The 57,671-nt window shown below is 64.4% G+C and carries 45 protein-coding genes and 1 tRNA gene (2 of these 46 cut by a window edge); 28 read left to right on the top strand and 18 right to left on the bottom strand.

Annotation, left to right across the window (positions count from 1 at the left end; translation table 11 throughout):
- The 4 genes from P0D89_RS01240 to P0D89_RS01225 form a co-directional block, all read left to right on the top strand.
- On the top strand, positions 1–222 hold the final stretch of the coding sequence (locus tag P0D89_RS01240) for a glycosyltransferase family 2 protein (RefSeq protein WP_408357897.1). It extends 627 nt beyond the left edge of the window; the window shows 222 of its 849 coding nt (coding positions 628–849); its start codon lies off the left edge, out of view; its stop codon occupies positions 220–222.
- 125 nt (positions 223–347) lie between these two features.
- Positions 348–1,247: a class I SAM-dependent methyltransferase gene (locus P0D89_RS01235; RefSeq protein WP_408376037.1), complete on the top strand. Its 900-nt coding sequence runs from the start codon at positions 348–350 to the stop codon at positions 1,245–1,247.
- 73 nt (positions 1,248–1,320) lie between these two features.
- Positions 1,321–2,520 (top strand): phytanoyl-CoA dioxygenase family protein, encoded by a 1,200-nt coding sequence (locus P0D89_RS01230; protein ID WP_408376036.1) that lies wholly within the window; start codon positions 1,321–1,323, stop codon positions 2,518–2,520.
- 120 nt (positions 2,521–2,640) lie between these two features.
- Complete coding sequence (locus tag P0D89_RS01225; protein WP_408357894.1) at positions 2,641–3,144, top strand: M48 metallopeptidase family protein; 504 nt, start codon at positions 2,641–2,643, stop codon at positions 3,142–3,144.
- A gap of 19 nt (positions 3,145–3,163) precedes the next feature.
- Here P0D89_RS01225 and P0D89_RS01220 read toward each other — a convergent pair whose 3' ends face one another.
- A complete protein-coding gene (locus tag P0D89_RS01220) occupies positions 3,164–5,485 on the bottom strand; it encodes an FdhF/YdeP family oxidoreductase (protein ID WP_408376035.1) in 2,322 nt (773 codons plus the stop codon).
- A 180-nt stretch (positions 5,486–5,665) separates the two neighbouring features.
- Here P0D89_RS01220 and P0D89_RS01215 point away from each other — a divergent pair, with 180 nt between their 5' ends.
- Both P0D89_RS01215 and P0D89_RS01210 read left to right on the top strand, forming a co-directional pair.
- Positions 5,666–7,105 carry an aminotransferase-like domain-containing protein gene (locus tag P0D89_RS01215; RefSeq protein ID WP_408357892.1) on the top strand — a complete coding sequence of 480 codons (1,440 nt, stop codon included), beginning with the start codon at positions 5,666–5,668 and terminating at the stop codon, positions 7,103–7,105.
- 18 nt (positions 7,106–7,123) lie between these two features.
- Entirely contained in the window at positions 7,124–7,438 is a 315-nt protein-coding gene (locus tag P0D89_RS01210; protein ID WP_408357891.1) for a helix-turn-helix domain-containing protein, read from the top strand.
- A gap of 117 nt (positions 7,439–7,555) precedes the next feature.
- Here the strand turns inward: P0D89_RS01210 and P0D89_RS01205 are convergent, their stop codons facing one another.
- Positions 7,556–8,563 (bottom strand): alpha/beta fold hydrolase, encoded by a 1,008-nt coding sequence (locus tag P0D89_RS01205; RefSeq protein WP_408357890.1) that lies wholly within the window; start codon positions 8,561–8,563, stop codon positions 7,556–7,558.
- 178 nt (positions 8,564–8,741) lie between these two features.
- Positions 8,742–9,491: an SDR family oxidoreductase gene (locus tag P0D89_RS01200; RefSeq protein WP_408357889.1), complete on the bottom strand. Its 750-nt coding sequence runs from the start codon at positions 9,489–9,491 to the stop codon at positions 8,742–8,744.
- Between the two features lie 266 nt (positions 9,492–9,757).
- On the opposite strand from P0D89_RS01200, the gene P0D89_RS01195 reads away from it, so the two are divergent.
- Positions 9,758–10,915, top strand: a complete 1,158-nt coding sequence (locus P0D89_RS01195) for a BMP family ABC transporter substrate-binding protein (protein WP_408357888.1) — start codon at positions 9,758–9,760, stop codon at positions 10,913–10,915.
- 43 nt (positions 10,916–10,958) lie between these two features.
- On the top strand, positions 10,959–11,501 hold the full coding sequence (locus tag P0D89_RS01190; protein ID WP_408357887.1) for a nucleoside deaminase: 543 nt from the start codon (positions 10,959–10,961) through the stop codon (positions 11,499–11,501).
- A gap of 152 nt (positions 11,502–11,653) precedes the next feature.
- On the opposite strand, the gene P0D89_RS01185 is transcribed toward P0D89_RS01190, so the two are convergent.
- A complete protein-coding gene (locus P0D89_RS01185) occupies positions 11,654–12,280 on the bottom strand; it encodes a lysozyme inhibitor LprI family protein (RefSeq protein WP_408357886.1) in 627 nt (208 codons plus the stop codon).
- Positions 12,281–12,614: 334 nt separating this feature from the next.
- Here P0D89_RS01185 and P0D89_RS01180 point away from each other — a divergent pair, with 334 nt between their 5' ends.
- From P0D89_RS01180 to P0D89_RS01145, 8 genes are all read left to right on the top strand, one after another.
- Positions 12,615–12,959 carry an SH3 domain-containing protein gene (locus P0D89_RS01180; protein WP_408357885.1) on the top strand — a complete coding sequence of 115 codons (345 nt, stop codon included), beginning with the start codon at positions 12,615–12,617 and terminating at the stop codon, positions 12,957–12,959.
- A 671-nt stretch (positions 12,960–13,630) separates the two neighbouring features.
- Positions 13,631–15,943, top strand: coding sequence for a putative bifunctional diguanylate cyclase/phosphodiesterase (locus P0D89_RS01175; protein ID WP_408357884.1), 2,313 nt, complete (start codon positions 13,631–13,633; stop codon positions 15,941–15,943).
- 296 nt (positions 15,944–16,239) lie between these two features.
- Positions 16,240–16,428: a hypothetical protein gene (locus P0D89_RS01170; protein ID WP_115105230.1), complete on the top strand. Its 189-nt coding sequence runs from the start codon at positions 16,240–16,242 to the stop codon at positions 16,426–16,428.
- A gap of 141 nt (positions 16,429–16,569) precedes the next feature.
- The gene (locus P0D89_RS01165) at positions 16,570–17,982 is read left to right on the top strand and encodes an FAD-containing oxidoreductase (RefSeq protein ID WP_408357883.1); all 1,413 of its coding nucleotides are present in this window, start codon (positions 16,570–16,572) and stop codon (positions 17,980–17,982) included.
- Between the two features lie 47 nt (positions 17,983–18,029).
- Positions 18,030–18,398 (top strand): cupin domain-containing protein, encoded by a 369-nt coding sequence (locus P0D89_RS01160; protein ID WP_408357882.1) that lies wholly within the window; start codon positions 18,030–18,032, stop codon positions 18,396–18,398.
- A 114-nt stretch (positions 18,399–18,512) separates the two neighbouring features.
- A complete protein-coding gene (locus P0D89_RS01155) occupies positions 18,513–19,088 on the top strand; it encodes a TMEM175 family protein (RefSeq protein ID WP_408357881.1) in 576 nt (191 codons plus the stop codon).
- A 3-nt stretch (positions 19,089–19,091) separates the two neighbouring features.
- Positions 19,092–19,898: a hypothetical protein gene (locus tag P0D89_RS01150; protein ID WP_408357880.1), complete on the top strand. Its 807-nt coding sequence runs from the start codon at positions 19,092–19,094 to the stop codon at positions 19,896–19,898.
- 25 nt (positions 19,899–19,923) lie between these two features.
- On the top strand, positions 19,924–20,412 hold the full coding sequence (locus P0D89_RS01145; protein ID WP_408357879.1) for a metallophosphoesterase family protein: 489 nt from the start codon (positions 19,924–19,926) through the stop codon (positions 20,410–20,412).
- Between the two features lie 129 nt (positions 20,413–20,541).
- Here the strand turns inward: P0D89_RS01145 and proP are convergent, their stop codons facing one another.
- The 3 genes from proP to argA form a co-directional block, all read right to left on the bottom strand.
- Positions 20,542–22,044: a glycine betaine/L-proline transporter ProP gene (gene proP / locus P0D89_RS01140; RefSeq protein WP_408357972.1), complete on the bottom strand. Its 1,503-nt coding sequence runs from the start codon at positions 22,042–22,044 to the stop codon at positions 20,542–20,544.
- A gap of 690 nt (positions 22,045–22,734) precedes the next feature.
- Positions 22,735–23,007, bottom strand: coding sequence for an oxidative damage protection protein (locus tag P0D89_RS01135; protein ID WP_007181244.1), 273 nt, complete (start codon positions 23,005–23,007; stop codon positions 22,735–22,737).
- Positions 23,008–23,212: 205 nt separating this feature from the next.
- Positions 23,213–24,601 (bottom strand): amino-acid N-acetyltransferase, encoded by a 1,389-nt coding sequence (gene argA / locus P0D89_RS01130; RefSeq protein ID WP_408357878.1) that lies wholly within the window; start codon positions 24,599–24,601, stop codon positions 23,213–23,215.
- Between the two features lie 22 nt (positions 24,602–24,623).
- On the opposite strand from argA, the gene hrpA reads away from it, so the two are divergent.
- On the top strand, positions 24,624–29,024 hold the full coding sequence (hrpA, locus tag P0D89_RS01125; RefSeq protein ID WP_408357877.1) for an ATP-dependent RNA helicase HrpA: 4,401 nt from the start codon (positions 24,624–24,626) through the stop codon (positions 29,022–29,024).
- A gap of 230 nt (positions 29,025–29,254) precedes the next feature.
- On the opposite strand, the gene P0D89_RS01120 is transcribed toward hrpA, so the two are convergent.
- Positions 29,255–32,227, bottom strand: coding sequence for a YadA-like family protein (locus P0D89_RS01120; RefSeq protein WP_408357876.1), 2,973 nt, complete (start codon positions 32,225–32,227; stop codon positions 29,255–29,257).
- Positions 32,228–32,833: 606 nt separating this feature from the next.
- Here P0D89_RS01120 and P0D89_RS01115 point away from each other — a divergent pair.
- The 4 genes from P0D89_RS01115 (at position 32,834) to P0D89_RS01100 (ending at position 36,758) form a co-directional block, all read left to right on the top strand.
- Positions 32,834–33,850, top strand: coding sequence for a YVTN family beta-propeller repeat protein (locus P0D89_RS01115; RefSeq protein WP_408357875.1), 1,017 nt, complete (start codon positions 32,834–32,836; stop codon positions 33,848–33,850).
- A gap of 69 nt (positions 33,851–33,919) precedes the next feature.
- Positions 33,920–34,927 carry a sterol desaturase family protein gene (locus P0D89_RS01110; protein ID WP_408357874.1) on the top strand — a complete coding sequence of 336 codons (1,008 nt, stop codon included), beginning with the start codon at positions 33,920–33,922 and terminating at the stop codon, positions 34,925–34,927.
- 147 nt (positions 34,928–35,074) lie between these two features.
- Entirely contained in the window at positions 35,075–35,908 is an 834-nt protein-coding gene (locus P0D89_RS01105) for an EI24 domain-containing protein (RefSeq protein ID WP_408357873.1), read from the top strand.
- Positions 35,909–35,927: 19 nt separating this feature from the next.
- The gene (locus P0D89_RS01100) at positions 35,928–36,758 is read left to right on the top strand and encodes a competence/damage-inducible protein A (protein WP_408357872.1); all 831 of its coding nucleotides are present in this window, start codon (positions 35,928–35,930) and stop codon (positions 36,756–36,758) included.
- A 254-nt stretch (positions 36,759–37,012) separates the two neighbouring features.
- On the opposite strand, the gene P0D89_RS01095 is transcribed toward P0D89_RS01100, so the two are convergent.
- Positions 37,013–37,477 carry a rhodanese-like domain-containing protein gene (locus P0D89_RS01095; RefSeq protein ID WP_408357871.1) on the bottom strand — a complete coding sequence of 155 codons (465 nt, stop codon included), beginning with the start codon at positions 37,475–37,477 and terminating at the stop codon, positions 37,013–37,015.
- A 436-nt stretch (positions 37,478–37,913) separates the two neighbouring features.
- On the opposite strand from P0D89_RS01095, the gene glnA reads away from it, so the two are divergent.
- The 4 genes from glnA (at position 37,914) to P0D89_RS01075 (ending at position 44,461) form a co-directional block, all read left to right on the top strand.
- On the top strand, positions 37,914–39,329 hold the full coding sequence (gene glnA / locus P0D89_RS01090; RefSeq protein WP_408357870.1) for a type I glutamate--ammonia ligase: 1,416 nt from the start codon (positions 37,914–37,916) through the stop codon (positions 39,327–39,329).
- A 188-nt stretch (positions 39,330–39,517) separates the two neighbouring features.
- Entirely contained in the window at positions 39,518–40,660 is a 1,143-nt protein-coding gene (gene glnL / locus P0D89_RS01085) for a nitrogen regulation protein NR(II) (RefSeq protein WP_408357869.1), read from the top strand.
- Positions 40,661–40,695: 35 nt separating this feature from the next.
- Positions 40,696–42,210: a nitrogen regulation protein NR(I) gene (gene ntrC, locus P0D89_RS01080; protein WP_408357868.1), complete on the top strand. Its 1,515-nt coding sequence runs from the start codon at positions 40,696–40,698 to the stop codon at positions 42,208–42,210.
- A gap of 127 nt (positions 42,211–42,337) precedes the next feature.
- The gene (locus P0D89_RS01075; RefSeq protein ID WP_408357867.1) at positions 42,338–44,461 is read left to right on the top strand and encodes a prolyl oligopeptidase family serine peptidase; all 2,124 of its coding nucleotides are present in this window, start codon (positions 42,338–42,340) and stop codon (positions 44,459–44,461) included.
- 55 nt (positions 44,462–44,516) lie between these two features.
- On the opposite strand, the gene xth is transcribed toward P0D89_RS01075, so the two are convergent.
- Positions 44,517–45,293, bottom strand: coding sequence for an exodeoxyribonuclease III (gene xth, locus P0D89_RS01070; protein ID WP_408357866.1), 777 nt, complete (start codon positions 45,291–45,293; stop codon positions 44,517–44,519).
- A 293-nt stretch (positions 45,294–45,586) separates the two neighbouring features.
- On the opposite strand from xth, the gene P0D89_RS01065 reads away from it, so the two are divergent.
- Positions 45,587–45,874, top strand: coding sequence for a hypothetical protein (locus P0D89_RS01065; protein WP_408376034.1), 288 nt, complete (start codon positions 45,587–45,589; stop codon positions 45,872–45,874).
- A 121-nt stretch (positions 45,875–45,995) separates the two neighbouring features.
- Positions 45,996–46,072 (top strand) — tRNA-Met (locus P0D89_RS01060).
- Between the two features lie 258 nt (positions 46,073–46,330).
- On the opposite strand, the gene P0D89_RS01055 is transcribed toward P0D89_RS01060, so the two are convergent.
- Complete coding sequence (locus P0D89_RS01055; protein WP_408357864.1) at positions 46,331–47,029, bottom strand: aspartate/glutamate racemase family protein; 699 nt, start codon at positions 47,027–47,029, stop codon at positions 46,331–46,333.
- A gap of 181 nt (positions 47,030–47,210) precedes the next feature.
- Between P0D89_RS01055 and P0D89_RS01050 the strand changes: the two genes are divergently transcribed.
- Positions 47,211–48,503, top strand: coding sequence for an amidohydrolase family protein (locus P0D89_RS01050; RefSeq protein ID WP_408357863.1), 1,293 nt, complete (start codon positions 47,211–47,213; stop codon positions 48,501–48,503).
- Between the two features lie 134 nt (positions 48,504–48,637).
- Here P0D89_RS01050 and P0D89_RS01045 read toward each other — a convergent pair whose 3' ends face one another.
- The 7 genes from P0D89_RS01045 to fixL all read right to left on the bottom strand — a co-directional run.
- The gene (locus P0D89_RS01045; RefSeq protein WP_408357862.1) at positions 48,638–50,746 is read right to left on the bottom strand and encodes a M3 family metallopeptidase; all 2,109 of its coding nucleotides are present in this window, start codon (positions 50,744–50,746) and stop codon (positions 48,638–48,640) included.
- A 140-nt stretch (positions 50,747–50,886) separates the two neighbouring features.
- Positions 50,887–51,171, bottom strand: coding sequence for a hypothetical protein (locus P0D89_RS01040; protein WP_408357861.1), 285 nt, complete (start codon positions 51,169–51,171; stop codon positions 50,887–50,889).
- Between the two features lie 31 nt (positions 51,172–51,202).
- Complete coding sequence (folD, locus tag P0D89_RS01035) at positions 51,203–52,066, bottom strand: bifunctional methylenetetrahydrofolate dehydrogenase/methenyltetrahydrofolate cyclohydrolase FolD (protein ID WP_408357860.1); 864 nt, start codon at positions 52,064–52,066, stop codon at positions 51,203–51,205.
- A gap of 526 nt (positions 52,067–52,592) precedes the next feature.
- The gene (locus P0D89_RS01030) at positions 52,593–53,534 is read right to left on the bottom strand and encodes a DUF2950 domain-containing protein (RefSeq protein WP_408357859.1); all 942 of its coding nucleotides are present in this window, start codon (positions 53,532–53,534) and stop codon (positions 52,593–52,595) included.
- A 20-nt stretch (positions 53,535–53,554) separates the two neighbouring features.
- The gene (locus P0D89_RS01025) at positions 53,555–54,874 is read right to left on the bottom strand and encodes a DUF3300 domain-containing protein (protein WP_408357858.1); all 1,320 of its coding nucleotides are present in this window, start codon (positions 54,872–54,874) and stop codon (positions 53,555–53,557) included.
- A 617-nt stretch (positions 54,875–55,491) separates the two neighbouring features.
- A complete protein-coding gene (fixJ, locus tag P0D89_RS01020; RefSeq protein WP_408357857.1) occupies positions 55,492–56,136 on the bottom strand; it encodes an oxygen response regulator transcription factor FixJ in 645 nt (214 codons plus the stop codon).
- Positions 56,133–57,671: the 3' portion of an oxygen sensor histidine kinase FixL gene (gene fixL, locus P0D89_RS01015; RefSeq protein ID WP_408357856.1), read on the bottom strand. Its footprint extends 978 nt past the window's final position; the window shows 1,539 of its 2,517 coding nt (coding positions 979–2,517); its start codon lies off the right edge, out of view — the gene reads right to left on this strand; it ends in the stop codon at positions 56,133–56,135. Before fixL ends, fixJ begins: the two co-directional genes overlap by 4 nt.

The raw sequence follows: 57,671 nt of genomic DNA, 5'->3' as shown, positions 1-57,671 counted from the left end.
TTGGGGAAGGTCGAGGAATCGCAGCGCCTCATCTATACACGCAACCGCGCGAAATATGACGGGTTCATGAAGAACCCGATCAGTGTTTTCGGCAGGCGTATAAAGGAGTTTGCGCCGTTCTATTCGTCGCGCTACAGGCGAACGCTTCGTTACGTGCATATCACCTATGGTGTCGTGGTCGCGGCGCTACTGGTCATCATCGCGGCACTGTTGGTGCGCTGAGACTGCAATCGCCTTGAGCCGTCATTCATATCGGCGGCGGTCTGCCGAGCGTCGAACTTTTTGAAATAGGCCGTCCCCCTTTGCATGCCATAATCACTGCATTCGCAATTTGGAGGGATACCAAATTGAAAGGAACCGAGCTCGATCTGTACACAACCGAGGAGCCTGGCCATTCCCTCGCGTTCAATCTGTTCAGTGACACGTGGTTTTCGAACGTACCTGGTTACGGCCTGGGTGCGGCTCCACATTTTGCGGACGGACGTATTCAGTGGCTCGAACAGGCGTGCGGCGGATTTGCCGGAAAGAGCGTCCTCGAGCTCGGCCCCATGGAAGGTGGCCACACCTACATGCTGGTGCAAGGCGGCGCGTCCCGGGTTCTCGCGGTCGAGGCGAACTCGAAGGCTTTCCTGAAGTGTCTGCTGGTTCAGAACGCATTGAAGTTCAACGCCGAATTCATGTATGGCGATTTCCGCAAACTCCTCGGCAAACGGGATCAACGGTTCGATCTCATTCTTGCGAGCGGCGTGCTGTATCACATGACGGACCCCGTGTCGCTGCTTGACGATATGGCGCACGCGTCTGATTCGATCTGCATCTGGACTCACTACTACGACGCCGACGTTGCGCGAACGAATCCAAACATGCGGACGCACGTGGACGTCGAGCCGAGGATTTCAGAATTCCGCGGCCGGCCGGTCAGCACGCATCGGATGAACTATCTCGAGGCGATTGAAAGCAAGAAGTTTATTGGCGGCACGGCGCGGCATGCCTGCTGGATGACCAGAGAAAGCCTGTTGACCGTTCACGACGCGCTTGGCATGACGGTGATCGTCGGATTGGACGATCGGGATCACCCGGCTGGACCGTCGATCCTACTCTATGCCACGCGTATTCCGAACTTCGACGAGGCAGGTTATCTCGAGCACAATCCGGACGTCGCACAGGCGGTGGCGAACAGGCATTTCACGTCCGGAGCCGACCACTATATTCGTTTCGGGCGCGCAGAGGGCCGCGCGCCCAAGTAATCGACGCAGGGTAGACCGCATTGGACACGCGTCGAATTGCCTGATAGACCAAACGTTCCCCAGAGCTACTCAAATGAATAATCGAGCCACACACCAAGAACGTTTTTTCGACCATCCGGTGGTCGCGCAGACGCCGATCGACCCTCGGACGCAAGTGTTCAAGTACGAAGCCTTTCCGGCCAATGGTCCCTTTCCGTGGCTTGATCTTCCGGATGCGAAGCAGAAGATCGAGTCGCGTTTGCGCGACGGCGAGATCACCGCGCAGCAGGCCGAATGGTGTCGAAAGTGGGTTGACGACGGTTACCTGATCCTCGAAGGGTTTTTCAACGAGAAGCAGCTCGATGAAATGTGGAGCGCCTACGAAAAAGCGATCGCGACGGGTGTATTGAAGCCGCCAGTCGAGCCGCTGTTCGCTGGCGATACGCTGCCTGGCCGCACGCTCAATCCGCACTTCTCGGTCAACGAAGTGCGGGTCATGCTGTTCGATCAGGGAATGGGCGAAATCGTCAGTCTGCTGCTGGGCGCGAAGGCCGCTCCGTTTCAGACGATCGGCGGTCATAAAAGTAGCGAGCAATTGCAGCACTCCGACTCGATCCACATGTCCACGTATCCCAACGGGTATCTGGTCGCCAACTGGATCGCATTCGAAGACATTCATCCGGACTCCGGGCCGCTGGTCTATCACCCCGGCAGCCATAAACTGCCTTACGTGATGTCCGATGCGCTGGGGATGCCGTTCGGTTGCGGCTACTCGGCGTATCACGACATTTACGAGCCGGCGATCCAGAAGATCATCGCGGACAATGGACTGGAAGCGCACTATTTCCTGCCGAAGAAGGGCGACGTGCTGCTCTGGCATGCGAACCTCCTGCATGGCGGCAGCAAGATGAAAGATCCCGCGCATGTCAGCCGCAAGGCGCTGGTCTGTCATTTCTTCTCCGAGGGATGCCTGTGCTATCACGACCTGACCGGGATGCCGTCGTCACTGACGCCGCTGGATTTTGACGCAGAGGCCTATCTGGACGCGAACCCGGATGTTGCGGCCTCAGGCGGTGATGCGTTGCAGCACTATGTCTACTATGGCCGCTTCGAAGGACGTCCGATGAAACCTGGGCAGCCTCGACCGGCCGTGATTCCGCCGGAACTGGTTGCTCTGGGTTTCGATCCCGCGCTGTATCTCGAGGCCAACCCCGATGTCGCGATGGCGGGCGTCGATCCCGTGCTTCACTATGTCGAGTTTGGAAAAGCCGAAAACCGGCGCATCAGGCCTTGAGCGCTTCGGTCAGGTGATCCCGATAGCCTGCGTCCCGGCGCGCAGGCCATCGTCGTCAGTCGTGCGGCCGCTGTCCGATTCGCTTAAGCTGTCGTGTACGAATCATTGCAAAGCACCATCATGTCTCACCTGAAGTACCTGACCGGCTATCCACCGGCATTGCAGGAGAAGGTCAAGAAACTGATCGCCGGCGAGCAGCTAGGCGATTATCTCGCCGAGCGTTATCCCAACACGCATGACGTGCAGACAGACCGCGCGCTCTACGCGTACTGCGCCGAGCTGAAACGCGAACACCTGCGCAGCGCGGAGCAGATCGATAAAGTGACCTACGACAGCAAGCTCGACGTGGTGCGCCACGCGTTGGGCCTGCACACGAGCATCTCGCGCGTGCAGGGCGGCAAGCTGAAGGCGAAGAAGGAAATCCGGATTGCGTCGCTATTCAAATCGGCGGCGCCGGAGTTTCTGAAGATGATCGTGGTGCACGAACTCGCGCATCTGAAAGAGAGCGATCACAACAAGGCGTTCTATCGTCTCTGCGAGTTCATGCAACCGGGCTACCACCAGATCGAATTCGATCTGCGTCTTTATCTGACGCATCGCGATCTGACGAAGAAACACGCGTAACGGGCGTTCGCGACGCCACTCACGCCGCCATCGCGCCGGCTTCCACCGCCGACGCTTTCAACAGCACCGGAATCGACTTCGACGTCGGCGTGCCCGCGCCATCGGCTACCGAAGACAGCGGCACCAGCGGATTCGTCTCAGGATAATAAGCACCGAGACAGCCGCGCGGAATGTCGTACTCCACCAGCAGAAACCCGTCGGCGTGACGCTCGATTCCGTCGGCCCACACGCTCGTGATATCCACCCGCTGTCCCGCGGCGAAACCCAGCATCGCCAGATCGTCCTTGTTGGCGAACAGCACGCGGCGCTGTCCGTACACGCCGCGATAACGATCGTCGAGGCCGTAGATCGTAGTGTTGTACTGATCGTGCGAGCGCGTCGTCATCAGCGTCATCAGACGCTCGCCGTGCTGCTTGCGCGCCTCGTGAATCGGCGTGGCCACGTCGATGGCGTGCACGAGAAACTGCGCCTTGCCGCTCGGCGTTTTCCAGATGCGCTCGCGCGACGCCACGCCCAGGTGAAAACCGCCGGGGTTCTTCAAGCGCTCGTTGTAGTCGTGAAAGCCGTCGATCACCTGCGCGATGCCGTCGCGAATCAGCGAGTAATCCGCCGCTTGCGCGAGCCAGTCCACCTTGCCGCTGCCGAGCGTCGCATGCGCCATCCGCGCGACGATCGCAATCTCCGACAGCAGATTTTCGGACGCCGGTTTGTTCATCCCATACGAGATGTGCACCATGCTCATCGAATCCTCGACGCTCACGCCTTGCGCGACGCCGTTCTGCAAATCGATCTCAGTGCGCCCGAGGGTCGGCAGGATCAGCGCGTCGCGTCCGTGCACGAGGTGGCTGCGGTTCAGCTTGGTCGTGATGTGCACGGTCAGCGCACACGAGCGCATCGCTTCCCACGTGCGCGGCGTGTCCGGCGTCGCGATCGAAAAGTTGCCGCCGAGGCCGATGAACACCTTTACCTTGCCGTCGAGCATCGCCTGAATCGTGTTGACCACGTCGAGCCCGTGTTCACGCGGCGGCTCGAAATCGTAGACCGCGCCGAGCCGGTCGAGAAACGCCTGTGTCGGCTGCTCTTCGATGCCGACCGTGCGGTCGCCCTGCACGTTCGAGTGTCCGCGCACCGGGCACAGCCCCGCGCCGCGCCGGCCGATGTTGCCGCGCATCATCATCAGGTTCGACAGCAGTTGCACGGTCGGCACCGAGTTCTTGTGCTGCGTGAGGCCCATGCCCCACGTCGAGATCACCGCGCGCCCCTTCACGTAGATGTCGGCGAGCTTCAGTACGTCTTCGAACGGCACGCCCGCTTCGGCGACGATGGTGTCCCAGTTCTCGGCGCGCAGATCGGCGGCGAACTCTTCGAAGCCCACTGTGTGTTCGGCGATGAAGCCGACGTCCAGCACGCGTTCGAGACCGGAGGCGAGGGCTTCGTCGTCGAGTTCGACCACGCGCTTGGCGACGCCCTTGATCAGCGCGAAGTCGCCGCCGACCTTCGGCCGGATGAACACGGAACTGATCTTCGTGCTGCCCATCGTCAGCATCTCCACCGGATGCTGCGGGCTCGCGAAGCGTTCCAGCCCGCGCTCCTTCAGCGGATTGATCGACACGATGGTCGCGCCGCGCTTCGCGCACTCGCGCAGTTCGCCGAGCATGCGCGGATGGTTGGTGGCCGGATTCTGGCCGAAGATCAGCAGCGTGTCGGCGTGTTCGAAGTCGTCGAGCGTCACCGTGCCCTTGCCGATGCCGACCGTATGCGGCAAGCCGCGGCTGGTCGCTTCGTGGCACATGTTCGAGCAGTCGGGGAAGTTGTTGGTGCCGTACATGCGCACGAACAACTGGTACAGGAACGCGGCTTCGTTGCTGGCGCGGCCCGACGTGTAGAACGCTGCGCGGTCCGGATCGTCGAGGCGTTTCAGGTGATTCGCGATCAGATCGAACGCTTCGTCCCAGCCGATCGGCACGTAGCGGTCGCGCTGCGCGTCGTAGACTAGCGGGTCGGTCAGGCGGCCGTGCTGTTCGAGTTCGAAATCCGACTGCGACATCAGCTCCTCGACCGTGTGCTGTTCGAAGAATGCGGGCGTCACGCGCTTGCTGGTCGCCTCGGCGGCCACCGCCTTGACGCCGTTTTCGCAGAACTCGAAGGTCGACGCGTGCTCGCGATCCGGCCACGCGCAGCCGGGGCAGTCGAACCCGGCGGGCTGGTTCTGCTTGAGCAGCGTGCGGTAATTCCCGCCCGTGACCTTTTCCTTGATCAGGTTGATGGCAACATACTTCAACGCGCCCCAGCCGGCGGCCGGGTGCGTGTAGGGTTCGATGCGTGCTTCCGATTTCTTCATGATCTTGCCGCTGGAGATGGCCTGGAGCGCGTGGACGGGGCTCGTTAAGCCGATGCCTGCAAGGCTACTGTGTTCCGAAAAGTGCGCTGCATACAGAAAATCGGAAAGGGAAGGGATACAGATTGTTGATTTTTGTCATAGACTGGCGCTCCGAATCCAGCTTTTGTTTGACCCACGTCCTTGAAACTCTACGAAAAGCTCGCCGATGACATGACCGAAGCCGTACGCCGTGGCGTGTTCGCGGCCGGCGAGCGGATTCCGTCGGTGCGCCAGGCGAGCCAGCAGCACGGCGTGAGCATCAAGACGGTGCTGCACGCGTATGCGCTGCTGGAAAGCCGGGGGATCGTCGAAACGCGGCCGCAGTCCGGCTATTTCGTGCGCGACGCCGCCGCGCGGGCGCTTGCGCCCGACGCGGCGCGCTCGGGTCCGGGGCGGCAAGCCGGGAGCGAGACGCCGCCGGTGGCCGCGGAAGTGGACGTGAGCCGGCTGGTGCTGTCGACGCTGCGCAGCATCCGCGCGCACGACGCGGTGCCGTTCGGCTCGCCGTATCCCGACCCGTCGTTGTTCCCGTGGCGGCGCATCAACCAGTACGCGAACGCGATCGCGCGCCGTCAGGCAAGCTGGAATCTGATCGACGACCTGCCGCCGGGCAACCCCGAGCTGATCCGCCAGATCGCGCGGCGCTACGCGGAAAACGGCATGCCGGTCGATCCCGACGAGATCGTCATTACGCTCGGCGCGACCGAGGCGATCAACCTGAGCTTGCAGGCGGTCGCCAAGCCCGGCGACACAGTGGCGGTCGAATCGCCGACCTACTATGCGATGCTGCACGCGATCGAGCGGCTCGGCATGCGCGCGATCGAAGTGGCGACGCATCCGGTGCACGGCATCGACATCGATGCGCTCGCGCGGGTGATCGCCACGCAAAAGATCGCTGCCTGCATGGTGATGCCGAACTTCCAGAACCCACTCGGCTTCCAGATGCCGGACGCGCGCAAGCGGCAACTGGTCGAGCTGCTCGCCGCGCACGAGATTCCCGCGATCGAAAACGACGTATACCAGGAGCTGTATTTCGGCGACGCGCGGCCCTCGACGCTGAAGACTTTCGACAGCAAGGGACTGGTGCTGCACTGCGCGTCGTTTTCGAAGAGCCTGACGGCGTCGTACCGGATCGGCTGGGCGCTGCCGGGGCGCTATCGCGCGCAGGTCGAGAAGCTGAAGTTTCTGAACACGCTGACCACGCCGTCGGTGCCGCAGGTCGCCGTCGCCGACTACTTGCGGCAGGACGGCTACGATCGTCATCTGCGGCACGTGCGCAAGGTGTACCGGCAGCAGGCGAGCATCATGACGGCGCTGGTGCAGCGGTTCTTTCCGGTCGGCACGCGCGTGTCGGCGCCGCAAGGCGGTTATGTGCTGTGGGTGGAGTTGCCCGCCCGCGTCGATTCGATGCGGCTCTATCGGGCGGCCCTCGCGCGCAGCATCACGGTCGGGCCCGGCATGATGTTTTCGACACGCAACGCTTTTCGCCACTTCATCCGGCTCAACTACAGCTATCCGTGGACGGCGCAGACCGAAGCGGCGCTGAAGACGCTGGGCGAACTGGTCACGCAGATGGCGTGACCACACGAGGAGACACGAATGGATGACGATGATATCGATCCGGTGCTGGTCGCGGTGCTCGCGCAACTGTGGCGCGCCCATCGGCAAACGCCGGGCGGCGCGTGGTCGCTCGCCAAACTGTCGAAGCAGGCCGACGTGCCGATGAGCGGCTTGCGGCGCCAGCTGACGGCGCTGGTCGACGGCGGCCTGGTGGATACCACCTTCACGGAGGAGGGTACCGGGACCGCGCGGCTGAGTGAGCTTGGCGAAGGGCTATGCGCGGAGTTGTTCGGGGATGGTGAGGGCGATGAGCGGGATATTGCGGACCCGGAGCCGCCGCCGAAGCTTCACTGACGAGTCCGGCGCGTTAGCACGCTGACGAACCGCGTCGCGCGGCATGCGCGGGACGGCGACGCACGCGCGCACGCAGAGGGATGCGCGCACAGCGACGCACGCACACCACGATGCCCTCTACCGCGCTGGCGGCAAAAATCTCAGCAATGCATCGGTGACGGCATCCGGCTGCTCTTCGGCGACCCAATGCCCCGCGCCATCGATCTGCACTGCCTGCACATCCAGCGCGACATGGCGCAGTTCCTCGCCGACGATCGGCCCCAGGCTGCCCGCTCCGCCGATCCCCAGCACCGGCATGGTCAGCTTGTGCTGCGCGAAGGCCTGGTTCTGCCGCGCATCCGCAGGGAACGCGCGGTAGTACTCGAAGCCCGCGCGCAACGCACCAGGCATCGCATATTCGCGCGCATAGGTCTCTTCGACTTCATTCGTGAAGGCCCGCGAGTTGACCGCTTCGGAATTGTGGAACCACTTCAGGTACGCCAGTTCGCGGCCTGCGATCAGCATTTCCGGCAAGTCCTGCACCGCGTAAAAGCGGAAATGCCAGGTGCGCGGCATCTGCACGATCTGATCCCATGGCTCGATGCCGGGCAACGGCACGTCGAGAATCGCGACCGAGCGCACTTCGTCCGGATGCTGCGCGGCATACGCGTAAGCGACCATGCCGCCCATGTCGTGACCGACCACGTTGACCTCGGGGCCGAGATTCAATTGCGCGACCAGCGCGTGAATGTCTTCGGCGATGTTGGCCTTCTCGTAGCCCGTAGCGGGTTTCGCAGTGTCGCCGAGGCCGCGCAGGTCCGGCGCGAGCACGGTGTAGCCGCGCGCGATCAGTTGCGGCATCACGAAGCGCCACATGAACGAAGTGGATGCCCAGCCATGCAGCAGTACGACCGGCGTGCCGTGTCCCATCGCCAGCAGATAGTGGTAGCGCACGCCGTTGACGTCGATCTTGCCGCCGCGGATTTGCGCGGACGCCGAGGCGAGCGCTGGCGCATTCGACGCGAGCGCGGTGCGCGCACCGTTCGCGCGCGTCGTTTCGCCGGCGCTGTGCGCGGCCGGCGCGATGGCCGCGAGCGACATCGACAATGCGGCGGCCAGCAGAACGGAAGACAGTTTCAGACGCATGATCGTCTCGTCGTTGGAAAAAGGGCTCCCGCCGGGGCGCCTTTCAGGCGACCCGGTGTATCAGGAGTGGGGTGACGGGGTGGGGGCGTGTCGGCTGACGAACCGGGCCGCTGCTTGTCACGCGGCCGGTCGTCGTGACCGGACAAGAGCCGTTGAAGCGGCTCGCCGGCGCTCGGCTTTAAAGCTGGCTCATCCCGCCATCCGCGATGATTTCCGTGCCGACGATGAACGCCGACTCAGGCGCGGCGAGATGCAGCACAGTCGACGCGATCTCTTCCGGCTTGCCGAAGCGGCCGACCGGCACCTGGCCGAGAATCTGCGCGGCGGTGGCTTCGAGCGTGGCGGCGTCGAGGCCGAGCTTGCCGTACAACGGCGTTTGCACCGGACCGGGGCTCACCACATTGACGCGCACGCCCTGCGGCAGCAATTCCGCCGACAGCGTCTTCGCCAGCGAAATCAGCGCCGCCTTGCTCGCCGCGTACACCGACGACGCCGGCATGCCGATATGCGCATTGATCGAACCGTTGAGGACGATCGACGCGCCCTTGTTCAAGAGCGGCAGCAGCACCTGGATCTGGAAGTACGCGCCCTTGACGTTGGTGTTGAAGCTCGCGTCCCAGAGGGTTTCGTCGACTTCGGGGAAGGGCGCGAATTTCGCGGCGCCCGCGTTGACGAACACGGCGTCGAGTCGGATGCCCGCTGCGTCGATCGCGGCGGCCAGTTCGCGAGCCGCCGCGATCGAGCCTGCATCGTTGCGCACCGCGACGGCATTTGCGCCGAGCGCGACGCGTGCGGTTTCGAGGGCGTCGGCATCGCGCCCGGTGATGACGACGCGGGCACCTTCGTCCGCGAATGCCTTGGCGGCCGCGAAGCCGATGCCGCTGCTGCCGCCGGTGACGAGAACGGCTTTGTTCTGGAAGCGAGTCATTTTGTTTCTCCGAAAAAGTGTGACGGGTTGGTGAGTAGGATAGTGCGCCTGACCGACACGCTTGCCATACCACTTTCCCGATGCACTCGTTCGAAGTTATCGAACATGTCTGTCGACCAGGAAAATACGCATTCTGTTATGCGCGGGAGAACGAAAAATAATTTTTCCGCTGAAATTGGCCTTCGAATATGGCCCCGTATGCTGAAGCCTTGTCCGGGAATTCCCGGGCGCTGCGGCAGGCACGCTCAACCACGTATGGAGAACCCATGAAAACAAAGCTGGCGCGAAGGCTGAACCCAACGCTGAATCCCTCATTGCGCGGCAAGGCCGTGCGCACCGTGCTGGCCGCCGCTGCGTTTGCCACAGGCGTCGCCGCGACGCTTGCGTTCTGCGCCGGGACGGCGGCGGCGGCCAGCACGCAGCCGGTCGGCATCGCGTTCGTCTACCTCGGCAATCCGGGCGACGCCGGCTGGACCTATGCGCACGAGCAGGGCGTAAAAGAGGTCGAGGCGAAGTTCGGCGACAAGATCAAGGTGACGCGGGTCGAGAACGTGCCGGAGTCGGCGGACTCGGAGCGCGTGTTTCGCGACCTCGCGGCCAAGGGCAACAAGATCGTGGTGGGATCGAGCTTCGGCTTCCAGGATTTCGAACTGAAGGTCGCGAAGGACTTTCCGGACACCGTGTTCGAACATGCGACCGGCTACAAGAAAGCGGGCAACTTCGCGACCTACGACGTGCGCACCTATCAGAGCGCCTACCTCGCGGGTCTGGTCGCGGGCTATACGACGAGGTCAAACACGCTGGGCTTCGTCGGCTCCGTGCCGGTGCCCGAGGTGGTGCGTAACATCAATGCGTTCACGATGGGCGCGCGCTCGGTCAACCCGAACGCGCGCGTCAAGGTGGTGTGGATCAACAGCTGGTTCGATCCGGGCCGCGAAAAGCAGGCTGCGGAGACGCTGATCGGCCAGGGCGCCGACGTGCTGATCCAGAACACCGATTCGACCGCGACGATGCAGACCGCCGAGCAGAAGAAGGTGCATGCGTTCGGTTGGGACTCCGACATGAAGAAGTTCGGGCCGAACGCGCAACTCGGCGCATGCGTGAGCAACTGGGGCGTGTATTACACGCATCTGGTCGAGCAGGTAATGTCGAACACATGGAATAACACGCCGGTATGGTGGGGGCTGAAGGAAAACGCGATCGACCTCGCCGACATCAACACCAGCGCGGTGTCGCCGGTCGCGCAAAAGGCGCTGAGCCAGAAGCGCGACGACATCATTTCCGGCAAACTCAATCCGTTTGCCGGTCCGATCGCGGATCAGTCGGGCGCGCTGAAGGTTGCCGCCGGCAAGTCGCTGAGCGACGCGGAACTGTTGCGTTTGAACTGGTTCGTGCAGGGGGTCGACGGTTCGCTGCCGAAGTAATCAATTGATTGGTTTGCCTAACTATTATCGAAGGAGATCACCCGTGAGTCTGACCGTCTCGAACCAGGCCGCCGCGCAGGCGGCGAACTATCCGCCGCAGGGATTGACGCCCACGCCCGAGCAGATCGTGCGGCATCTGCGGCATTCGAGCCGGGTCGCCGAGCGGGCGACGCTGCTGGGACATCATCCATTCGGCGCGGTGCTGGTCGGACCGGACCAGGAAACCGTGCTGATGGAGCAGGGCAACGTCGATACGGTGAATCACGCGGAGTCGGTGCTGGCACGCGTGGCGGCATTGAACTTCACGCCGGAGTACCTGTGGAGCTGCACCTTGTACACGTCGGTGGAGCCTTGCTGCATGTGCGCCGGCACGATGTATTGGGCCAACATCGGCCGGGTGGTGTTCGGGATGACCGAGAAGCGTCTGCTTGAGGCGACCGGAGACCATGCGGAAAATCCGACCATGAGCGTGGATTGCCGTTATGTGTTCGATCACTGTCAGAAGGCGGTCGAGGTGATCGGGCCGGTCGCCGAGGTGGAAGCCGAGGTGATGGAGGTTCAGCGGCGGTTCTGGAGCGGTCGGTAGTGGTCGCTAGCGGCCGATAGTGGCAACCCTCGGCATTCGCGGTTGCCGTTGCCTGGACGGCAGTCGGTTAGGGCTTTACGCAGCGCCACAAACAAGCAGGCACGCATGCATGCTTGTTTGTTTATTTATGTAGCATCCCACCTCACGCTCTCTCACTGCGCAGCGTTCGCCTGCATTTGCGATGGCTCCAACATCGCGACGCCGCAAAACCATTCGCTGCCACGCGGCTTGTATTTCCACGACTTGCCGTTCTGCCCGAGCACCGTCGAACACTGTTCGTTCACCACCGGCCCCGGATTCGCGGACGTGCATTCGAGTAGCGCTGTGGTGGCCGCAGGCGCCAACGTCCGCTGTGGTTTGCGCCGACCGTCCCGCTCGGCAGCAACAAGCGGCTCGGGCGAAGGTGCGGGCGAAGGTGCAAGCGAAGGCACATCCGAAGGTGCAGGCGGCGTCCTCGTTTGCATGCTTTCGATCAACCGCTGCAATTCCTCGATACGCGTCTCGTACCAGGTCGTGAGACACGCCGCATCGCGGCAATTCGTTTCCCGCCACGCCCACTTGCTGTCGCTGTCGTCGAGAAACGCACGACGGTTGGCGACTCGCCGCCGCGCCTTCCAGTACAGTTGCCCGAGCGTGTCGTCGAGCTTCGACAGCGGGGGATCGTTGCAGATCATTTTCTCGGTCAGCGAGCGGCCCTTGTGACAGTCGAAGCTGGTGGCGTAGGCGGCTTGATGCGCGAGAATCAGGCAGGCGGTCAGAAGCGGGCGGATGACTTTCATGGCGGTCCCGGCAGGGCATGGGTTTTTCATGCAGGGATGATCGGCTGAGTGGCGGGAAGACAGACGCCCGAAAAACGCGTGACTTCGCCCGGGTCGTTACCAAATCTTGCTTCGCGCGCCCGGGGTAAGCGGAGTGAACGGCGTAGACAGCGTAGCGGTAGTAAGCGGCGCGGACGCCGCGCGCGACGTTGACGCAGCGTTTTCAGGCACGCGCGGTGCGAAGGCGCCATGAGCGGGCGCGTGACGCGGCGTCATCGCCTGCGCTTGCAGAACCGGAGGCATTCAAACGGACACGAGCCGGCAAGTGGGCGCGGCCCTTGAAACGGGAGAAAGAATGAAACAACGCGTCGGCCGATGTCTTTGCGTGGCGGCCGGCTTGCTGGCGTTGCCCGTCGCGGCCAGCGCGCAGTCGCACGCTTACACGACCAGCTGGGTCAACGTGCGGGCGGGTCCCGCGTCGGACTACCCAATCGTGACGCAGTTGCCGGGCGGCGTCCCGGTGACGGTGATGGGGTGTATCGGCAATTTCCAGTGGTGCGATATCGCGGGACCGAATCTGCGCGGCTGGGTGTATGCGTCACTGCTCAGTTCGCCTTATCAGGGCCGCAATGTGCCGCTGATGAACTACGGCACGTTGATCGGCCTGCCGATCGTAGGATTTTCGATGGCCGATTACTAGGGCGACTATTATCGCGGCCGGCCCTGGTACAGCCAGCAATCGCGCTGGGCGCATCGTGCGCCGCCGCCCCCGCCGCGCCCCGGAGCGGGACGGCCGCCGGAGCATCCGGGTGCGCGGCCGGGTGGCCACAGCCGCCGGGGAATGCGGGAGGACGACCGCCGGGTGGTCAGCAGTACGGCGGCGGAAGTCGACCGACAGACGGCGGTTCCCAGAGCGTGGGTGGTGTCCGTCCGCCGGGTGGTCCATCACAAAGTGGTCGCGGAGGCCGTCCACCTGGCGGTGGAGGCGGCGGAGACTGAACCGCCTGAACCTGCCGAGGCCGCCACTGTGGCCCGTCCTCGGTGGAGGCCAGATCCGAACCGAAGCGAACCGCAGCGAACGTTCGACCGCAGGCTCGCTGGTGGCAACGAATTAGCAGCTTACCCAATCCGATCAGCACGTCGCGAGCCACCACTTCAGCGTGCGTACCGTGCCTGCCGTCACCTTCCATCAACTGCTATCGCCGCACCGCACTGCACCGCAACCTGCCCCAGTCCGCAGCCAGATCCGCACCTCAGCCCACACGCCACACACCTCAAAGCCACACATCTCAAAAATTCCGCGCAAGGTTCGCGTAAACCCCTGTGCGCCGCGTACACTAACTTGCCGATGTTGGGTTGGGGGGCGCATATATGACTTGCGAAGCGACATCAGATGGCACGATCGGAGCCTCGCCCGAGGGCACCCGCTACCGGCCGGATCTGGCCGAGGAGGTGCTGGCCTCGGAGCGTAGCGTGCTGCGGCTGATCACCCGCAACACGCCGCTGCCCGAATTGCTCGACGAGGTATGCCGCCGCGCGGAAGCGCTACTCGGCGAGGGCGCGTCCTGTTCCATCCTGCTGCTCGACCCCGACGGCGTGCACGCCAGGATCGGCGGCGCGCCGACGCTGCCGCCGCATTTCAGCGCGGCGATCGACGGCGCCGCAATCGGTCCGCAAGCGGGCTCGTGCGGCACCGCGATGTACGAGCGGCGCCTCGTCATCGTTGAAGACATCGAAACCGATCCGCTGTGGGCGGATTACCGGCATCTCGCGTTGCCGCTCGGCTTGCGCGCGTGCTGGTCCGTGCCGTTCGAAAACGACGCCGGCGTGGTGCTCGGCGCGTTCGCGGTGTATTACCGCACGCGCCGCCGTCCGAGCGCCGAGGAAGAAGCGATCCTGCTCGACATCGGCAGCAGCGTCGGCCTCGCGGTCCATCAGGACGTGATGGCGCAGCGGCTGGCGCACAGCGAGGAGCATCACCGGCTGGTGGTCGATCACCTGAGCGAGGGCATCGTCGTGCAGTCGCGCGCGGGCATTGTGCTGGCCTGCAACCCGAGCGCGCAACGCATGCTGCGCGTGGGGCCGCGAATCGTCGGCCAGAGTATTCGCACGGTGATGGTGCGCGCGTATCACGAGGATGGCTCGCTCGTGACCGAGGCCGAGCGCCCGACCACGCAGGTGCTGGCAACCGGCAAACCGCTGCTCGGCATCACGATCGGCGTGGAACTGAGCGACGGCGGCGTCGTGTGGATCACGGAGAACGTGGTGCCGATCATGCGGCCCGGCGAAACCGAGCCGGACTCGGTGCTGGTCTCGTTCACGGATATCGGCCCGGTGCGCGAGGCGCAGCGGCAGCTCAAGTTCCTCGCCACCCGCGACTCGCTCACCGGCCTGTACAACCGCGCCTACGTCACCCAGCGGATGCGCGATCTGTTCGAACCGGCCGCGCCGGACGGCTCGGGCGAGCTCGCGAGCGTCGCCGTGCTGTTCGTCGATCTGGACGGCTTCAAGAAGGTCAACGACACCGCCGGTCACGAGGCCGGCGACACGCTGCTGTGCAGCGTGGCCGATCGGCTGTCGGCCTGCGTCGGGCGCAACGACACGCTCGCGCGCGTGGGCGGCGACGAATTCGTGATCGTGGTCAGCGCCTACGAGGACACCGGGCAGCTGATCGACATCGCGCACCGCATCCTCGACATGATCGCGGTGCCGTTCGCCGTGGCGGGCAACGAGTACTACCTGGGCGCGTCGATCGGCATCAGCCTCTTTCCCGAGGACGGCCAGGACGTCGCCACGCTGATGCGCAACGCCGACTCGGCGATGTATCACGCAAAGCAGCGCGGCCGCAACAACTTCCAGTTCTTCACCGCCGAGCTGAATCAGCATCTGCAGCGGCGTTTCACGATCGAGCAGTCGTTGCGGCGCGCGCTCGCGGCCGACGAACTCAGTCTCGTGTACCAGCCGATCGTCGACAGCCACGATGGCCGCACGATCGGCGCGGAGGCGCTGCTGCGCTGGTACAACACCGAGCTGGGCAACGTGTCGCCGGGCGAGTTCATTCCGGTGGCCGAGGACGCCGGGCTGATCGTCGAGATCGGCGAGTGGGTGCTGGCGCGGGCTTGCGCCCAGGTCGCGCAATGGCGGCGCACGCTGGCGCCGCAACTCATCGTCGCGGTGAATCTGTCGCCGCGTCAATTCAACGACGGGCTGCTGGAGCGCGTCGAGCGCTGTCTGTCGGAGTCCGGGCTCGAGCCCGCGGCGCTCGAGCTGGAGATCACCGAACGGCTGCTGATGCTCGACAGCGACACCGTGCTGCCGATGCTGAACGCGCTCAATGAAATGGGCGTGCGCATTTCCGTCGACGACTTCGGCACCGGCTATTCGTCGCTGTCGTATCTGAAGCGCTTCCCGCTGCACAACCTGAAGATCGACCGTTCGTTCGTCGCGGGCTTGCCGGATCATCGCGATTCGATTGCGATCACGCAGGCGGTGGTGGCGATGGCGCATTCGCTCGGGATGAACGTCACCGCGGAAGGGGTGGAGACCGCCGAACAGGCGGCCTTTTTACGGGCGATCGACTGCGACAAGCAGCAGGGGTATCTGTACAGCCGGCCGGTCGGCGCGAGCGCGTATGCGCGCAGTTTGTGCGATGCGCAGTTGAGCGTGGCCGGCGCCGCGCCTTGAGCGCGGTGAATGCCATGAGCGCCGTGAACGTGTGAAACGCGGCGAATGCGCAGGCGGCCGCGGCCGCCTGCGCCCAGATCCTGTCAATCGTCTGACCGCGCGAGCCCTTGCGTGACGGGGCCGAACGCGGCAAACCACCCCCGACTGGGACAGGTTCCGAATTCGATTGTTCAGATTGCCAAACAAGTGCCTTCGCGTTTCCGGTATTTATCCGCGACGTCGCACTCCCTAAAATTCACCCATCGAAATGGATATTGAGCGCGAGACCGCAACGGTGGCGCGCGATGGGAACCGTCATGCCAGCCTTGATCAGAAACCAGCTTTACCGGCCGTCGGTGGTGTTGCCGATGGTCGCCCTCATGCAGGTGATGGTGTCGCAAGACTTCAACCTCGGCCAGGTCGGCTGGGTTGTCGCGGCGCGCGGCGCGCAGGCCGCGCTGCAGCGTTCGCGCGAACTGATCTGCGCCGTCCACTGCCACGCCTGAGCGCAGTCGGAGGAAATTCGCGGCGAGCAGCATCGAGCCGCTACAAAACAGCAACAAGCCACAATCCGCAACCCGGCATGGCGACTTGAGGCACTGAGGGTAAGATGCTACGACCTGCACCCCAGCCTCGGGAGAATTGCCATGCCACAGCACTTCGACGCAGTCGTGATCGGTACCGGACAAGGCGGCTCGCCGCTCGCCGTGCGTCTCGGTGAAAGCGGCCGTAAGACCGCGGTGATCGAACGCGGGGCTTTTGGCGGAACCTGCGTGAACGTCGGCTGCACGCCGACCAAGTCGTATGTGGCGAGTGCCCGCGCGGCGCACGTCGCGCGCCATGCCGCGCAACTGGGCGTGCACGTGAGCGGCCCGGTCAGCGTCGATCTCGCGGCGGTCAAGGCGCGTAAGGACAAGATCATCGGCCAGTCGCGCGACGGCGTCGAGAAATGGCTGCATGGCACCGATAACGTCACCGTGTTCAACGGCCATGCGCGCTTCACCGGGGCGCATACACTCGCGCTCAGCGGCCCGGACGGCCATCCCCTCGGCGAACTCAGCGCCGACGAAATTTTCATCAACACCGGCACGCGCGCCATCGTGCCGCCGCTCGAAGGCCTGGAGCGGATTCGCTACTACACCAACTCCAATCTGCTCGAGCTGACGGAACTGCCGAGCCATCTGGTGATCTGCGGCAGCAGTTATATCGCGCTCGAATTCGCGCAGATCTTTCGGCGCTTCGGCAGCCAGGTGACCGTGCTGGTGCGCGGCGAGCGCGTGCTCACGCGCGAGGATGCCGATTTCGCGGAGTCGGTGCGCAAGGTGCTCGCCCGGGACGGCGTCGAGTTCCGATTCGGTGTGCAGCCCACGCGTGTCGAACCGCATCCGCATCGCGCGAACGAAGTGTGCATCGGCTTCGAGCAGAACGTTCCCGCGCTGGAAGCGTCGCACCTGCTGTTCGCCACCGGCCGTGCGCCGAATACCGACGACCTCGGCCTTGCAGCCGCCGGCATCGCGACCGACAGGCACGGCACGATTCCGGTCGACGGCCAATTGCGCACCAGCGTGCCGGGCATCTGGGCGATCGGCGACGTCAACGGACGCGGCGCGTTCACGCATACGTCCTATGACGATTTCCAGATCGTCGCGGCGAATCTGCTCGGCGGCGGCGCGCGCAGCGTCGACACGCGCATCATGGCCTACGCGGTGTTTGTCGATCCGCCGCTCGCGCGCGTCGGGATGTCGGAGGCCGAGGTGCGCGAGATGCGCCGCGAGACGGGCCGCGACGCGCTGATCGCCACCATGCCGATGTCGCGCGTGGGGCGCGCGCGCGAACGCGGCGAGACCGACGGCTTCATGAAGGTGATGGTCGACGCGCAAAGCAAAAAGATACTCGGCGCGGCGATTCACGGCGTCGAAGGCGACGAGGCGATTCACACGTTCATCGACATCATGACGGCGGGGGCGTCGTATCCGACCCTGCAGTACGCGATGCACGTTCATCCGACGATCAGCGAGCTGGTGCCGACCTTGCTCGACGGACTCAAGCCGATGGAATGAGGGGCGCGCGCGCGTCGGCACGGCACATCACCGATATATCGCAAACGATGAAACACGCACTCGCCACAGGCAATCTGTTCGAGCACGCCGCGCGCGTATCCGCGTCCCCGACCGCCGACGAGCAGGTCGACGCGCTCGTCGAGCAAGGCGGCGTGACGATCGAACGGATCGTGTCGACGGGGCAGGCGAGCCCGCCAGGCTTCTGGTACGACAGTCCGCGCGCCGAGTGGGTCGTGTTGCTGAGCGGCGCGGCAACGCTCGAGTTCGAAGGCAAGCCAAAGCCGCATCCGATGAAGCCAGGCGATCACGTGCTGATCGAAGCGCATTGCAGGCACCGGGTCGCATGGACCAGCGACACGGAGCCGAGCGTGTGGCTCGCCGTCTACTATCCGGACGCGGACGCTACGTTGGGTTGAGCGGCGCATCGACAAAGCCTCGCGGCATCGCGGATAATCGGCAGCGGCGCGGGTGGTCTGCGCAACGCGGGCGGGCTGTGCGCCCAACCGCATTCATCCTCAGGAAATTGACCGATGGGCAAGGGACGTGTCGAAGCCTTCAGCGATGGCGTGATCGCCATCATCATCACGATCATGGTGCTCGAACTGAAGGTGCCGGAGGGCTTCGATCTCGCCGCGCTGCGTCCGATGCTGCCGGTGTTCTGCGCGTACGTGTTGAGCTTCATCTACGTTGGCATCTACTGGAACAATCATCACCACATGTTTCATGCGGTGCAGAAGGTCAACGGCGCGGTGTTGTGGGCCAATCTTCATCTGCTGTTCTGGCTGTCGCTGCTGCCCGCAGTCACGCACTGGGTCGGCGAAAACCATCTGGCCTCCTGGCCGACCGCGATGTACGGCGTCGTGCTGTTCATGTCGTCGATCGCGTATTTCATCCTGACTCGGGTGCTGATCCGCGAACACGGGAAGGAGTCGACCATCGCCAAGGCGGTCGGCACCGACTTCAAGGGCAAGGTTTCGGTGGTGATCTATCTGGCGGGCATCGCGCTGGCCTTCGTCGCGCCATGGGTCTCGGCGGCGCTCTACACGCTTGCCGCGGCGTGGTGGCTGGTGCCGGACCGGCGCATCGAACATGTGGTGGAAGCATAAAGCATGCTGCTGACGCTCAAGCTCGTGCTGGTACCGGCGTTTCTCGCCGCGCTGACAGTGGCCGCGCGGGTGTGGGGGCCGTCGGTGGCGGGATGGCTGGCGGGACTGCCGGTCGTCGCCGGACCAATCGTGCTGCTGCTCGCGCTGGAGCGCGGGCCCTCGTTCGCGGCGCAAGCGTCGGCGGCATCGATCGCGGCGATCGCCGCGTCCGAGGCATTCAATTTTGCGTATGCGTGGACCTGCCGGCGCGTGGGCTGGCCGCTCGCGCTGGTTGCCGGTTTAGCGGGGTGGCTCGCCCTCGCGCTGCTGCTCGTGCATTTACCCGGTTCGCTTTGGTGGGCGGTGGCGACGGCATGCGTGGCCGTGGCAGTGTCGCAAAGCGGCTTGCCGCGCGCGACGGGCCACGTGCCGGCGGCGCGCGTCGGGCTCGCCGATCTGGCCGTGCGCATGCTCGCCGGCGCGCTGCTGACGGTCGCGGTGAAGACCCTGTCCGCGTCGATGGGCGCGACCTGGAGCGGGCTGCTGTCGGTGTTTCCGTTGCTCGGCATCGTGCTCGCGGTGTCGGCGCAGCGCGCGCACGGCGCGGACTTCGTCGCGGTGCTGATGCGCGGCATGGTGATCGGGCGGGGTTCGTTCGCAGCGTTCTTCGCGCTGACCGCGGCCATGCTGCCGCGCTATTCCGTGTGGCTGAGCTTTGCGTGCGCGGCGCTGGTGTCAGTCGCCGTGCAGGGCGCGACCAGACGCATGCTCGGCGCGAGGCGGCCTACGCAGGCGGTGTCGTGCGAGCTTGCCGGGCAGCAGGTGGAGTGAGGCCGCCTGGCCGATACTGGACCCCATGACTTCGCGCAACGCTCGCTCTTCGCTTACCCGCATCGGACTCATCTCCGATACACACAACCTCGTGCGTCCCGAAGCTTTGCAGTATCTCGCCGGCTGTGACGCGATCATTCATGCGGGCGACATCTGCCATCAGGCGGTGCTCGACGCGCTGGTGCGCATCGCGCCGGTCACGGCGGTGCGCGGCAATAACGACACCGGCGAGTGGGCCGCGTCGCTGCCGACCCACGCGACACTGACCGTGCAGCAGGTGACGATACTCGTCGTGCACGACATTGCCGATGTGAGCCCCGATCCGGGCAGTGAAGGCATCAGCGTGGTGGTGACCGGCCATTCGCACAAGCCGTCGATCAGCGAGCGCGACGGCGTGTTGTTCGTCAACCCCGGCAGCGCGGGGCCACGGCGTTTCAAGCTGCCGGTTTGCGCGGGCATGTTGATCGTCGACGGCGCGCGCGCGAGCGCGAGTTTCGATTCGCTGCTGACGTAAAAAAAAGCGGGCCGGCAAATTCTTGCCAGCCCGCTTTCCGAACGGATCGTGATTAAAGCAGCGCGATCAAAGCTTCACGCTCAACGCTGCGCGCTCAATTTCGCGCGCAACCTATCGCGCCGTCCGCGCTCATGCACGCGCCGTTGCCGCCGCCGCGTAACCTTCATCCATCTCCTCGGCTTCACGCTCGCCGCGCAGCACCGCATGCGCTTCGGCGCGCGTCGCCACGCACGGGCCCGAGCCGAGCAGCGGCTTGCGGGCGGTCTCGCGCAGCGCGAGCACTGACGCGATGCCGATCAGAGAGGCGCCCATCAGGTAATACGCGGGCATCATCAGATTGCCGGTACGGTCGACCAGCCATGCGGCCACGAGCGGCGTCGTGCCGCCGAACAGCGACACCGAAATATTGAAGCCGATCGCGAGCGCGCCATAACGGATCCTGGTCGGAAACAGCGCCGGCAGAGCCGACGGCATCACGCCGGTGAAGCACGACAACAGCACGCCGAGAATCATCAGGCCGCCGAACACCGGCAGCACCGTGCCCATGCGGATCAGCAGCAGCGCGGGAATCGACAGCGCGAAAAGGCCCACGCAACCGAACAGCATCACCGGCTTGCGGCCGATTGTGTCGGACAGGCGCCCGGCGGCGAGCGTCATCGGCATCATCAGGATCATCACGAGCAGCACGAGGAACAGGCCGTGCGTTTCGTTGAAGTGCAGCGTGGCCGACAGATAGCTCGGCAGATACGACAGCGCCATGTAGTCGGTGACGTTGAAGATCAGCACGAGGCCGACGCACAGCAGCAGCGGCTTCCATTGCTGTGCGAGGAGTTGCCGGAACGACTGCAACGGCGCCGCCTTGTCCTCGGCTTCACGCTGCTCGGCCTGCTTTTTGAACGCGGGCGTTTCTTCGAGCTTCATCCGGATATACAGACCCACCAGACCCAGCGGACCGGCGATCAGGAACGGCACACGCCAGCCCCACGACAGCAGCGCGTCGTTCGACAGCGTTGCTGTCAGCACCGCCACCGTGCCCGCGCCGAGCACGTAGCCGATCAGCGTGCCGAACTCGAGGAAGCTGCCCATGAAACCGCGGCGCTTGTCGGTCGAGAATTCGGCGATGAAGGTCGCGGCGCCGCCATACTCGCCGCCAGTCGAGAAGCCCTGCACCAGACGCGCCACCAGCAGCAGCACCGGCGCGAAAATGCCGATCGACGCGTAGCTCGGAATCAGGCCGATCGCGAAGGTGCCGAGCGCCATCATGATCATCGTCATCGCCAGCACGCGCTGACGGCCGATGCGGTCGCCCAGCGGCCCGAACACCATGCCGCCGATCGGCCGCACGAGGAACGCCGCGGCGAACGTGCCGAACGTGGCGATCAACTGTGCAGACGGATTCGACGACGGGAAGAACACTTTGCCGAGCGTCACAGCGATGTAGCTGTACACGCCGAAATCGAACCATTCCATCGCGTTGCCGAGCGCCATCGCGCCGACGGCCCGCTTGAGGAGAGATTTGTCGACGACGGTGATGTCGTCCAGAGAGAGGCGTTGTTCTTCTTTGTGGTGTCGCCAGAAGCCGTTGCTGGAAGCGGTCAAGGTGAAAACTCCAATGACTGCGACGAAACTCATGACACGCATGAACGTTCCGCCACGGTTGCTGGGAAGTGCGATTTCGCGAGCAAGGCGATGGCGTCACCGTCACCGGAGGCGACGGAGTGGGGCGCAAAAGAAAAACACAACGCCCGTGCCTCGCGAGACATCTCGCGAAAAAACACTCGTCTAGATTGTGCTGACTGTTGCACCTGCGTGGCCGTGGAAGGGGGGCAGATGCATGAGGGCGCCGGGGTGGCTGGAAGCTGGCCCGCGCGCCGCTGGAAGGCTTGAAACGAAAAAGGCCGGTGCTTGCTCGCCGCTCATGAAGCGACATGAAACGGGGAAACGGCCGACGAGCCTTCTTGTATAAAAACGGTTCGATTCAGGATGGCACACGCAGCGCGGGCCACAATGAAAAGAAATGTTAATGAAGGTGAATTGCTGTTGGAACGTTGCACATGATAGCACGATGACGGATGATCGTGCAAACCGCCGTTCCGGCGGGGGCTCGGCGAGAGCGCTCAATCCCTTGGCAGGCGGGGGATTGCGGCGGATTTGGTCAATCGGCAAACGCGCCTTCGGCGCGGCTGGTAATGAACCGTTTGGGTAGTTTTGCGGCGCCCGTCCATGTAAAAGCCGCGGCAGAATACGCGGCAAAAAAGCGAAAAAAATCCGCGCTCGCGGCGCGGATTTCGTCGAGACGGCTGGCGTCGCTAAAGCGCTTTCTCAGGCCGACGGCGGCACGTAACCCTGCGCGGTATCCGCGCCTTCGCCGAAGAAGAATTTTTCGGTCTGCTTCATCAGGTACTGGCGAGCGCGGGGATCGGCCATGTTCAGGCGGTTTTCGTTGATCAGCATGGTCTGCTGCTTCAACCAGGCCTGCCAGGCTTCCTTCGAAATGCTTTCGTAGATCCGCTTGCCGAGTTCGCCCGGCAGTGGCGGGAAATCGAGGCCTTCGGCTTCCTTGCCGAGCTTGGCGCATTGAACCATACGAGTCATGCTGTGCTTCTCCTTTGTCGACCGGAGTTAGTGCTTCAGCACTTACTCCGGTCCCATGAAAAATGGTTACTGTAGTTAGTGCTTCAGCACTTACTCCGGTCCCATGAAAAATGGTTACTGTAGTTAGTGCTTCAGCACTTACTCCGGTCCCATGAAAAATGGTTACTGTATTAATGTGGCGGGCAGTCGCTTTATATGGGGCCGCTCAGAGCTGTTTCATCAGCACGAGCGACTTGCGCTGCCAGTTATAGAGTCTGCGGCGGTCTTCGGGCAGGTCGTCGACCGTGACCTTGACGAAGCCGCGCTTGAGGAACCAGTGTTCGGTGCGCGTGGTGAGCACGAAAATGCGCGTGAGGCCGCGCGCCCGCGCGCGCTGCTCGATTCGCTTGAGCAGGCGCTCGCCGTCGCCGGTGCCTTGCGCCTCGGGTGCGACCGTCAGGCAGGCCATTTCGCCGATGCGCTCCTGCGGATACGGATACAGCGCCGCGCAGCCGAACAGCACGCCATCGTGCTCGATCACCGAGAAATGGTCGATGTCGCGTTCGATCTGATGGCGGCCGCGCCGCACCAGCGTGCCGTCCGTCTCGAGCGGCTCGATCAGCGAGAGAATGCCGCCGACGTCATCCGGCGTGGCTTCGCGCAGGCTTTCGAGGTTCTCGTACGAGATCATCGTGCCCACGCCGTCGTGCAGGAACAGTTCGAGGAGCAGGCTGCCGTCGAGCGCGTACGGGATGATGTGCGCCCGCGCGACGCCGCCGCGGCACGCGCGGATCGAATGCTTCAGGTAGAAGCCCGCGTCGCCGGTCACTTCGCCGCTTTCGTGCAGCTTGTACGCGTCGTCGAGCGACAGTTCGCGCAGCAGTTCGGGGCCGTTTTCGCCGGCTTCCATCAGGCCAGGCGTTTCAGTCAGGAACACGATCTTGTCGGCGCGCAGCGCGATCGCCGCGGCCGAGGCAACGTCTTCCATCGCCAGATTGAACGCTTCGCCGGTGGGCGAGAAGCCGAGCGGCGAGAGCAGCACCAGCTTGCGGCTCGCGAGCGAGTGGCGGATCGAATCGGCGTCGATCTTGCGCACCACACCGGTGTGCGCGAAGTCGACGCCGTCCAGTATGCCGACCGGCCGCGCGGTCACGAAGTTGCCCGACACCACGCTGATGTGCGCGTGCGCCATCGGCGTGTTCGGCAAGCCTTGGCTGATCGCGGCCTCGATGTCCAGACGCACTTCGCCGGCCGCTTCTTTCGCGGACTCGAGCGCGCGCGCGTCGGTGATGCGCATGCCGTGCGAAAACTCGGATTCGACGCCATGCAGACTCATCTGCTCTTCGACCTGCGGTCGCGAGCCATGCACCAGCACGATCTGGATGCCCATCGCCTGCAGCAGCGCGATGTCGGACACCAGCGCGTTCAGGAGCCCTTGATGCACCACCTCGCCGCCGAACCCGACGACGAACGTCTTGTTGCGGAACGCATGGATATAAGGGGCGACTGAGCGCATCCAGTCGACGAATTGCGCATGCTGGGCGAGGTCTTCCGTTGTTCCGGCAGGGGCCGGAACGCTCGCGGGCGCGGGGACGAGGTCGGTTTGGGAATTCATGCCGGGATTATAATGCGCCCCCATGTCGAATGTACCCAAAAGTCCCGCTGCGGCGAACGAGAATCCGGCCCCGGCCGCCGATCAGGTGAACGCAGGCGCCGCGCCGAAGCGTGGCCAGCCCAACGAGCCGCACGCGGCGCCCGAGCCGCGTCGCGCGGTGGAAGGCGCGCCGTCGTCGGCGCAGAAAAATAATCCGCCGCGCGAGCCGCGCCGTGACGCGGTGAAAAACGCCGAAGGTGGCGGACCGCGTCGCGAATCCGGCGCGTCGGTTCGAAAATCGCCGCAAGCGGGCGGCGGCGAGCGTAATGCCGGTCGCCGTGAACCGCGAGAAGCGGGTAAATCGGCGGGTGAATCGGCGCGTGAATCGCGGCAAGCCGGTGAGTCGCGCGAACCGCGCCCGCCGCGTGAACCGCGTGCTCCCCGCGCGCCGCGGGTGGTCGAGCCGAACCCGATCCCGCCGATCACGTTCCCCGAAGCGCTGCCGGTCTCCGGTCGGCGCGACGAGATCGCCAAAGCGATCGCGGAGAATCAGGTGGTGATCGTGTCGGGTGAAACCGGCTCTGGCAAAACCACCCAATTGCCGAAAATCTGCCTCGCGCTGGGACGCGGTCTCGGCGCCGGCGGCAAAGGGTTGATCGGCCACACGCAGCCGCGCCGGATCGCCGCATCGGCGACCGGGCGCCGCATCGCCGAAGAACTCGGCACGCCGTTCGGCGAAGTGGTCGGCTACAAGGTGCGCTTCACCGACAACCTGTCGCCGGGCGCGTCGGTCAAGCTGATGACGGACGGCATCCTGCTCGCCGAAACGCAGACCGATCCGCTGCTCAACGCGTACGACACGCTGATCATCGACGAAGCGCACGAGCGCAGCCTGAACATCGACTTCCTGCTCGGCTATCTGAAGGAAATTCTCGTCAAGCGGCCCGATCTTAAGCTGATCGTGACCTCGGCGACCATCGACGCCGACCGCTTCGCGCGCCACTTCGGCAGCGAAGACAAGCCCGCGCCGGTGATCGAGGTGAGCGGGCGCCTCTATCCGGTCGAGGTGCGCTACCGGCCGGTCGTCGAGGACAGTCCGGCGGTGAAGGCCGCGCAAGGTACATCGGGTTCGTCGGGCACCTCCGGCGCTGCGGCTTCGTCGTCGCGCGAACGCCCGAAGACCCAGCGCGAAACCGATCGCGATCTGATGGAAGCGATCGTCGACGCCGTCGACGAGCTGTGCCGCGAAGGCCCCGGCGACGTGCTGGTGTTCCTGCCTGGCGAGCGTGAGATCCGCGACGCCGCCGAAGCGCTGCGCAAGCATCATCCGCCGCATACGGAAATTCTGCCGCTGTTCGCGCGACTTTCCGCGGCCGAACAGGAACGCGTGTTCCGCACTTCGAACGCGCGGCGCATCGTGCTGGCGACGAACGTCGCCGAGACTTCGCTGACGGTGCCCGGTATTCGCTACGTGGTCGATAGCGGTCTGGCGCGCGTGAAGCGCTACTCGTATCGCAACAAGGTCGAGCAGTTGCAGGTCGAGTCGATTTCACAGGCCGCCGCGAATCAGCGGGCAGGGCGCTGCGGCCGGGTCGCCGACGGCGTGTGCATTCGTCTCTATGAGGAAAGCGATTTTCAGGGCCGCGTGCGCTTCACCGATCCGGAGATTTTGCGTTCGTCGCTGGCGTCGGTGATTTTGCGGATGAAGTCGCTGCATCTGACGGCGATCGAAACCTTCCCGTTCATCGAACCGCCGCCCGGCCGCGCGATCGCCGACGGCTATCAGCTGCTCAACGAACTCGGCGCGGTCGACGACGACAATCAGCTCACGCCGCTCGGCCGCGAACTCGCGCGCCTGCCGCTGGACCCGCGCGTCGGCCGGATGATTCTGGCGGCGCGCGATCAGCAGGCGTTGAAGGAAGTGCTGATCATCGCAAGCGCGTTGTCCGTGCAGGATCCGCGCGACCGGCCGATCGAAGCGCAGGAGCAGGCCGACCAGGCACATCGCCGGTTCGCCGACGAGCGTTCCGAATTCCTGCAGTGGCTGAAGATCTGGAACTGGTTCGAAGAAGCGATCGCGCACAAGAAGTCGAACAAGCAGTTGCACGAGGAATGCCGCAAGAACTTCCTGTCGCAGCTGCGGCTGCGCGAATGGCGCGACGTGCACTCGCAATTGCTGACGGTGGTGCGCGAGCACGGCTGGCGCATCAATGACGCGGAAGCGACCTTCGAGCAGATCCATCTCGCGCTGTTGACCGGTCTGCTCGGCAACATCGGCCTGAAAGCCGACGACGAACCGTACTACCTCGGCGCGCGCGGCATCAAGTTCTACCTGTGGCCGGGCTCGGCGCTGGTGAAGAAGGCGGGCAAGTGGGTAATGGCCGCCGAACTGGTCGAGACGAGCCGTCTGTACGCGCGCTGCATCGCGAAGATCGAGCCGGAGTGGGTCGAGAAGATCGGCGCGCATCTGCTGAAGAAGTCGCTCTCCGAGCCGCATTGGGAGAAGCGCGCAGCGCAGGTATCGGCGTTCGAGCGGGCGATGCTGTACGGTCTGCCGATCTATCACCGGCGGCGCGTGAGCTTCGGCAAACAGGACCCGGCGCGTGCGCGCGAGCTGTTCATTCGCGGCGCGCTGGTTGAAGGCGAGTTCGACACGAAGCTCACTTTCTTCGCGCACAACCGCAAGCTGCTTGCCGAGATCGAGCAACTGGAGCACAAGTCGCGTCGCCAGGACGTGCTGGTCGACGACGAGCTGATTTTTGCGTTCTACGATCAGGCGTTGCCGAATGGCATTTACACCGGCGCATCGTTCGAGCGCTGGTATCGCGACGAGGTGAAAAAGAGCGGCCAGCCGGAAGACAAGCTGCGCCTGCTGTATCTGTCGCGCGACGATCTGATGCGGCACGAAGCCGCCGGCGTGACGACCGATCTGTTCCCGAAACGGATGACGATGGCAGGCGTCGAGATGGCGCTGACCTATCACTTCGAGCCGGGTTCGCCGCGCGACGGCGTCACCCTCGCCGTGCCGCTGTACGCGTTGAATCAGGTCGACGCGCGCCGCTGTGAGTGGCTCGTGCCCGGCATGCTGAAAGAGAAGGCGCAACTGCTGCTGAAATCCTTGCCGCAGAAGTTGCGGCGCCATTGCGTGCCGTTGCCGGAATACGCGGCCGGGTTCGCGGAACGGCACGGAGGCCCGCGTTTCGGTGCGGGTGGTTTGCTTGAGTCGCTGATCGCCGACGTTCGCGAGCAGACTCAAGTTGCGATGAAGCAGTCGGACTTCAAGCTCGAGACCTTGATGCCGCATCTGTTCATGAACTTCAAGGTCGTCGACGAACACGGGCGGCAGCTTGCGATGGGCCGCAACCTGTCGCAACTGCGCGCCGAACTCGGCGGCCAGGCGCAGCAGCATTTCCAGAAGATAGCGTCGAGCGCGGCTGGCGCGGCCCTGGCGGATGCGGGTGGCGGCGGTGTCGCGGCGCCTGCGCAAGCCGCGGGGGCGATTGGGTTGGCAGGTGGCGCTGCGCAGCGCGGCAAGGGTGCGGCTGGGGCCGTTCCGCAAACGGCGCCGCAAGGCGGCGCGGCGGGCACCGCGCTGTATGAAAAACTGACGACCTGGAATTTCGGCAAGCTCCCCGAGTTGCTCGAGATTCGCCGCGGCGGCCAGACGCTGTTCGGCTACCCGGCATTGGTGGATCGCGGCACCCATTGCGACGTCGAAGTGTTCGATTCGCCGGACGAAGCCGCGCGGATTCATCGCGCGGGATTGCGCCGGCTTTTTGCGTTGCAGTTGAAGGAGCCGATCAAATACCTCGAGAAGAATCTGCCGGGCCTGCGCGAAATGGCGATGCAGTTCATGCCGCGCGGCACGCAGGAAGAACTGCGCGATCAACTGATCGACACCGCGCTTGATCGCGCGTGTCTGCAGGACCCGCTGCCCGACGACGACGTCAGTTTCCATACGCGACGCGACGAGGGACGCAGCCGTCTGACGCTGCTGGCTCAGGAAATCGCGCGGCTGGTCGGGCAGATTCTCGGCGAGTACGCGAGCGTGACGAAAAAGCTGGTGCAGGCGAAGTCGTTCGCGGCCGCGCACGCGGACATGCAGAATCAGCTGGATGGGTTGATCGGCAAGCGCTTCGTGGTCGACACGCCGTACACCCAACTGGCGCACTTTCCGCGCTATCTGAAAGCGATGACGTTGCGTATCGACAAGCTGAAGGCGGAACCGCCACGCGACGCGCGGCAGTTCGCGGAGTTTCAGCCGCTGTTGCAGAACTATCAGCGCGCGGTCTCGCAGCGTGGCGGCGTGCTGGATCCGCGACTGTCGGAGTTTCGCTGGCTGCTGGAGGAATTGCGCGTTTCGCTGTTCGCTCAGGAGCTGCGTACGCCGATGCCTGTTTCGGTGAAGCGGTTGTACAAGGTTTGGGAGTCGATGCAGCGCTAAGTGGGGCTGGGGCGGGTGGCGCCGCGCGTACTACCCTTCTGAAGGCCGCGGCCGCGCGAGCTTGCGTTTTTTTCGTGGCTCAAACTGCACGCGACATCACGCGTCGTGAGGGTGACGTCACGCGCAAGCGACGCGGGCTCTTTTGGGGCCCGCGCTCGCTAACGCCGCAACCGCGCCTAAGCCATCATGGACGCATGCACCCGACGGCATACCAGTCCCGCGTCTTTAGTTCACCAGTGAACACCCGCGCCGATCGACGCGCCGAACTGGCCGCGCGAGTCAGTGGTGCCTTGCAGCTTGTAGGCCCACTTGCCCGTATCTGACAACTGCGACACGCCGATCGCCAAAGCCGACTGGCCGCCATACGTGCCGCCGGCCATCGCGATCATGCCGCGGCCCGGCAGAATCGCCTGCGGCAAACCCGCCATCGCCAACGCGGACGCCGTGCCGCCATATCCATCGCGACGGACTGTGCGGATCTGGTCGTCGGTATAGCGGTTAGCCTGGCTGACCGCGCCGTCCATGCTCTGCTGCAACTGACCGAAGTTGACGGCGTCGGTAGGTTGCGTACCGGCTGCGACGTTGGTGATCTGACGCTCCTGACCGGTGACGCCGACCGATACCGTATTCGCCCGGTCCGCGACCGAGCCATGGCCCAACGCAACCGAACTGTCCGCGCTGGCGTTCGCTGCCGCGCCGAGCGCGGTCGCATTGTTGCCGCCGGCCGTCGCATTTGCGCCGGCGGCAACCGCGTTCACGCCCGTGGCCCGCGCGTTCGCACCCGCCGCGACCGCATGCGCACCCGACGACACCGCGCCTTCCGTATCACGATCGCCTGCCACGCTGATGAACGGGCTCGCCGCGTTGATCAGCGCGTTGCCGACCGCGCCGTTGACGGCCGCGTTCAACTGGCCGAGATTGACCGCGTCGGAGGCGTCCACGCCGTCGGCGACATTGTGGATGATGGCGCCGCCGCTTGCAGCGCCGCTGCCGAGCGTGATGCTGCTGCGGTTGATGCTGCCATCGGAATTCTGGTCATACATGACCGCGCCATCGAGCTTCGCGGCGGTGGCCACGCCCTGGTCACTCACCGTTTTCAACTGGGCGACGTTGACCGCATCGGTATCGGCGGTACCTGCGGCGACGTTGTGGATGACGGCTCCGCCCTTTGCAGCACCGCCACCGAGCGTGATGCTGTTGTGGTTGATGCTGCCATCGGGGTTCTGGTCGTACATGACCGCGCCATCGAGTTTCGCGGCCGTGGCCGCGCTCTGGCCGCTCACCGTATTCAACTGGGCGACGTTGACGGCGTCGGTATCGGCGGTACCAGCGGCGATATTGTGGAGGACGGCGCCACCGTCCGCAGCACCGCCACCGAGCGTGATGCTGTTGCGGTTGATGCTGCCATCGGGGTTCCGGTCGTACATGACCGCGCCGTCGAGCTTCGCGGCGGTGGCTACGCCCTGGTCACTCACCGTTTTCAACTGGGCGACGTTGACCGCGTCGGTATCGGCGCTGCCGGCGGCGACGTTGTGGATAACGGCGCCACCGCTGCCGAGTGTGATGCTGTCGCGGTTGATGGTGCCATCGGGGTTCTGGTCATACATGACCGCGCCGTCGAGCTTCGCGGCGGTGGCTACGCCCTGGTCACTCACCGTTTTCAACTGGGCGACGTTGACCGCGTCGGTATCGGCAGTACCTGCGGCGACGTTCGCAATCTGGCGTTCATTGCCGCTGGAGCCCACCGACACCGTGTTCGCGCGGTCGGCCAGAGAGTTCCGGCCGAGTGCAACCGCGTTGTCCGCGCTTGCCGACGCGCTATAACCGAGCGCGATGCTGCCGTCGCCGTTCACGGCCGAGTACGCGCCAATGGCGGTCGCGTTCAAACCGTCGGCCGTGGCCGATAAGCCGATCGCCGTGGCATTCGCCGCGCCTGCCACGGCACCCGCGCCGAGCACTGCCGACCCGGGTCCGCTGGCACGCGCGCCCGCGCCGACTGCGGTCGCATCAGCGCCGGCTGCGCTTGCGCCGACGCCTGCCGCGAGCGCATGCACGCCGCTCGCGTCTGCGTCCGCGTCCGCAGTGTCTGCGTTGGCCTTGAAGTAACGCTGAGTGCTACTTCGGGCTATCGCATCGACCTTGCCGTCGACCGCCCGCAGCTGGCTGACGTTGACGGCGTCGGTCGGTTCTGCACCCGCTGCGAGGTTGGTCAGGCGGCGCTCGCGGCTCGCGGAGCCAAGCGACACCTCGCCTGTGGGGTCCGGCGCCGCGATCAGAGTCGGGTCGAGGCCGGACGGGACGAAGGCGCGCTGGTTCAGATCGGCTGTCGTCGCGGAATCCGCGCCTAACGCGACGCTGTTGGCGGCGCTCGCGTTCGCGTTATGGCCGAGCGCGACGGCGCCGGAGTCTGTCGCCACCGCCCCGTAGCCGAGCGCGCTCGCGTTGACGCCGGTCGTCTGCGCAAACGCGCCGAGCGCAATTCCGCCCGTGCCGTCGACGGCCGCCTCATTGCCGAGCGCGACGCCGTAGTCGGCCGCCGCCCGCGCCGACATACCGCCCGCGAAAGCCGCGTTGCCGCTGGTTTGCGCGTGATAGCCGACTGCGGCGGAGCCCGTGCCGGCGGCGGTCGCCAGCGCGCCAAACGCGGACGCGGCGGCGTCCGCTGCGATCGTGCCCCCGCCCGCCGCGATGGAGTCGATGCCCAGCGCAGTGGCCGTCATGCCGAGTGCGGTTGCGCGTTCGCCCTGCACATTGGCGTTCATGCCTACGGCGGTGGTGCCGTCGCCGAGTGCATTTGCGTTCAGTCCCGCCGCCACCGCGCCTCCACCGATCGCACGAGCGTTCTCGCCGAGCGCACTGGCGCCTGCCGCTTGCGCATTGGCGTTCAGGCCAACGGCGATCGCGCCGTCACCTTGCGTGGCGGCTTGCGTGCCGACCGCAATCGAGCTGTCGCCCTGCGCGGTCGCGGGCTGGCCTATCGCGATCGAGTAGTTGCCGGATGCATCGGCTCCCACACCGGATTCAATGGAGCCGACGCCTGCCGCGACCGCCGGGATGCCGCCCGCGAAAGCCGTCGCGGTCAGCACGGCCTGCGCGATGGCTTTTTTTCGCGCCGCTGCGCGATTTCCGCCGAATCTTGCCGGTCCGGATGCTGTGAGCGAGGTGTGCGTTGCTCCATGCCAGATTGAATAAATTTGATTCATTGTGTCAGAGCCTCCGTGATTATTTGTGTGCGTTTTGGGCACCGCGTGATTCGCGATGACCGGTCAGGATGCATCGCCCCGGATAAATCGCGAAAATATCAATGCGGTTACAACGCTTCCGGAACTGCGGTTTTTATGCCTTTTGCACGTCCGAAATATCCGCGTCACGCCAACCGGTCAAAGACGGCGAGTGTCGGGGCGATGAGTGCCGAATTATCCGATCCGCTGGCGCGACTCTGATATCAGCGAAGTCTTAAATCGGTGAGCGAGATAAACTGTCCTAATAGAATTGGGTTTATTTATTGGTAGTTGGATTGATTAAAGAATGATCCGATTTTCTCTTATGACTATTTGGCGGATTCTGCGAGTATTTTTAATATTTGGCCGAATGGCATAGGTCGACTGATGCCGAGGGGAAAAACGGAAAATCCCGATTTTCGATGCGCTAGAAAAAGCTGTGCTGAGCGACGCGCTCGCCAGCCCGCCCCGGCATGCCGTCGCACCTCATCGTGCCCTTCATTTTCAGTGCGCCGGACACCGACCTGCGTCAACCGCTGGCATGGGCAAACGTTCTACAATGACGGTTGTTCTCCGAAGCGAGTTTTCATGCGTAAATTTTTTCTTCCCGGCTTGACTGCCACGTTCGCCGCAAGCGCGGCGCTGGTCGCCGCCGCTGGTTTTTTTTGTCCGGCGGCCCGCGCCAATGACGTGATCGTGCTCAATTCCGGCGAAGCCACGCTGAGCCTGATCGACGAGGCCAGCCGCCAGGTCGTCGGCACGGTGCCGACCGGCAAGGAACCGCATCACCTGATGGCCACGCCGGACAATTCATCGCTGATCGTGGCCAATTCGGTGTCGAACAACCTGATGTTCGTCGATCCGAAGTCGGGCCAGGTGCAGCGCTGGGTCGAGAACATCGAAGACCCGTACCAGATCGGCTTTTCGCCGGACCGCAAGTGGCTCGTCACCACTGGCCTGCGCCTCGACCGCCTCGACATCTACCATTACGACCAGAAGAACCAGATGACGCTGGCCTCGCGTCTGCCGCTCGCGGTCATGCCGAGCCACATGGCGTTCACGAACGACAGCAAGACGGTGTTCGTCACGCTGCAGGTGTCGGGTGAATTGGCCGCGATCGATCTGCCCACGCAAACCGTGAAATGGAAGATGAAGGTCGGCAAGGTGCCGGCGGGCCTGTGGATGACGCCGGGCGAGAAGTACCTGCTGGTCGGCATGACCGGCGCGGATTACGTCGCGGTGGTCGACTGGCGCAACCAGAAGATCGTCAAGACCATCCCGACGGGCAAGGGCGCGCACAACTTCCGTTCGCTCGTCGACGGCAAGCACGTCGCGGTGTCGAACCGGGTGGCGAGCACCATCAGCATCATCGACGAGGACACGCTCACCAACGTCGGCGACATCACCGGTTTGATGCCCGGTCCGGACGACATGGAACTTTCCGCCGACAAACGCTATCTGTGGGTGACGTTCCGCTTTTCGAAACATGTCGGCATCATCGACCTGAACACGCGTAAGCTGATCCAGACGATTGCCGTTGGCCGTTCGCCGCACGGCATCTATTTCTTCAATCGCGCGCCGGTCACGGCGCCGAACGGCGCGTAGGGTGGGTTAGGGCGGCAGCACTACCGCACCCAGGCGAGCCATGACGGATGAAGTAACCAGACCCGCACCATGTTCCATCTGATTTTTTCTTCGCTCGACAGCTTCGTTTCGGCCGTGCAGACGCTGCTGTACGTCGACGTGGTGCAGCCGCTGCTGTTCCGCTTCGAGCTGATGGACTACGACGAAGACACCTACGACAGCCTGTACTGGGTGATCGTGGGCGTCTTCGAGGTGCTGGCGATGTACGCGGTCCTGCGTCCGCTCGAAGCGCTGCGCCCGGTGGAGCAGTGGGAGAACCGCAAGGCGGTGCGCATCGATGTGCTGTACACCTGGATCGCCAAGCTCGGCATTCTCAACCTGTTCTTCTTCTTCGCGCTGCAGCCGTTCTTCGATCACGTGCAGGCGTGGCTGCGGCTGCACAATATTTCGAATTTCGAGTTCGACAATCTGTGGCCCGGCGTCACCACGCAGCCGCTCGTCACGTTCGTGATGTATCTGCTGGTGCTTGACTTCGCCGGCTACTGGTATCACCGCGGTGAACACCGGATCGGCGTGTGGTGGGAGCTGCACGCGGTGCATCACAGCCAGCGGCAGATGTCGCTGTGGTCCGACGACCGCAACCATCTGCTCGACGACCTGCTGCAGGCGTCGTTCTTCGCGGTGATCGCGCTGGTGATCGGCGTGCCGCCGTCGCAGTTCGTCGTGCTCGTCGCGATCACGAATCTCGCGCAGAGCGTGCAGCACGCGAACATCCGCCTGTACTTCGGCTGGCTCGGCGAGCGGCTGCTGGTCAGCCCGACGTTCCATCGCCGTCATCATGCAATCGGCTACGGCCACCAGGGACTGAAGTACGGCTGCAACTTCGGCGTGCTGTTTCCGTGGTGGGACATGCTGTTTCGCAGCGTGTCCTGGAGCCGCGACATGGAGCCGACCGGCATCGGCGATCAGCTGGAAGGCCGGCGCTATGGCGATGGATTCTGGGCGCAGCACTGGCTCGCGTTCGTGCGCATCGCCGGGCGGCTGTCGCCGAAGCGCCGCGCCGCAGCCGCCGAAAGCAACGACACCGCCGCCGTTTGAGCGTCCTTCTTCCCACGCCGGCGGTTTCCCTAGCCGCGTGTCGCGTGGTTTATCCTGTGCACGTTTGCGCGCACGCGCCTGGCCCACTGGCCGGTTCGTTGCGCGTTTCCCTCTATTCCATCGTTTCGTTCACCGGCACCGGCTCGCATGAATGATCTGTTGCGCTCATTCGGGCGCGCGCTCGCCAGCGCGCTCCACCCGCGCATGCTCTGGCTGACCTTCAAACCGTTTATCGTGGCGACGGTCGGATGGGGCGTGATTCTATGGTTCTCCTGGCAGACGTTGATCGGCGGCACGCGCCTATGGCTCGATAGCTGGTCGTTCACGACCACGCTTTATCATCTGTTCGACTGGTTGGGTTTTTCGGCGCTACATGCGGTGATCGCACCGTTCATGGTGATTGCGATGGCGATTCCGCTGATCGTCGTCACGGTGCTGCTGCTGATCGCCACGTTGTCGATGCCCGCGGTGATCCGCTTCCTCGCGGCGCGGCAATTCCCGGGCCTCGAAATGCGCCGCGGCGGAACGTGGTACGGTAGCCTCGGCCAGGCGTTGTGGACCACGCTGGTGTGTCTGGTGCTGCTGATCGTCACGCTGCCGCTGTGGCTGGTGCCGCCGTTCTTCGCGCTGATTCCGCCGCTGCTGTGGGGCTGGCTGACCTATCGCGTGATGAGCTACGACGCGCTCGCGCTGCACGCGTCGCGCGACGAGCGGCGCGCGCTGGTGCGCCGCTTCCGGCTGCCGCTGCTGCTGATCGGCGTCGCGAGCGGCCTGCTGGGTTCGCTGCCGACGCTGCTGTGGGCGTCGTCGGTCTGGCTGATCGTGCTGTTCCCGGTGATCACCGCGGTGACGATCTGGATTTATGCGTTCATCCTCGTGTTTTCGGCGCTGTGGTTTGGCTACTACTGTTTGCGCGCGCTGCAACGCATGCGCACCGAAGAGCGCGGCGCCGTGCGTCACGCGGCGCCGGTTCCCTATTGATTAAACGAAAGAGGCGGCAATGGCATTTGGCGTCATCATCATCGGCGATGAAATCCTGTCGGGCAGGCGTGTCGACAAGCATCTGCCGAAGGTCATCGAATTGCTGGGCGCGCGCGGGCTGTCGCTCGGCTGGGCGGAGTACATCGGCGACGACCCCGAGCGCATCACGGCGACGCTGCGGCGCACCTTCGCGTCGGGCGACATCGTGTTCTCCACGGGCGGCATCGGCGCGACGCCGGACGACCACACGCGCCAATGCGCGGCGGCCGCGCTCGGCGTGCCGCTGGAATTGCATCCGGAGGCCGCGAAGCTGATTCAGGAGCGCATTCGCGACATGTATCCGGCCAATGCCGCGACGCCGCTCGATCTGGATTCGCCCGAAAACCGGCATCGCCTGAATATGGGCACGTACCCGCAGGGCGCGTCGATCATTCCGAACGGCTACAACAAGATTCCCGGCTTCTCGATCAGGCATCACCATTTCGTCCCGGGCTTCCCGGTGATGGCGTGGCCGATGATCGAGTGGGTGCTGGATACGCACTACACGCACCTGCATCACGCAATGCCGCATGCGGAGAAGTCGCTGCTGGTGTTCGAGCTGCCGGAATCGCGCCTGACGCCGCTGATGGAGAAGATCGAGCGCGATTTTCCGGGCGTGCGGGTATTCAGTCTGCCGAGCGTCGGCGATGCGGAGCGCGGCGGCCTGTATGCGCGGCATCACATCGACCTTGGGGTGAAGGGTGAGCCGGAAGCGGTGGCCGCTGCCTTCGTGAAACTGCGCGAGGGTGTGCACCTGCTAGGCGGCGATATCGTCGAGCCGGAGTCGGCGGCGGCGAAGCAGAAGGGCTGATCGGCGCGGCGAGTGTCGAACTTCGTTGCGCGGCGCCGTTGCGGATGGCCGGCCGTGTTTGCGGCCGGTCATTCGTTCAGGAAGGCATTCGCCGGGCGCATCATCGGCCTGTTACATGCGGCGCCGACAGATGGGTCTGTCAGTGGGCGCGAAGCCCGAACGCGCGGCTTCCACGCATGCGGGTCGTGCAGGGCGCGATCAGCGACTCTGGGCGCAACCCCGCGTCGTCCGCTTTTCCTGCTGCTCGCGTGCATTTACGCGCCGATCCACGGCAATCCGCGAAAGCACCAGCCCGACACCGTCTTCCGATGCCCCTGGCCGTCCTTGTCGCCTTCGAAGCCTTCCAGCAGGTCATACGCCTTCGTGAAGCCGACCTGAGCGGCGGCGATTGCGGCGAGCTTCGAGCGGGCGGCGCTGCGGCACAGAAACAGCACCGGCGTATCGTGAGAGGCCACCTGACTCAATTGCCCAAGGAATTCCTGATTCGGCACCGCGCCCGGATAGCGCGTCCATTCCACATGCGCGTATTGTCCGTCGCCGATGACCGGACGGCCGACCCAATCGAGTTCGGCACGGGTGCGCACGTCGACCAGACGCGTGCGCGGATCGAGTTGCAGCAGTTCGAATGCTTCGGCTGGCGATACCGAGCCCGCGTAGGGCAACTGGTTCTCGTTGCGGCGTGCATCCGCCTGGGCGTACAGCTGTTCGAGCGTGCTCATGAGCGTCAATCTCCTTGACCAAATGATTATTCTAGCGCGCGGCGCGCGAGCCACGCGTCATACACGGCGAGCTGGCGGTCGTGCCCGTTGCTGCAACCGTTCCGCTCACTCATGGTGCGTTTTCGTAAAAATGCACCAAAATGAGGATCGGCACGAACTTTGGTCTGACGAACGCACGAATTTGGTGCGTCTGCAGACTAGCCGATTTCAGGGCTGCATGCCGGGCGGTGCGCTGATTCCCCGTAAACGCGCGTGCAGCAAGGTTTTGCGCCGGCATGGCGCATGGGTGGCACAGAAGCTGCTTTATTGGTGCCGATCGACTTGCCCGGCAAGACTTTCTGCCAGTTCCACCGATTGAGGGTGGACGCGCCGGGACGGGTCAGCTAGATTGGGCGGCGGCTGAATCCGCCGAATTCGTTAATCAGGAGAATAGGTTATGAGTAAATCCGTGGCCGACGTCGTTCAACTCGTCAAAGACGAGGACGTCAAGTTTGTCGACTTCCGTTTCACCGACACGCGCGGCAAGGAGCAACACGTTTCGGTGCCGGTGTCGGCATTCGATGAAGACAAGTTCGAAAGCGGCCATGCGTTTGACGGTTCGTCGATTGCCGGCTGGAAAGGCATCGAAGCATCGGACATGTTGCTGATCCCGGACGCGAACACAGCCTTCATCGACCCGTTCTACGAAGAATCGACCCTCGTGCTGACCTGCGACGTCGTCGAACCGGCTGACGGCAAGGGCTACGAGCGCGATCCGCGTTCGTTGGCAAAGCGCGCTGAAGCGTACCTGAAGAGCACGGGTCTGGGCGACACCGCGTTCTTCGGTCCGGAGCCGGAATTCTTCATTTTCGACTCGGTCCAGTGGAACACGGACCAGTCGGGCTGCTTCATCAAGATCGGTTCGGAAGAAGCACCGTGGTCGTCGGCGAAGGAATTCGAAGGCGGCAACACCGGCCACCGTCCGGGCACGAAGGGCGGCTACTTCCCGGTCGCTCCGGTCGACACGTTCCAGGACATCCGTTCGGAAATGTGCCTGTTGCTCGAACAGATCGGCATCCCGGTCGAAGTGCACCACCACGAAGTCGCGGGTCAAGGCCAGAACGAAATCGGCACGAAGTTCTCGACGCTGGTGCAACGCGCCGACTGGCTGCAGCAGATGAAGTACATCATCCATAACGTGGCGCACACGTATGGCAAGACGGCGACGTTCATGCCGAAGCCGGTCGTCGGCGACAACGGTTCGGGCATGCACGTTCACCAGTCGATCTGGAAGGACGGCCAGAACCTGTTCGCAGGCAATGGCTACGCAGGTCTGTCGGAATTCGCGCTGTTCTACATCGGCGGCATCATCAAGCATGCTCGCGCGCTGAACGCGATCACGAACCCGGGTACGAACTCGTACAAGCGTCTCGTGCCGCACTTCGAAGCACCGGTCAAGCTGGCTTACTCGGCTCGCAACCGTTCGGCATCGATCCGTATTCCGCACGTGTCGAACCCGAAGGGCCGCCGTATCGAAACGCGCTTCCCGGATCCGCTGGCGAATCCGTACCTTTGCTTCTCCGCGCTGATGATGGCGGGTCTGGACGGCGTGCAAAACAAGATTCACCCGGGCGAAGCCGCCGACAAGAACCTGTACGACCTGCCGCCGGAAGAGGATGCAAAAATCCCGACCGTGTGCGCCGGCCTCGACCAGGCTCTGGACGCGCTCGACGCGGACCGCGAATTCCTGACGCGCGGCGGCGTGTTCACGGACTCGATGCTCGACGCGTACATCGAACTGAAGACGGGCGAGCTGCAACGCTATCGTCAGTCGGTGCACCCGGTCGAATTCGAAATGTACTACTCGCTGTAAGCGGCCATGGCGCTTCGCCCTTCACCCGGCGAAGCGCTTTGCCCGACACTCGCGATCGGTCACGAAGGGACGGCGGCGCCGTCCCTTTTTCGTTAGGCCGCGGAACCTACGCGAAGTCCGGGCAGTGAGCAACACGCAAAAAGCGGCACACCTGATTTTTCACCATCTCCTATCGGCCAGACTGCAAGATGGTTCTCAAGAATCTGATCAAGGCAAGGAAGGGACACGAGCAGACGCTATCGGACGATGCGCAGCTCGTGAGTTCCGGTTTGCTGCCGGGCTTCGAGACGTTGCCGACCGTCGTGCTGGTGCTCGAGAAGCGCTCGCTGCGCGTCGCGTTCGCGAATCCGTCGGCGGAGTCGCTGCTGGAAATGTCGCGCCGTCAACTGAGGCAGATGACGTGGCCGGATATCTTCTCGAATGCGGACGAACTGGTCGCGACCATCACCGCGATCGCCGCGCATCGTTTTCACGCGACGCATCTGGACGCCGTGCTCGAGCGTCCGGGCCACGAGCCGCTGCATGTGCATGCGATCGTCGGCTTTCTGGAGAGCGCGCAGGATTACGTGCTGCTCGAACTGTTCGAGAACGAGCGGCACTTGCGCTCCGACCGCGAGGAGCGCATCAACGACCTCACCGCGGTCAACAAGCAACTGATCCGCAATCTCGCGCACGAAATCAAGAACCCGCTAGGCGGGATTCGCGGCGCCGCGCAACTGCTCGAGTTCGAACTCGGCGAGCGTCAGCGCGACGAGTTGCGCGAGTACACGCAGGTCATCATCAAGGAGTCGGACCGGCTGCAAACGCTCGTCGACCGGCTGCTCGAACCACACCGTCATCCGCATATCGTCGGCGACGTGAATATTCACGAGGTCTGCGAACGCGTGCGGCAGGTGATTCTCGCGGAGTTTCCGCGCGGCTTGACGATAGAACGCGACTATGACGTCAGCGTGCCGGACCTGCGTGGCGACAAGGAGCAACTGATCCAGGCGCTGCTGAACATCGTGCGCAATGCGGCCGAAGCGCTGCGCGAACGCATTTCGCAAGGCGATGCGCGGATCGAATTGCGCACCCGTATCGCGCGCAAGATCACCGTGTCGAAACGCTTATGTAAGCTGGCACTGGACTTGCATATCGTTGACAACGGCCCAGGTATTCCCGAGGAAATCCGTGACCGCATTTTCTATCCGCTCGTGTCGGGGCGCGAGGACGGCAGCGGTCTCGGTTTGACGCTCGCGCAGACTTTCGTGCAACAGCACGACGGCCTGATCGAAGTGGAAAGCCGGCCCGGCCACACCGAGTTTCAGATTCTGCTGCCGCTCGACTGCTAACCCCAAACGCATCTCAAGACTTCTGACCGACCCATATGAAGCCGATCTGGATAGTAGACGACGATCAATCGATTCGCTGGGTGCTCGAAAAAGCGCTCGCCCGCGAAAACTTCGCGACTCGCAGCTTCGCGAACGTCCGTGAGGCTTCGGCCGCGCTCGAACACGAAAGCCCGCAGGTGCTCGTTTCCGACATCAGGATGCCGGGAGGCTCCGGCCTCGAACTGCTGCAAACCGTACGCGACAAGGTGCCGGGATTGCCCGTCATCATCATGACGGCGTTCTCGGATCTGGATAGCGCGGTCGCCGCTTTCCAGGGCGGGGCATTCGAGTATCTTGCCAAACCGTTCGACGTCGACAAGGCGGTCGAATTGATCCGCCGCGCGGTGGACGAAAGCATGCGCGGTGAGCAGACGTGGGACGACCGCGTCGCCGAAGCGCCCGAAATGCTCGGCCAGGCGCCGGCGATGCAGGACATGTTTCGCGCGATCGGCCGCCTGTCGCATTCGGCGGCCACCGTGCTCATTACCGGCGAATCAGGCACCGGGAAGGAACTGGTTGCGCGTGCGTTGCACCGACATAGCCCACGCGCGAACGGTCCCTTCATCGCACTGAACACTGCGGCGATTCCGAAAGATCTGTTGGAATCCGAACTATTCGGTCATGAGCGCGGCGCGTTCACCGGCGCGCAGGCGATGCGCCAGGGCCGTTTCGAGCAGGCCGAGAACGGCACGCTGTTTCTCGACGAAATCGGCGACATGCCGTTCGATCTGCAGACCCGGCTGTTGCGGGTGCTGTCGGACGGTCAGTTCTATCGCGTCGGCGGTCACAATCCGCTGCGCGCGAATGTGCGCGTGATCGCGGCGACGCACCAGAATCTCGAATCGCGGGTTCGTCAGGGCCTGTTTCGCGAGGACCTGTATCACCGCCTGAACGTAATCCGCTTGCGCTTGCCGGCGTTGCGCGAACGCAGCGAAGACATTCCGCTGCTCACGCGGCACTTCCTGCAAAAGAGCGCGCGCGATCTCGGCGTCGAGTCCAAGCGCGTGTCCGAAGAGGCGCTCGCGTATCTCGCGTCGCTGCCGTTTCCGGGCAACGTGCGTCAACTGGAGAACCTCGCCAACTGGCTCACCGTGATGGCGCCCGCGCAGACCATCGAGATCAAGGACCTGCCGCCGGACCTCGGTCCCGCGCAAGCCGGTGTCAACGCTCTCGCGAGCGGCGGTGCGGTAGCCGCCACGGGTGACGAGAGCTTCGGCGGCGTTGCGCCGGGCAACGCCGCGAGTGCCGGGGTTCATCCGGCCGGCGCGGCGGGCATGGCGGTCGCGCCGGCGGTCAGCGCGTGGGAAGGCGGTCTGCGCACCGAAGTCGCGCGGATGCTGCGTGAAAACGCAGCGGACGTGATGGACGAACTCGCACGCCGTTTCGAAGCGGCGGTGATTCGCGAGGCGCTCGACTTCACGCGTGGACGCAAGGTCGAAGCGGCCGAGCGTCTGGGTATCGGCCGCAATACGATTACGCGCAAGATCCAGGAACTCAATCTCGAGCCCTGATTGCCGTGTCGATGCAGGCCGGGGCGGCGCGTAAGCGGCCTCGGCCTGTTGTCCGTTGCCGGGTGGTTGAACGGGCCTCGGGCTGCCACAAGGCATAATCACCGCTGTTTCCATTCGACAGCCGACGATGCCCGCTTCTCCCGCCCCTTTCTCCTGGCCGCTTTCCCCCGATCCTTTTCTCGCGCTCGAAGCGCTCGACGACCCTGACGCGCTCGCGTGGGTCGAGCGGCAGAACGCGCGCACACGCGCCGCGTGGTGCAGCGGCGCGTCGTTCGAGGCGCTCCGGCAGCGGCTCGCCGACGCGTATCTGCCGCGCGAGCGTCCGGTGATTCCCGATCGCTGGATGGACTGGGCCTACGATCTGTGGCAGGACGAGCGTAATCCGAAAGGCATCTGGCGGCGCACGACATGGGCGGCATGGCGCCGCGGCGAGCCGGTCTGGCAGAATCTGCTCGATTTCGACGCGCTCGGCGCGGCCGAAGGCACACCATGGGTGTGTGTCGAACTCGACATTCTTTATCCGGATGGCGACCGTGCGCTGATCACGATGTCGCCGGGCGGCTCGGATGCGCAGGTGGTGCGCGAGTTCGACATCGACGCGCAACGCTTCGTCGACGACGGCTTCGCGAGCGCGAAGGCGGGCAAGCACACGGCATCGTGGATCGATCGGGACACGCTGTATGTCGGCTGGGACAATGGCCGTAAGACGCTCACGCGCTCCGGATATCCGCGCGAGGTGCGGCGCTGGACGCGCGGCACGGCGCTGGCCGACGCGCCGGTGGTGTTCCGGGGCGCATTCGGCGATATCGGTGTGGAAGCGCATTACGATCCGGTCGAGCGACGACATACGGTGGTGAGCAGTGTCGATTTCTTCGACTCGCACACGTACTCGCTCGATAGCGCCGACGGCGCCGCCGATGCATGGCGCCAGTACGACGTGCCGGCGCACGTCGCGGTGGGCGGCTGGCAAGGCTGGCTGCTGCTCGAACCGCGTCTCGACTGGCACTGCGACGGCGTGCGCTATCCCGGCGGCGCGTTGCTGGCGATCCGCGAAGCCGCGTTTCTGCGCGGCGAGCGCAAGGTGGTGCCGCTCTTCACACCGACGCCGCTGACCTCGGCCTGCGAGTGGACGCATACGCGCAATCACCTGATCGTGTCGTACCTCGATGACGTGCGCAGCAAGACCTTGCTGTGGACGCCGTCGCAAGGCGCGGATCAGGCGTGGCATTGGCAGCAGCGTCCGTTTCCATCGCATGACGACGCGCAAGCCGACGTGTCGCCCGTCGAGCCGACGCTGAACGACGAAGTGTTCGTCGATACGGATGACTATCTGCAGCCGCCTGCCTACTGGCTCGCCGACCTCGCGAGCGAGGATCTGAGCGAGTGGGAGTTGATCGACCGCTGGCCGACCCAGTTCGACGCGACGCGCTTTGCCGTCACGCGCGGACATGCGGTGTCCGCGGATGGCACGCAGGTGCCGTACACCGTGATTGGGCCGCGGGCCGCACCGTCGTCCACACAGGCGCACGCTCCTGGCCCTTGCTTACTCAGCGGCTATGGCGGCTTCGCGATCCCCTTGCTGCCGAGTTATCTGACAGGGCAGGGGATCGGCTGGCTCGAGCGCGGCGGCGTGTATGTGGTCGCGCATATTCGCGGCGGCGGCGAATTCGGCACGGGTTGGCACACGGCGGCACAGGGCGAGCATCGCCAGCGGGCCTTCGACGATTTCATCGCGGTAGCCGAAGCGCTCGTCAGTAGCGGCGTGACGAGCGCCGCGCAGCTTGGCATTCAGGGCGGCAGCAACGGCGGCTTGCTGGTGGCGGCCTGCATGGCGCAACGCCCCGAGTTGTTCGGCGCCGTGGTGTGCGAGGTGCCCTTGCTCGATATGAGCCGCTATCACCTGTTGCACGCGGGTGCGTCATGGATCGACGAATACGGCGACCCGGACGACCCCGCCGAGGCGCGTGCGCTCGCCGCTTACTCGCCGTATCACTGCGTGTCGGCGGGCGTGGCGTATCCGCCCGTGCTGTTCACCACATCGACCGCCGACGATCGCGTGCATCCCGGCCACGCGCGCAAGATGGCCGCGCGCATGCAGGCGCTGGGCGCGGAGCAGGTCTGGTATCGCGAGAACACGGAAGGCGGGCACGGCGGCTCCGATGAGCTGGAGCAGGCCGAGCATGATGCGATGGTGTTCGAGTTCTTGTGGAGCGTGTTGAGCGGCGTTACGCCTGCCGATGCAACGGCGTGAGCCCGCACATGCGGTGCGACGCGTAGTCCACGCTTCGCACCGCTGAATGGAAGACTCAGCCGAGTTGCGCGACCACCGGCGCGTGGTCTGATGGCTGGTCCCATTTGCGCGGCACCTTGTCGATATCGCAGGACGAACACACTTCGGCGAGCGCCTTCGACAGCAGAATGTGATCGATGCGCAGACCCGCATTGCGGCGGAACGCCATCATCCGGTAGTCCCACCACGAGTAGATCTTGTCCTGCTGCTCGAACTGGCGGAACGCATCGAGCAGCCCGAGTCCGATCAGCCGCACGAACGCGGCGCGTTCTTCAGGCGACACCAGGTTCTGGCCTTCCCACGCTTTCGGGTCGTGCACGTCGCGGTCTTCCGGTGCGATGTTGTAGTCGCCGAGCAGCGCGAGCTTCGGATGCAGCGCCATCTCGCTCGCGATCCAGTCGTGCAGCGCGGCGAGCCAGCGCAGTTTGTACGCGAACTTCTCGGTGCCCGGCGCCTGGCCGTTCGGGAAGTACGCGCAGATGATGCGCACGCCTTCGATGGTTGCCGCGATCACGCGCTGCTGCGGATCTTCGAAGCCAGGAATGTTGCGCACGATGCTGCTTTCGTCGACCTTCAGGCCGTCGCGCACGAGAATGCCGACGCCGTTATAGGTTTTCTGACCGGCATACCAGCTGCGGTAGCCTTTCTCCGCGAGTTCGGCGTGCGGGAATTTTTCGTCGGGCAGCTTCAGTTCCTGCAGACACAGCACGTCGGCGCGGCTCGTTTCGAGCCAGTCGATTACGTGTTGCTGGCGGACTTTAAGGGAGTTGACGTTCCACGTCGCGATTTTCATGACATTCTCACAGTCTTGCTGGGCAAGGATTCATGGGGCTCGCCCCTGGCGTTTTGTTCGGGCGCCCCGGCCTGCCGCGCGTCTTCGGGGCGACTGACGGCCGACCCACTGCGCGGGTGCTGGCGCGGTTGATCCGCGGGCAGTTTCGATAGCCTCGCATCTTATCGCGCGGGAGCGGGGGGCTGTGAAATTGCGTCCGTGGAGGGGCAAAATAAAAGCGCGATCTGGCGATGCCGCGGCGTATAGTGGGACCACATACACACCTTCGCATGCCTGCGAGTTGGAGAGTCATCATGGCCGAACTTTACCCATCCATTTATAAGGACTTCGAAGTGCATCCGCTGGTTTTTTCGCGGACGTTCGACAAATTCGACGGTCACAAGCGTTCCGCCGAAGGGTATGACGTCGCGGTGCGTGTGTGCCGTCCGGGTGCGATGAGCGGTTCGAAGGCGAGCCGCGTGTTCCGTCTGCCGCTGCATGCCACGATCTCCGATTTCGGTGTGGCGAAACGCAGCGCGAGCCAGTACGGCGCGGATATCATCGATGGCAAAGTGGAAGGGGCGACGGTCGAGGATCTCTGATGCGCTCGATGCGTCCGGCTCGTTTCACGTGTGCGAGCGTCGGTACGCATGCTCGATTGAGAAATAGTTCGCGCAATGGTTTGACGTTTTTCGTACGTCCCGATATAATCTTTTTCTCTGACGCGGGGTGGAGCAGTCTGGCAGCTCGTCGGGCTCATAACCCGAAGGTCGTAGGTTCAAATCCTACCCCCGCAACCAAGCATTACGTAAAAAGCCTTGATTTCGAGCCGAAATCAAGGCTTTTTGCTTTCAGGCCTGGCTCCAATTGGAGCTAGGCTACACGCTCACACAACGGATGGACACCGCCGGCGATGTCGGCCTTCAACTCGTCGACGGGACCGCGGCTCAGGCCGGATACACTCTCATGTGAAAGCCCACAGGCGCGAGCGATGCGGGCTTTTTGACTCCGGGCTTCGCTGTTCGCGTTACGCGTGCAATCAACCGCACGTACATCACTCACTCCGCCCCAATCGCCCACTCAACCGCCGCTTGCGCATGCAACGCGGTCGTGTCGAACACCGGAAGCACCGAATCTTCCGGCTTGATCAGCAGCGTAATTTCGGTGCAGCCGAGAATCACCGCTTGCGCGCCACGCGCGGCCAGCGCTTCGATCACACGTTGATATTCCGCGCGCGACACATCGTTCACGTCGCCGTGACACAGCTCGTCGTAAATGATGCGGTGCACGTCCGCGCGTCCGGCTTCGTCGGGGACCAGCGTCTCCAGGCCGTAGCGCTCGCGCAAGCGTCCCGTGTAAAACGTCTGCTCCATCGTATAGCGCGTGCCGAGCAGGCCGACCCGCTCGACCCCGGCCGCCCGCAGCGCCTCGCCCGTCGGATCGGCGATATGCAGGAACGGCACCGTGATCGCCTGCTCGATCGACTCGTACACGCGATGCATCGTGTTGGTCGCAAGCATCACCAGATCGGCGCCGCCGCGTTCGAGCTGAAGCGCGGCATCCGCCATCTGCTGACCGAGCGTGGCCCAGTCGCCCGCGCGCTGGTTTGCCTCGATCGGCGCGAAGTCGACCGTGAGCATCAGACTGCGCGCGTTGTGATGACCACCGAGGCGTGCCTTCGCATGCCGGTTGAGGAGTTTGTAATACTCGGTGGACGACTCCCAGCTCATCCCGCCGATTACGCCGATCGTTTTCATCTGTCTGCTCCATGTACGGATGACGGCATCCGGACTACCCGGCACCACCGTCTCGAACGCCGAGTATAGGCGCGCCGCTGCACGCGCCGGTACGGGCATCCCGAGAAAACCCCGCACGAGCTTTCTGGCGCCGATAGAATCGTACGCATCCAAAGCGGGAAAGGGTCAAAGGGAGCGATACATGGAGCTGATCATCCGCCGCGCGATGCTGCCGCCAAGCGCCGCGTCGCGGCACAAACAACCGGTCGACATCGGCATCGACGCGGGCCGCATCGTCGCCGTCGAGCCGAATCTGGCCGCGAGCGCAGCCGAAGAAATCGACGCGGCCGGCTCGCTCGTCACGCCGCCGTTCGTCGATCCGCATTTCCACATGGACGCGACCCTGTCGTACGGCTTGCCGCGCGTGAACGCGTCGGGCACGCTGCTCGAAGGCATCGCGCTGTGGGGCGAACTGAAGCCGGATCTGACTCAGGCGGCGCTCGTCGAACGCGCGTTGCAGTATTGCGACTGGGCGGTTGCGCGCGGCCTGCTGGCGATCCGCAGCCACGTCGACGTATGCGATCCGCGTCTGCTTGCGGTCGAAGCGCTGCTCGAAGTGAAACGCCGGGTCGCGCCGTATCTCGACCTGCAACTAGTAGCGTTTCCGCAGGACGGCGTGTTGCGCAGCGCCGGCGCGTTCGAGAACCTCAAGCGGGCGATCGCGATGGGCGTCGACGTGGTCGGCGGCATTCCGCATTTCGAGCGGACCATGGCCGACGGCGCACAGTCGGTGCGTCTGCTGTGCGAGTTCGCGGCGGAGCAGGGCTTGCGCGTCGACATGCATTGCGACGAATCGGACGATCCCATGTCGCGCCACATCGAAACGCTCGCGGCCGAAACGCAGCGGCTCGGCTTGCAGGGGCGCGTCACCGGCTCGCATCTAACGTCGATGCATTCGATGGACAACTACTACGTCAGCAAGCTGTTGCCGTTGATGCGCGAGTCGGGCGTCGCTGCAATCGCGAATCCGCTGATCAACATCACGCTGCAGGGCCGCAGCGACACGTATCCGAAGCGGCGCGGCATGACGCGCGTGCCGGAGATGATGGCGGCCGGCATCAACGTCGCGTTCGGCCATGACTGCGTGATGGACCCCTGGTACAGCCTCGGTTCGGGCGACATGCTCGAAGTCGCGCACATGGGCTTGCACGTCGCGCAGATGACGGGCGTCGAGGGGATGCATGCGTGTTTCGACGCGGTCACGGTGAATGCCGCGCGGATTCTCGGTCTCGAAGGCTATGGCGTCGCGCCGGGATGCGCGGCCAACCTCGTGCTGCTCGATGCGCGCGATCCGGTCGAAGCGATCCGCTTGCGCGCGGCGCGGCTCGCGGTGGTGAGCCGTGGCAAGGTGGTGAGCCGCGCGCCGGCCGCTCGCGCGGCGCTGTCGCTTGAAGGGCGTCCTGCACGGGTGGACTTCAAACTGCATCGTGGTTAGTCGTTGCCGCGTAGCGGCCTGGTGTGCGCATGAACAAAGCCGGCGCCTGCTCACGCAGGTCGCCGGCTTGTTATGGACACCGGCATCGACATCGAGCGCGCGAAGCAAAGCGGGCCGGCCGATGCTTTACGCGATCAATGCATCGCGCCAGGCGTCATGCCGTTATGGCGCAACAACGCATCGATATTCGGCTCGCGGCCGCGGAACGCTTTGAACGATTCCATCGCCGGACGGCTGCCGCCCACTTCCAGAATCTCCTTGCGATACCGCATGCCGGTCGCCTGATCGAGCACGCTGCCGCTCGCGGCTTGCGCCGCTTCTTCGAACGCGGCGTACGCATCGGCGGACAGCACTTCCGCCCACTTGTAGCTGTAGTAGCCCGCCGCATAACCTCCCGCGAAAATATGGCTGAACGTGTTCGGCCAGCGCGAGAACGAAGCTTGCGGCACCACGTGGAAGCGCTCGTTGATCTCGCTCGCGAGTTCGACGGCGTTCTTCGTACCGCTCGCGTCGAAGCCGGTATGCAGTTGCATGTCGAACATCGAGAACACGATCTGGCGCAGCGTGCCCAGACCGCTCTGGAAGTTCTTCGCGGCCAGCATCTTGTCGAACAGATCGCGCGGCAGCGGCTTGGCGGTTTCGACGTGCGAGGTCATGTCGCTCAGCACGTCCCACTCCCAGCAGAAGTTCTCCATGAATTGCGACGGCAGTTCGACCGCGTCCCACTCGACGCCGTTGATGCCCGACACGCCCAGCTCATCGACGCGCGTGAGCATGTGGTGCAGGCCGTGGCCGAATTCGTGGAACAGCGTGATGACTTCGTCGTGCGTGAAGCAGGCGGGCTTGCCGCCAACCGGCGCCGAAAAGTTGCAGGTCAGATACGCAACCGGTGTTTGCACGCCGCCGTGCGTGTGCTTGTGACGGCCGCGCGCGTCGTCCATCCAGGCGCCGCCGCGTTTGCCTTCGCGCGCATACAGGTCGAGGTAGAACTGCGCGACCAGGCCGCCGTCCTGATTTTCGACACGGAAAAAGCGCACGTCCGGATGCCACACGGTTGCCTCGTCGCGACGGATACGCACGCCGAACAGCGTTTCGGTGACCTTGAAGAGGCCCTTGAACACGGCGTCTTCGGGGAAGTACTGTTTGACCTCGTTCTCGGAGAACGAATAGCGTTTCTGACGCAGACGTTCGGCGGCGAACGTCATGTCCCACGGTTGCAGGTCGCTCATGCCGAGTTCGCTCGCGGCGAATTCGCGCAGCTCCTTCCAGTCCTGTTCCGCGTGCGGACGCGCGCGCGTCGCGAGGTCTTCGAGAAAGGCCATGACCTGCGCGGGCGACTCGGCCATCTTCGGCGCGAGCGACACTTCCGCGAAGTTGTTGAAGCCGAGCATGTGCGCTTCTTCGGCGCGCAGCTTCAACTGCTCGGCGAGCACCGCGGTGTTGTCCCACTCGGACTTGCCGTTGCCGTATTGCGGGCCGAGCTCGGATGCGCGCGTCACGTACGCGCGGTACATCGCTTCGCGCATCGGACGATTTTCCGAGTACTGCATCACAGGGAAATATGACGGGAAATGCAGCGTGAATTTGTAGCCGGTCTTGCTTTCGCGTTCGGCCGCTTCCTTCGCGGCTTCGATCACGTCTTCGGGCAGGCCGGCCAGTTGCGCTTCGCCGCCGGCTTCGACCACGTACGCGTACGCGTTGGTCGCGTCGAGCACATGATCCGAGAACGCTTTGGAGAGCGCCGCCTGGCGTTCCTGCAATTCGGCGAAATGCGGCTTCTGGTCTTCCGGCAATTCGGCGCCGGACAGACGGAAATCGCGCAACGCGTTGCCGAGGATCTTCTTGCGCTCGCCGGTCAGCGACGCGAAATCGCTGCTTGCGTTCAGCGTCTTGTACTTCTCGTACAGCGCGAGATTCTGGCCGACGCTCGACCAGAATTCGGTGACGCGCGGCAGGTTCTCGCCATACACGGCGCGCAGTTCGGGCGTATCGGCGACCGCGTTCAAATGGCCGACCACGCTCCATGCTCGCGACAGCGGTTCGGTGGCGCGCTCGACCGGCTCGACGACATCAGCCCACGACGCGGGCGTGATCGGCAGCGCGGCGCGCTCGACGGCGGCGGCCGCGTCGGCGAGCAGCACATCGAGGGCGGGGGTCACGTGTTCGGGGCGGATGTCGCCAAAGCGCGGCAGGTCGGAGAAATCGAGGAGCGGATTGTCGTGATTCGAGGCGGTAGTGGACATAAGGCTTCCTGTCTGGCGCGGGTGAACGGGTAATCGGTGCATTGACGGGCGCGCGTGATCACGCCCTGTTGCACCCGATACGGACATTATTGGGGCAGCACGTGCCGATTCCAATCCGTCGGCAGACAAATTATCAGATGTCAGGGGGTGGTGCGCGGATGGCGCGTGATGATGGGCGGCGCGTGGCGGGCGTCGAGGAACGCGGCGGCCGCCGCGTTGCGTTCCTGTGCGTAAGCGGACGACAAGGGCCGGCGAGCGTCGCTGGTGTGCCGTGTTCCGGCGTGCCGCCGTGGGGCGGCGGTGTTTGTTTTTGCTGTCAGCGGTATGGACGAGCGGGCTTGCGCACGGTCTTTCAGGAAGGTAACGGCAATGGCAATGGCAATGGCGATGTCAACGGCAACAACACCGCCTTCGCGCAGCCTCAAGCCGCCGTTGCCATCGCCTACGCTTACGCCATCACGCTTGCGCGGCGTCCGCTTCGCGCTCGGCGGCTTCGATCGTATTGACGAGCAGCATCGTGATGGTCATCGGGCCGACGCCGCCCGGCACCGGCGTGATGTAGCCGGCCACCTCCTTGACGCCCGCGAAGTCGACGTCGCCGCACAGCTTGCCGGCTTCGTCGCGATTCATGCCGACGTCGATCACCGCCGCGCCCGGCTTCACCATGCCCGCGGTCAGGATGTTGCGCAGGCCGGTGGCGGCGACCACCACGTCGGCATTGCGCGTGTGGGCAGCCAGATCGCGCGTCTTGCTATGGCAGATCGTCACGGTCGCGCCCGCTTCGAGCAGCAGCAGCGCCATCGGCTTGCCAACGATGTTCGAGCGGCCGATCACCACCGCGTTCGCGCCTTGCAGCGGAATCTCGTAAGCGGCGAGCATCTTCATCACGCCGTACGGCGTGCACGGGCGGAACAGCGGCTGACCGGTCATCAGCGCGCCGGCATTGGCGACGTGGAAGCCGTCGACGTCCTTTTCAGGCGCGATCGCTTCGATCACCTTGTGGCTGTCGATATGCTTGGGCAGCGGCAGTTGCACCAGAATGCCGTGGATGCGCGGATCGCGGTTAAGTTCGTCGATGCGCGCGAGCAGTTCGGCTTCGGGCAGGTCGGCCGGATAGCGGTCGAACGACGAGCCGAGGCCGTTGTCGTGACAGGCCTTGACCTTGTTGCGCACGTACACTTCGCTGGCCGGATTGTCGCCGACCAGCACCACGGCGAGTCCCGGCTGATGACCACGGGCGGTGAGGGCGGCGGCGCGCGCGGCGACGTCGGCACGCAGGGTCTTGGAGAGGGCGAGGCCGTCGATCAGTTTGGCAGTCATGGTCGGTCGAGATAGGCAGATTGGAAAGCGGGGCAGGGCGCGGGCGCTGCGGCGGCTCACGCGCGACGGCGTTTTTCAGCGGGAACGGGTCGGCGCGTGAAAGGCGCGCGGCGCGAATCGGAGATAGGCGCAACTGCAAAGTCCGACATTATACCGGCGCAGCCTGGCGCGCCGCGTGCGGAACCCGGGTTGTGTGGAGGCGGCGCGTGGCGGGGCGCTGTGGGCGATACTGGCCGTGTGCGCTTTGCGTGGCGAGCCCAAGGTCCGCACTGATCGGCCACGCACGGGTTCGCCGTATGCGGGTGCGAATGTGAAGGCGATGCGAAGGCCGGAACAGGTTCGCAGCGTATGCAATCCGCGCGGGCTTCGCGTGGCGAACTCACGGTTCACGCTGAACGGCCACGCGTGGCTTCGTCGCGTGCCGCTGTCAATTCGAAGCCAACGCCGTGCGGGCGCGAAGCCCGCAGCGAACATTGCGGGCAACCTGGCCTGCAGGCCGCCGCCCCTTTACGGCTAACGGCACGCCTTACGGCTGCGCCGGCTGCCAACTATCATCCGGATCGAACGACCGGATCGCGGCCGCCGCACGCGCTGTTTGCGGCCCGAGGTTCTTCTGATACACCTGCCCATCCTGATTGACGATAAAGCTCATCACACCGGTCTTGCCATAATCGGCCGGCGATGCGATCAGGCCGACGCCGCCGGTCAGTGCGCCGTTCTGCACATAATTCTGCGCACCGCCTTTCGCATGCGGTCCTTGCGCGGTCAGGATCCGGTAGTGATAGCCGTGATACGCCTCCTTGGGCAGCGTGCCATTGGGCATCGTGGCGGCGAGCGGCCCGAGCGGGCTTTCCGCCTCGCCGGGCGCCGTCGGCCAGTACAGGCCGTCCCGCTGTCCCGGTGTGCTGACGAAGCGCTGCGCGTAATGCTGGGTCAGGTTGTGGTAGTCGTTCTGTGCGTCGAGGTAGGCGAGCGAGGTCATGATCGCGGCGCGTTCGTTGCGGCCGATGCGGCGCGTAAGCATCTCGCCGCGCGCCGCCGGTGGATCGAAGCGCCAGCCGTGCGCCGCCTGCACGAGCGGAATCGGCAAGGTCCAGTCGCTGTCGCCCACTGCCAGATGCGCGGTGGCGCGTCCATTGCCGGCGGCCGGATCTTCGATGATCTTATGGCTCCTCGACCACGCGCCGAGGAACTGGTAGATGTCGTCCTCGCCGATGCCCGCGGCGGGGATGAACTGGTGAAAGTCGTTGCCGAGCACATGCCTCAACCCGGCCTCGTCGTTGCGTGCGAGGGCATCGACCAGGGCGTCGGCGGCGTCGGTGGCGCTCGGGTAGACGGCTTGTGCATGGGCGACGTTCGCGACGCCCAGCAGCACCGGCGCGATCAGCATGGCGCCGGCGCTGCCGAGGGCGGTGGCGAGTGTCCGCAGGTGGGCGCGCGATGGGGCCCGTGAGAAGAAGCGCATCATCAGAGACTCCTGTTGAACGTTCAACGGCGACCGCCAAAGTGATGCCCACCCGCGCCACCACCGCCCAGTCTGCCGCCTCCGCCACCCATCTGGCCGCCGCCGTGCTGCATGCCGCCGCCATGCGCGCCGAATCCGCCGCCCCCGCCACCGTGATATTGCTGGCCGCCGCCGTTCGCGCCAAAGCCGCCGCCTGGATGCTGGCCGCCCGCAAGTTTGGCCCGGCTCGCTTCGCCGCGTTGAGCGTCCTGGCGCGCGGCATTGCCGTCGCCGGCGCCGCGCAGCGCGTTGTCGCGATTGAGATTCTGCGCGCGGTTTTGCACATTCGGGTTCGCGCCGCCGCCTTGATGAATTCCTTGCACGCGCTGGCTCGCGGTGCCGCTCATCTGCTGGCCGGTGCGGTTCTGCAAGGTCTGCTGCGCTTGCGCGCGGGCGTCGTCGCGGCCGCGATACGCATCGCGCTGCGCGCCGCTGAGGTTGTTGTTGACGTTGTTGCGGTTGATGTTCGCGTTATTGATGTTGGCGTTGCGGTTCCAGTGCGTCGTGCTGCTGTTCGCGTTGATCCGGTTGTTCACGTTGATGTTGTTGTACCGGTTCACATTGACGTTGACGTCATGCGTATTCCAATTGAAGCCGCCCCACAGCGAATTCGCCACGGCGACGCCGGCGCCGAACGCAAGGCCAGCGGCGAGCCCGCTCGCGACCGCATAACCGGGTGGCGGCGGTACATACACCGGCGGGTATGCGGGATACGGCCACGTACCGTAGACGACCGTCGGGTTGTAGGTCGGCACGTACACGATCTGCGGATTGGCCGGCACGATCTGGATCGTGCTCTGCTCGACTACCACCTTCTGCTGCGCGTTCGTCTGCAGATTGCCGGCCGAGTGCGCCTGCTTGCGCAGGCGCTGCACGGAGTCCATCACGTCATTGGGCTGAGCAAGAAAAGCGTTGCCGATTTGCGCGACCCAATCCGGCTTCGACGACATCGTCGCGAGCACCTGCGGGAACGCGACCAGCGATTGCACGCTCGGGTCCCACGGCTCGCTGGCGACCGCCTTCACGGCGTCGTCGCCTTGCAGTTTCGAGTTCGCTTTGGACCAGGCGGCCGCGGCTTCCACCTCCTGCGGGAAGGTCGAGGCCATCAGCACCTGCGCGAGCAGCGCGTCGGGATATAGCGCGATGGGCGCCGTCAGCGAATCGAGTTGCTGGTTCGAGATCTTCGCGGCGCCTTGCTGCGCATGGACGACGCCCGGCATGACGAAACCGGCGAACAGCGGCGTGCCCAGCAGGGCGGCGCAAGCCAGAAACGCGCGCGAGCGGCGTGCTCCGGATCGTTTCACGATGAAATCCTCCCGTTTGGGTTGCAGCGAGACGTCGATACGTCACGATGAAATCAAGGAAAGCACAAGCGGCGAGGCGAACAGGAGTACTGGCAGGCAGATGTGGGGGCGCGGCAATGCGGTGCGGGGCGATGCCCATGCCGATGCCGTGGCAAAGTGGAGAACGTCGAGCCACGACCTCTGCGTGCGCTCGCGGCGCTTCGCGCAATTGCGCAAGACATGTGCCGCATCGCATCGCCGCATTGATCGCGCATCCACGGTTTCCGTTGAGGAGTTCTGTATAACTTAGGAGGCGTGGCCGGGCTTGTCAATCTGGTCAGAGGATTGAGGTGTTGCGAGCAGCGCCGTGATTGCCGGGCCATGGGATTGAGCGATGTGTGCGGACACATCGAAGATGGGCACGGTTCGCTTTTGTTGCCGGGCCGCAGAGCGGGACTAGCAGCGGCCCTTGAAGCAGACGCGAAAGCGAGCCCGGCAGCAAGCCGGCAACCGCGACGCATGGACGAAGCAGATGAAGCGCGGCGAGCGGGCCGGCGAAGAAGTGACACGGGCCGGACTTTCATGTAGTCCGGCCGTTGATCACTCGATAACTTGTGGCGGGAATACCGCCCGGCGTTTTATTGCGCCGCTTGCGGCTTGTTCGACAGCGCGAGTCGCAGCAGATCGGCGACCGTGTTGACGTTGAGCTTTTCCATGATGTTCGCGCGATGCGCTTCGACCGTCTTGATGCTGATGCCGAGGTCGTCGGCGATCTGCTTGTTCAGGCGGCCCGCGATGATGCGCTCGAGCACCTGATGCTCACGTGCGGTCAGCTTGCCAAGACGCTCGGCGGCGGCGCGTTGCTGCTGCACGCTGGTGCTCTCAGTGCGCGCCTTGTCGAGCATGCGCTCGACAAGCTTGCGCAACTCGGCTTCGTCGAACGGCTTCTCGATGAAGTCCATCGCGCCTTTTTTCATCGTCGACACCGCCATCGGCACGTCGCCGTGGCCCGTCACGAAAATGATCGGCAGCGACGCGTTGTCGGCGATCAGGCGTTCCTGCAACTCGAGCCCGCTCATGCCGGACATCCGCACATCGAGGATGAGGCATGCGATCTGGCCGGGGTGCTGATGCGGCTGCCAGGCGTCGATGAACTGCTCGGCGCTGGAGAAGCATTGCACGCGGTAGCCGTTCGCCTCCAGCAGCCAGCGCAGCGAATCTCGCACGGCCTCGTCGTCGTCGACGACAAAGACAGTTTCCTGTGTGGTGACTGGGCTGTTCATAGCTCTCCCGTAACGGTTTGTGGTGTCGGCGCCTCTGACCCGCCGTTGCTCGGGCCGTCAGGCTCTCCAATAGGCAGACTGCAATGGAACGTGGCGCCTGTGATGTGGCCGTCGGACTCGACGTTGTTTACCACCCACAGACGGCCGCGGTGCGATTCGATAATCGAACGGCAAATGTTCAGCCCCATGCCCATACCATCGGACTTGGTGCTGTAAAACGGTTCGAACAGCCGCTCGGCTGTCGCTTCGTCGACGCCCGGACCCTGGTCGACGACGCTGATGCAGACAAATCCGCTCTCCAGCCGCACGACCACGCGGATCACCGGATCGACCGCGTTCGGGCGCGCTTCGGCCATCGCCTCGGCGCCGTTCTTGAGCAGGTTGACCAGCACCTGCTCGATCAGCACCGGGTCGACGTAGATCACAGGCAGGCGCGAGCGCAGATCGGTGACGATGCGAATGCGCCGCTTGCGCGTTTCGATCTCGGCGAGACCCACTGCGTCCGCGACGATGTCGGCGACGCGCGTGGCTTGCCGCTTCGGTTCGCTGCGCTTCACGAATTCGCGAATGCGCTTGATGATCATGCCGGCTCGTACCGCCTGCTGCGCGGTCTTCTCGAGCACCGGGAGCAGGTTGTCGGGCGTGGTCCGACCGGATTTAACCAGTGCAACGGTTCCGGAGCAATAGTTGTTGATCGCGGCGAGCGGCTGATTGAGTTCGTGCGCGAGCGACGAGGCCATCTCGCCCATCGTCATCAGGCGGCTGGTGAACTGCAGCTTTTCGTCCTGCTGGCGCGCGAGTTCCTGTGCGCGCTTGCGGGTGGTGATGTCGGTCGCGATCTGCATCTGGGCGAGGTGGCCGTCCACCCACTGGATATATTGGCGGCGCACTTCGAACCATTTCTGAATGCTTTGCACGTAGATTTCCTGCGCATCGGCGGTGCTTTCGGTCAACGCGGCGGCGGGCAGGCCCGCATAGGTGTCCACCATATCGATCGAATCGGACGATGCCTGTGCGGTATCGAACCCGCCGCCCGCCAATTCCAGGTGGCCGTCGGGGCGGATGCCGAACAGGTGCCGGTAGTAGCGGTTGGCGAACAGCAGCTCGGCTTCGTCGGCGGCCAGCACGGACACCGCGGCGTCGAGGCTTTCGAGCACGGTGGTGAAGCGTTCGTGGGCGGCGGCGAGCTCCTCGCGCGCGCGTTTCGGCTCGGTGATGTCGGTCATCGACGACATCCAGCCGGTCTGGCGCCCCGAGCTGTCGATCAGCGGCGACACATAGAGGCGCGCGTGGAAGAGCGAGCCGTCCTTGCGGCGCACGCGCAATTCGAAGCCGGACGACGGCGCCTTGCCGCGCAGCGTCATGTCGAGCTGGCGCTGCATCTCGGGGTAGGCATCGCGCGGCCAGTAGGCGAACGGCGCGTTCTTGCCGACCAGATCGCCCTCGTCCCAGCCGGTCATCCGGCAGAACGCGGGATTCACGTGGGTGATGCGGCCGTGCATGTCGAGCACGCGCATGCCGATCAGCACCGAGTT

Source organism: Paraburkholderia sp. RL18-085-BIA-A (assembly GCF_046027075.1).
Classification (GTDB): Bacteria; Pseudomonadota; Gammaproteobacteria; order Burkholderiales; family Burkholderiaceae; genus Paraburkholderia.
Note: the sequence above shows the minus strand (reverse complement) of the source record. Positions and strands in the feature narration are given on the sequence as shown.

Excerpts from the sequence above, each read along its gene's own strand:
- P0D89_RS01095 (WP_408357871.1), bottom strand. The coding sequence starts at position 37,477 with ATGAGCACGCTCGAACAGCTGTACGCCCAGGCGGATGCACGCCGCAAC.
- P0D89_RS01135 (WP_007181244.1), bottom strand. The coding sequence starts at position 23,007 with ATGACTCGTATGGTTCAATGCGCCAAGCTCGGCAAGGAAGCCGAAGGC.
- P0D89_RS01160 (WP_408357882.1), top strand. The coding sequence starts at position 18,030 with ATGAAACACGCACTCGCCACAGGCAATCTGTTCGAGCACGCCGCGCGC.
- P0D89_RS01165 (WP_408357883.1), top strand. The coding sequence starts at position 16,570 with ATGCCACAGCACTTCGACGCAGTCGTGATCGGTACCGGACAAGGCGGC.
- P0D89_RS01155 (WP_408357881.1), top strand. The coding sequence starts at position 18,513 with ATGGGCAAGGGACGTGTCGAAGCCTTCAGCGATGGCGTGATCGCCATC.
- P0D89_RS01075 (WP_408357867.1), top strand. The coding sequence starts at position 42,338 with ATGCCCGCTTCTCCCGCCCCTTTCTCCTGGCCGCTTTCCCCCGATCCT.
- P0D89_RS01230 (WP_408376036.1), top strand. The coding sequence starts at position 1,321 with ATGAATAATCGAGCCACACACCAAGAACGTTTTTTCGACCATCCGGTG.
- xth (WP_408357866.1), bottom strand. The coding sequence starts at position 45,293 with ATGAAAATCGCGACGTGGAACGTCAACTCCCTTAAAGTCCGCCAGCAA.
- P0D89_RS01180 (WP_408357885.1), top strand. The coding sequence starts at position 12,615 with ATGAAACAACGCGTCGGCCGATGTCTTTGCGTGGCGGCCGGCTTGCTG.
- P0D89_RS01195 (WP_408357888.1), top strand. The coding sequence starts at position 9,758 with ATGAAAACAAAGCTGGCGCGAAGGCTGAACCCAACGCTGAATCCCTCA.
- P0D89_RS01150 (WP_408357880.1), top strand. The coding sequence starts at position 19,092 with ATGCTGCTGACGCTCAAGCTCGTGCTGGTACCGGCGTTTCTCGCCGCG.
- ntrC (WP_408357868.1), top strand. The coding sequence starts at position 40,696 with ATGAAGCCGATCTGGATAGTAGACGACGATCAATCGATTCGCTGGGTG.
- P0D89_RS01065 (WP_408376034.1), top strand. The coding sequence starts at position 45,587 with ATGGCCGAACTTTACCCATCCATTTATAAGGACTTCGAAGTGCATCCG.
- P0D89_RS01145 (WP_408357879.1), top strand. The coding sequence starts at position 19,924 with ATGACTTCGCGCAACGCTCGCTCTTCGCTTACCCGCATCGGACTCATC.
- fixJ (WP_408357857.1), bottom strand. The coding sequence starts at position 56,136 with ATGAACAGCCCAGTCACCACACAGGAAACTGTCTTTGTCGTCGACGAC.
- glnA (WP_408357870.1), top strand. The coding sequence starts at position 37,914 with ATGAGTAAATCCGTGGCCGACGTCGTTCAACTCGTCAAAGACGAGGAC.
- P0D89_RS01220 (WP_408376035.1), bottom strand. The coding sequence starts at position 5,485 with ATGAAGAAATCGGAAGCACGCATCGAACCCTACACGCACCCGGCCGCC.
- P0D89_RS01030 (WP_408357859.1), bottom strand. The coding sequence starts at position 53,534 with ATGATGCGCTTCTTCTCACGGGCCCCATCGCGCGCCCACCTGCGGACA.
- P0D89_RS01100 (WP_408357872.1), top strand. The coding sequence starts at position 35,928 with ATGGCATTTGGCGTCATCATCATCGGCGATGAAATCCTGTCGGGCAGG.
- P0D89_RS01050 (WP_408357863.1), top strand. The coding sequence starts at position 47,211 with ATGGAGCTGATCATCCGCCGCGCGATGCTGCCGCCAAGCGCCGCGTCG.
- P0D89_RS01185 (WP_408357886.1), bottom strand. The coding sequence starts at position 12,280 with ATGAAAGTCATCCGCCCGCTTCTGACCGCCTGCCTGATTCTCGCGCAT.
- P0D89_RS01110 (WP_408357874.1), top strand. The coding sequence starts at position 33,920 with ATGTTCCATCTGATTTTTTCTTCGCTCGACAGCTTCGTTTCGGCCGTG.
- P0D89_RS01170 (WP_115105230.1), top strand. The coding sequence starts at position 16,240 with ATGCCAGCCTTGATCAGAAACCAGCTTTACCGGCCGTCGGTGGTGTTG.
- P0D89_RS01120 (WP_408357876.1), bottom strand. The coding sequence starts at position 32,227 with ATGAATCAAATTTATTCAATCTGGCATGGAGCAACGCACACCTCGCTC.
- proP (WP_408357972.1), bottom strand. The coding sequence starts at position 22,044 with ATGAGTTTCGTCGCAGTCATTGGAGTTTTCACCTTGACCGCTTCCAGC.
- P0D89_RS01175 (WP_408357884.1), top strand. The coding sequence starts at position 13,631 with ATGACTTGCGAAGCGACATCAGATGGCACGATCGGAGCCTCGCCCGAG.
- P0D89_RS01115 (WP_408357875.1), top strand. The coding sequence starts at position 32,834 with ATGCGTAAATTTTTTCTTCCCGGCTTGACTGCCACGTTCGCCGCAAGC.
- P0D89_RS01205 (WP_408357890.1), bottom strand. The coding sequence starts at position 8,563 with ATGCGTCTGAAACTGTCTTCCGTTCTGCTGGCCGCCGCATTGTCGATG.
- P0D89_RS01200 (WP_408357889.1), bottom strand. The coding sequence starts at position 9,491 with ATGACTCGCTTCCAGAACAAAGCCGTTCTCGTCACCGGCGGCAGCAGC.
- P0D89_RS01045 (WP_408357862.1), bottom strand. The coding sequence starts at position 50,746 with ATGTCCACTACCGCCTCGAATCACGACAATCCGCTCCTCGATTTCTCC.
- hrpA (WP_408357877.1), top strand. The coding sequence starts at position 24,624 with ATGTCGAATGTACCCAAAAGTCCCGCTGCGGCGAACGAGAATCCGGCC.
- P0D89_RS01055 (WP_408357864.1), bottom strand. The coding sequence starts at position 47,029 with ATGAAAACGATCGGCGTAATCGGCGGGATGAGCTGGGAGTCGTCCACC.
- glnL (WP_408357869.1), top strand. The coding sequence starts at position 39,518 with ATGGTTCTCAAGAATCTGATCAAGGCAAGGAAGGGACACGAGCAGACG.
- folD (WP_408357860.1), bottom strand. The coding sequence starts at position 52,066 with ATGACTGCCAAACTGATCGACGGCCTCGCCCTCTCCAAGACCCTGCGT.
- P0D89_RS01210 (WP_408357891.1), top strand. The coding sequence starts at position 7,124 with ATGGATGACGATGATATCGATCCGGTGCTGGTCGCGGTGCTCGCGCAA.
- P0D89_RS01105 (WP_408357873.1), top strand. The coding sequence starts at position 35,075 with ATGAATGATCTGTTGCGCTCATTCGGGCGCGCGCTCGCCAGCGCGCTC.
- argA (WP_408357878.1), bottom strand. The coding sequence starts at position 24,601 with ATGAATTCCCAAACCGACCTCGTCCCCGCGCCCGCGAGCGTTCCGGCC.
- P0D89_RS01225 (WP_408357894.1), top strand. The coding sequence starts at position 2,641 with ATGTCTCACCTGAAGTACCTGACCGGCTATCCACCGGCATTGCAGGAG.